Origin of the sequence: Paenibacillus sambharensis (assembly GCF_003233845.1) — a bacterium.
In the GTDB taxonomy this organism is placed as follows: domain Bacteria; phylum Bacillota; class Bacilli; order Paenibacillales; family Paenibacillaceae; genus Paenibacillus_I; species Paenibacillus_I sambharensis.
Window position 1 is genome coordinate 227,472 of sequence record NZ_QKRB01000044.1, and the last position, 57,671, is coordinate 285,142.

Below are 57,671 nucleotides of genomic sequence, written 5' to 3' on the forward strand. Positions count from 1 at the left end.
GCAGACTTGGCATCTATACATCATGAGATTTACTAACTGGAGGGTTTGAGATGGGTTTCAAGCAACGTTTCATTAAGAAGTACATGGAAGATCAAGGGATATCCCGTGTCATTAGCCAGGCCGTTAATGATACGCAATTGGTAGATTATAAGCTGAAGGATCTGACAGCTATAACCTCGCAAATATCGGAGGGAACCAAGCAGCAGTCCGCAGCTGTTGAATCGACCGCGACTACACTGCGTGAATTATCCGCCTCCGTGGCAGGCGTAAGCCGTAATGCGGAAAGCCTGACCGCTTCTGCCGCCGAAACATCGGAAGCTATAGAAGAGATGGTGGTCTCCATCCAGCAGACCGCAGGAAACAGTGAGAGTGCGGCGGGTTCCGTCGAGCAGGTCTCAGCTTCACTGGAGCAGATGAGCCGTTCCATTCAAGGAGTGGCTGGAAATGCCGAGAGCTTAACCTCCTCCGCGAAGGAGACAACTGAAGCCATTCAGGAGATGGTGGCCTCGATCCAGCAGGTGGCGGATAACAGCGGCAGCACTTCCTCTTCTGTAGAAGAGGTATCCGCTTCCATCGAAGAGATGGGCAGATCTGTCCAGGGCGTAGCCGGCAATGCGGAGAGTCTGAGTGCAACTGCAGAGGAAACGACTGCAGCCGTTCAGGAGATGGTTGCTTCAATCCAGCAGGTGGCGGGCAATAGTGAAAGCACTGCGGGCTCTGTTGAGCAGATAACAGCCTCCATTGAAGAGATGGGCAAGTCCATTCGGGGTGTGGCCGGTAATGCGGAGAATCTGACGGCATCCGCTCAAGAGACAGCGGCAGCGATTCAAGAAATCGTCGTGTCGATTCAACAGGTGGCAGGAAACAGCGAGAGTACGACAAGCTCCGTCGAGGAGATTTCAGCCTCCATAGAAGAGATGGGCAAGTCCATCCGCGGGGTGTCGGGTAATGCGGAAAGCTTGACGGCTTCGGCGGAAGAAACCTCTTCGGCCATTCAGGAGATGGTGGTCTCCATCCAGCAGGTAGCCGGCAACAGCGAGAGCACTGCGGGTTCAGTTGAACAGATTACAGCATCGATCGAACAGATGGGCCGTTCCATTCAGGGCGTAGCCGGTAATGCGGAGAGCTTAACATCTACGGCCATCGAGACAACGGCAGCTGTGCAGGAGATGGTGGTTTCTATCCAGCAGGTGGCAGGCAACAGTCAAAGCACGGCGAGCTCCGTTGAGCAGATTACAGCTTCTATAGAAGAGATGGGCCGTTCCATTCAGGGAGTGGCCGGCAATGCGGAGAGCTTGACATCATCCGCAAGAGAAACCTCCGAAGCTATTCAGGAGATGGTGGCCTCGATCCAGCAGGTGGCGGGCAACAGCGAAAGCACGGCCAGCTCGGTGGAGCAGATATCTGCAACCATTGAACAGATGAGCAAGTCGGTTAGAGGAGTAGCGCTTAATGCCGAGCAGCTCCAGCGCTCCGCCGGGGAAACCTCGGCCTCGATCCAGCAGATGGCCGCTTCCATTGAGCAGGTTGCTAAGAATGCACAGAATGTCAATTCGTTGACCGATAAGGTACAGTCTGATGCAAAAGACGGGCAGAAAGCAATTAATGAGTCACTGGCGGGCATGAAGGAGATTGCGACTGTCGTCTACCAAGCCTCCAGTGTAATGGGGAATCTCGGCAAAAGCTCAGAAGAAATCGGAAGTATTATCGAAGTGATCGACGATATTGCGGAGCAGACCAATCTGCTCGCCTTGAATGCAGCCATAGAGGCTGCAAGGGCTGGTGAGCACGGCAAAGGGTTTGCTGTGGTAGCCGATGAAGTCCGCAAGCTTGCTGAGCGCAGCGCCAAAGCAACCAAGGAGATTGCTCAGCTGATCAAAGGCATACAGTCGGAAACCTCCGATGCAGTTAAGGCAATTAGTGTAGGTACCGAGAAGGTTGAGCAGGGGAGCAGGCTGGCTGACGAAGCAGGATCCGCGATTGAGAAAATTGTGACAGGCGTGGACAACATAACCCGTGAGGTCAGACAGATCACTACGGCTACAATAGAGCAATCCGCAGGGGCAGAGCAGATTGTAAGCACTGCAGCTATACTGGCAGAGCAGGCAGAAAAGGTAACCTCCGCCACCAGAGAACAGGCCTATGGCATGGAGGAGATTGTCAAAGGAATCGGCAGTGCCCGGGAGCAGGTCAGCCAGGTAACCGCGGCAACGGTAGAACAGGCGAAGCAGGCCCGAGATATTGTGAAGGCAATCGAGAATGTAACCAGGCAGGCTGAGCTTGTCACATCTGCTACAACAGAGCAGGCGAGCGGCGTTCAGGAGGTTATCAAGGGATCAGCCAATGCCCGGGAGCAGGTTCGCCAGATTACGGTGGCTACCGCAGAGCAGGCGAAGCAGGGCCGGGATATTGTCAGTGCTGTAGAGAATGTAACGAAGCAGGCAGAGCTTGTCACAGCAGCGGTCAAAGAACAGGCGCAGGGAGTAGGCGAAGTGATTCAGGGGGCGGCCAATGCCCGGGAGCAGGTTCGCCAAATCACGGTGGCAACGGCCGAGCAGGCGAAGCAGGGCCGGGACATCGTTCGCGCTGTGGATAATGTGACCAGCCAAGCCGAGATGGTGGCTTCAGCTGTCAAGGAGCAGGCTCTTGGTGTGGAGGAGATCATTAAGGGCATTGTAAATGCCCGGGAGCAGGTTCGTCAGATTACAGTGGCGACGGTCGAGCAGGCGAAACAGGGCCGGGATATCGTCCGTGCAGTGGAGAATGTAACGAAGCAAGCAGAGCTTGTTACCACTGCAACAAAAGAGCAGGCTGTGGGTGCAGATGAAGTCATGAAGGGCGTTGTAAATGCCCGGGAGCAGGTTCGTCAGATTACAGTGGCGACGGTCGAGCAGGCGAAGCAGGGCCGGGACATTGTTCGTGCAGTGGAGAATGTAACGAAGCAGGCGGAAGCAGTCACGCTGGCGACAAAAGAACAGGCTCAGGGTATACAGGAAATCATTCTGGGAGTAGCGAATGCCCGGGAGCAGGTTCGCCAGATTACAGCCGCAACGTCCGAGCAGACCAAGCAGGGCAAGCTCATTGTTCATGCGATTGAGAATATAACGAAGCAGGCTGAACGTGTAACAACTGCCGTCAAGGAACAGGCGGAGGGAGCGGCTGACATACTCACGGGCATTGTTAATACACGAGAGCAGGTTCGTCAGATTTCCGCATCGGCAGTCGAGCAAGCGCGGCATGGCAAGGATATCGTTAAGGCAGCCCGTAATGTGACGAAGCAGGCTTCCGAGGTGTCGGAAGTGACAAGAGTGGAGGCCGGACAGGTCGAACGCTTGAAGACCGCTTTGGAGGATACGGAGCGCGTCATGCTGCAGAACGTCAGGGATGTGGAACGCACGATTGCGGTAACCGGTGATTTGACTCAGCAGGCGATGAACGTTAAGAAATCACTGGATGAACTAAAGGTTTAAGGGGATACAAGTTCAGGCCATTGAAGGGAAGCGACCCTTCAATGGCTGTTTCATAAGGAGGGTTCGGTATGGTTGAGGCTGCCACGCAGGCTTCTGAGCCGACAATTAGACAACTGGCACTCATGATCTATAACTACTGCGGCATCCATTATATGGACAATCTGTCGTCACTCGAATCTAAGGTTGGGCGGCGTCTAACGGAGCTTGGGATGTCATGTTGGATGTATATGGAGTATTTGAAGCGCAATCCTGCCGAGTGGGATATACTCGTTGAGCTTGTTACCATTAATGAAACCTATTTCTTCCGGGAGGACGGACAGCTGAGCGAGCTGCGGGAGCTGCTGCGGACGGATTACCGGAATGCCGGGGGCTTGAAAGTCTGGAGTGCAGCTTGTTCGACGGGTGAAGAGCCTTACAGTATCGGGATGATGGTGCAGGAGTGCGGGGTACCGGTCCGGATTGTTGCCTCCGATATTAATAAGAAGGTGCTGAAGACGGCACGTGCAGGATGGTATCATAAGCATTCGCTCTGCTTCCGCCGGACAACTGCGGAGCAGCTCCACAGATTTTTTGATGAGCGTCTTGAGGGATACGAGGTGAAGAAGCACATTCGGGATCTGGTTGATTTTCGGAGGGTTAACCTGCTGGATAGCCAGCAAGTGGAGTCTGTGGGAGAGGTGGACATCATCTACTGCCGTAATGTGCTGATTTATTTTGATCACACGACGATATGCGGCATATTGGACAGGTTCTATGAGATCTTAAAGCCGGGCGGATATCTGTTCTTGGGGCACGCAGAGAGCATTCGCGGCTCTCATCCGGGATTCGAGACGATCAACAGGCGTTCGACCTTCTACTATCGGAAAGGAGGAGGATCTAGTGCAGCGCTATAGTGTGCTGATTGTTGAGGACTCGGCGTTCATGCGGAGGGCAATCAGCCTGATTTTGGAGTCGGACCCGGAGTTCTTCATTGCCGGAATTGCGCGTAATGGGCAGGAGGCATTGGAGAAGATCAGCCGCTTCAAGCCGGATGTTGTAACGATGGATGTAGAAATGCCGGAGATGGATGGGATTACGGCGTTATCTTTCATTATGAAGGAGCAGCCTCTGCCAGTTGTTATGCTCAGCGTGCAGACAGGGAATGGAACGGATGCTACATTACAGGCGCTTGAGCTTGGAGCGGTGGACTTTTTTCTGAAGAGCGATTTGATCAAGGATACAGGTAACGAGCGTGCTGTTCGTGATTTTCTGGCTCGCATGAAGATCGCGGCCAAGGCAAATGTCGGACGAGTGAAGCAAGAGTTGACGGCACCTCCTGTCCGGTCGGTCAAGGCTTCCGGTCGGGGGGCGGACTTCGCGGCGGACATGCTTGTTATTGGCTGTTCGACAGGCGGGCCATCAGCCCTGCAGACAATTCTCCCCCGTTTCCCCGCTGATATGCCAAGCAGTATATTTGTGGTGCAGCATATGCCCGAAGGCTTCACCGGCCCTTTGGCGGAACGGTTTAACACGATTTGTGATCTTCGCGTCAAGGAAGCGCAAGATGGTGACCTGATTACGCCCGGAACGATCTTCATTGCACCGGCTGGTTATCAATCCACCTTCATCAGGGGCACAGACGGTTCGGTCAGCATCTCAGTCCAGACGAATGAAGTGGAACAGGCATTGTACAAGCCCTCCGTCGATGTAACGCTTCGGTCAGCAGCCGCGGTATACGGCAGTCGGCTGGTCAGTGTTATTCTGACGGGGATGGGTGTTGATGGGCTGCAGGGTTGTGAGAAGGTGAAGCAGCATGGCGGACGTGTCATAACTGAAACCGAGGAGTCCTGTGTTGTATATGGAATGCCGAAGGCTGTCTTTGAAGCGGGTCTTGCAGATAAACAGGCCTCGCTCTCAAGCATGTATTATAGGATTATGTCATTTATCTACGGGTAGTACAGGATCTCTCCCGCGTCCTGCAAAAATTCAAAACCGCTTCGACACGCCGAATGCCCAAGTGGCACGCTGCGTATCAAAGCGGTTTGTTTTTTAAACCGATATTTTAATTCCAGTATAAAATGGGGCATGGAATCCATCAAGTTTACATATCAAGAGGAAAGCTAGTGTCCCGTAAAGACTGGGAGCGGACCCGCCTACCACCGGTACTGCCCGCATACCTTTCCTTTGGCAGAGGCCTCGGCTTTGAGGCTTAGATCGGCCATGCTGTCTTTTACTACATCCGGCAAGCTCTTGTTCAGATCATTCCAGTCTCCGCCGATGTTGGTGTTGCCGGGATCGGTGAAATCAATCGTAACAGGCCCGATGCCTATTTCCGCAATCCCGCCCCCGCTTACACAGTCCGTATCGAAGTTGCGTTCCATCTTGCCGCCGATCTTGCCGGACACCGGTCCAACTCCGCCTTTAACCGAGGCTTCAACAGAAGCGGAGTTTGGCGCAAGGTCTCCAGAAGGGCTGACCTCCAGCCCGCCGCCGGCACCGAAGCCCAGCTCACCGCAGACTGACATGCCCTCATCGGTAAAGCAGGCCTGGGCGCCGCCGCCTGCCCCCGCATACGCACTGCCTCCGACGCAGAACATGCCGCAAGGATCGCGCAATTGTACCGGGTTGTTGTTGACGTAGACATACAGATTGGCCTGATTGCTGTCATAGAGAATCGGGTCGCGGGCTGTCCACCTGCCGGAGGCAGGATCGTAGTCGCGGCTTCCGAAGCGGACCAGCTTCGTTGCTTCATCCGCCAAGCCGCCCGCAAATCCGAGCGCAAGCCCAAATGCCGGATTCGAGTCAGACAGCAGCACGCCGAAGCTGTCGTACCGCAGCTCCTTCACCGTATCGCCATCCGCATTGATGACGGCCAGCGGTGTGCCGACCGCGTCTGTGATGACGAGATAACGCGAGCCTCCGCGGTCGAATGCGGTAAGGAACCCTTCTTGGTTGTAGTAGTACACCGTAAGCGCACCCTGTGGATCGACAGAAGCGGTCAGCTGCAGCGCAGCATGCGGGTTGCCGTACAGGTAAGTAGTCGTTCCCTGGCTGTCTATTCGGGAAGTCCTTCTGCCGGTTGCGTCATACGTATACTGGATCGTCTCGCCGTTCACGGCTGCTTCGAGCAGCTCCCCGTGAACGCCGTAATGGAACCGGTCCGTGCCCCTTTCGGTCAAGTATCCGTCTTCGTTAAAATGATACGCGTCCGGCCCTACTTGCATCAATTGATCGTATGGCCCGTAGATGGCTGTTTCTTCAGGCGATCCGCTCACCTGCCGGCTGGTCCGGTTGCGGTTCTGATCGTACGTGTACGATTCGGTGAACGTTTCTCCCGCCGGGCTAACGCGGGTGGCATGAAGGAGCTGTCCATTTGCGTCGTATTCGTAGGTATAGGTCTCCGTTCCGTCCGGTGTCACGACTGTTTTTCCTGTCATCCAGCCCCGCAGATCATACTGGTACTTCACGGAATACAGATTTGGAATGACTTCTCCGCAATAATCCCCATCATTAGGCAGGCTGTGCATCGTCGTCAAAGCTCCGCCCTCAGGATATACACAGCCGGCTTCCTTGGAATAACGCAGCTCTTCCATTCTCCCCAGTTCATCCTGCGTTATCGAAGTGTGAAAATATTCGCCGTAGCATGGATTCCAGTCATCATCATTCTGGCAGAGCCCGGAGATTTGAGACCAGGAATGACGATCATCTGTTCCGCCGTAATAGAGGGGTCCGAACCCCAGCAGCACACCATCCACATCCCATGACAACGGGATATTGTAAACGGCATTCGTGACGGTCCCGTAAACGGCGGTTGGCACGGTCATCCGGATATTGCTCAAGTTCGAGAACCAATCATAGCTGTATTCGAATTGTGCATTCGCCTCGCCTGACCAGTTCATGCTGACAACCTCGGAATCATCATATTGATATTCGACGGATTGAACTCTTCCATTCGAAGTGCTCTTCATCCCGCTGATCCGATTGGTCCGACCTGCATATTCGAACGCCCGCTGCACATCCGGATCATTCATGCCGGTCATCCGGCCTCCCTCATCGTACTGGTATTCCAATTGGCGTCCGCTTGGCATTGTCACCTTCGACAGCTCGCCGCCAGGCGCAAACTCCCGCTGAACGGCCATATCCGGATTGCCGCCAGGCATGAAGCTTTCCAGCTTGTCGAGACCGGTGTAGCCCATCTCGTACAGCGCCTGATCCGGCATGACGATTCCGGTCAAGTTGCTGTTCGCATCGTACTGCTTGCTGTAGGTATTGCCACCCGGCTGACGGACGCTGACCAGGCGGTTGGCTTTGTCATACTCGAAATGCTTGCGGCTGCCCGAGGCATCCTCGGCTTCCACCATGCGATTCAGGCTGTCATACGTGTATCGGACGAACTGGGTTCCCTTCTGCATGGTCGAGAGACGGCCTTGGTCATCGTACTCATAAGTGGTGGGTGCATAGCCCTGGTTGTTCTCTACACGGACGACCTCGAACTTCTCGTTCATATGCGTCCTAACCTGCCTGCCGGCTAGGCTCGTCTCCGTATACATCCGCTGTGCCGCGTCATAATGGACGGATGAGGAAACTCCGTTAACCTTGTTGAGCACCGTGTATTCCTTTAGGCTGAACGGATCAGCAGTGTTCTCCAGCACGGCAAGCCGTTCCTCCTGGTATACGAACGGCTTGCCGCTCGGGGAGCTTACCCTCAGCTCAGCGAGGACGGGAACGGACATCCCCCAGCGCGGATCAGGCTTGAGTCTCTTGGTCACTTTCGTACCATCCGGATAGGCGATTTCCTGCCGTCCGTCCGGATAAGCGGTAGACACGGTGGAAGCCCCGTTCGAATCGATCGTTTCCCGCCGGATGGTGCCGTACATGTTCTGGATGCTGAACGTCGTTGTCCGTCCGGCAGGGGAGGTCAATGTGACCTGGTAGCCATCCTTAATAGAATGGCGTGACAGCGTCTTGACGCCTCCTTCAGGATCCTCTGCCGTAAGCAGTAATCCCGCTTCATCATAGCCGTATTTGCGTACATTGCCGTTCGGGTCTACAAACTGTGTAACCAGTCCGTTCGCGCTATATTGTATCTCATAGTCTTCACCAGCCGGGTTGACTACCTGAATCAATTCACCCTGTCCATTGACCGTCAACTCCGTACGCTGACCACTCGGTGCTGCAATCGCTATAGGGACACCGCTGGCATCCCGCTCGATGGTCACCGCATCACCGTAACGGTCGGTAATCGACAGCAGGCATCCGGCGTCATCGTACTGATACGTATAAATGATATGACCTGTAACAGCATCCAATGTCTTCAGGTGTCTGCCCGTACCCGTCTCAAATTCGAAGGCATACCGGCCTTCCTCGTCCACGGCTAAGTTTCCGGAAGTAACCGACGTCTTCTGGGTGAAACGGCTGTAGCTGTGGTCGGGATTGTCCTGATCAACGTTGACATAATAGATATCGCCGTCAGGAGATACAGTAGTAATATGAGCATGAATATGGAAATTCAGATAATCTTCTTTAATAAGCTGAAAATACCCCTCTGTCGTCAGCTTGAACATATCATAGTTAGGATAGAGGGACGAAATCATATAAAGGTTGCCCTGGTAGTCCACCTTGAAGCCTGACGTTATATTAGACATGATCTCTTCGGACACATGAGCGCCGTCATGAATTCTGGTGGTCTGTGCTCCATATGGCTCGGAATGAAAGATTAGCCTGACCATTCCATCTGGTGTGATTTTGCGGAAGCGGTCGCGGTAAGAGCTGTCACCATCCTGATCGTATAAGTAGATGCTGCCGTCCGTGCCAAGCTGGAAATCATCAATAAATCCGATCCTGCCAGGAGTGGCTGGTCCCTCAGGCGCTTGTACTTCGGCTGCTAGGCTGCTCATGACCTCGACAACTCCGTCTAAATCAGCCCGGAATAACCGATCGTCCATCAGCAGGTAGAGGCGTCCTTCACGGTCGACTTCAAAATTATACAGACGGCCGAGGCTGATCTCTGTTAGGGCCTGCCCCTGCTTAATGTTGCGGGCAGCCGTGCTGCCTCCGCCGGCAACCTTTACCCACTCCTCGGTTCCCTTTACTTTTCTCCATATGGTGGTTGGTTCATCCTGTGCTGACCAGTCAAATCCGGATACATACAGCTCCCCTGCTTGAGAGGCTCTCAGATGCAGAATCCCTTGAGCCGGAAGCTCCGATTCGATCAGATTCCCGCTCTCGTCTCTAGAGACGAGCCGGTTGCGGGCTCCTTCGGGTGTTTTTTCCTCCAGGATCATATGGATCGTTCCATCCGGCGTGATGGCCATTTGGTCATGCTTGCTCTGAATGATTTCATCGAGAGGCTGTACAACCTCCGAGCGGTACTGGCCCCCAAGGCTCAGCTGTCCTCCGCTGCCCAGATAGACGCGTGAACCGTCAGAGGCATGATGATTATTAAGACTCCATCCGGCTACTCCAGACTCTTCGAACGGATTGAGAGTGCTGCGGAGCTGGCCTTTCCATTCCCTGTCCACACTGACTGTAGCGCTGGCCCTGTTGCCGATTACCCTCCCGTTCTGGCCGCTCAGCCTGCCGAAGCTGCGGGTGAAGTCCGAAGATGAGGCGTAATAGGCGAGAGGATACTCATACAATACTTTGACATGATAAGACGTCTGGCCAAACATCTCGCGGCCGTACGCATCTTTACCATTCCACTCGTACGTATAGGTAAGATTCGGAGACGGGGTGAAGGTCTTCACGATCCGCTGGCCGGCCACCTGCAGTTCCATCCGGATTTCCTTTAGGGAGGAGGGGGCGGTGTCGCCCATTAACTGAATGTCGAGCACATTCGACTTATAGCCCTCCGTCCGTTTGCTGCTGTATACCAGGCTCATGCCCGTTCCCGTAACCGGGATAATTTCCTGCAGGCTCTGGTCCTGACAGCCAATAACCGAGCCTGACGTCTGGCACGGATCTTCTTCATCTGGTTTGTCTTCGTTTGGCGCCTCATCAGGAGGCGGCACTGCATCCTCCGGTGGGCCGTACGGCCAGTTGCAATCCCATGGTGTAAAATGCTCAATCGGTGAGCGCCATAGCGTATGACCCGGCTTGTACAGGGCTGCGAGCTGCCGGCGTTCGTCCAGGGTCATGCCGATTTCGGCGAGCTTGGCCTCGTCGTCAGGCTGACCATCTCCGTCCGAATCAATTGCGGCAACACGGCCGTCTGTGTTCAGCACCTGGATCACTTTACCGTTGTCTGAAGGGACCCAGGCGCCTAATTGGCGGTCATAGTAACCAATCGGCACAACCTCGCCGACAGGGAACTCAAGGAAGTTGTCTACATACAGGTGAAGCGGCTGGTTGAAGCGGATCTCGGCAGCACCTGCCTCAACTGCTTCATCGGCGGACAGCTCTACGGCATACGTATAGCCGACATGCGCAGGCAGATCTCCCGGCATGGACGATGGTCCATCTTCGCCAACTGTATATTCAGTCGCCCGCACATGAAGGCTCTCCAGCGGCTGCTTCGTTCCGTCCGGCATGATGAGCTCAGCGGTCGTGTTCTTGGGGAAGATCATCGTGGCCTGCCGTGTGCCGTCCTCATCTGTAACAGGGCTGCCCTGCGCAACCTGGACATGATCTGTATCGTTTAACCTGACTTCCGTTACTCGGCTGTCATAGGCTAACAATACGACATCCGGCAGGGAGGCGAAGTCATTCACCGGAACTGTTATTTTACGCTGGATGGGCATGTAGCCGTCTTTGCTGTATTCGACGACCAGCGTGCTGCCGCCATTGACGGCAAGGTCAAACATGCCATCGGTGCGGGTATGCGTATGCCCGTATTCGGGGTGATCCAGTATAGACACGGCCACACCCTCCAGAGGCTGGCCCGATGCATCGAGTACTGTGCCCCGCAGAACCGTAACGCGTTCTTCCCGTATCGTCCCTGGCTGCACACCCTTCTGAATCGGCTGGTCTCCGGTGTAGAGGAATGACGTCGAATCTGCGAACCGGGTCTTTCCCGTGACCTGCAGGGCGGGAGCAACAACAGCCGGATCGGAAGGTACATTCGGATCGGCCGGAGCAGCCGGTGTCGCTGCGACTGATGCCGACTTGGCGGATTCGTTGCCGCTCCGGTCGTAAGCGGTGACAGCGAAGTGGTATGCTGTGCCGTTGGTTAGACTCGAGAAGGTATGAGCGGTTTCTGTCTTCGCATCAAGAGCTTCTTTCCATGTCGCTCCCTCATCAACCGATACATAGGCTTTATAACCAGCGAGATCGCTGTCGTTAACAGCCTGCCATTCGAGCTTGACTGTGCCGTTCCCGGCTAGTGCCGTCAGCCCGGCAGGTATAGCCGGGGGTGTACGGTCTTCCACGGGTGGCGGATTGGTCCCGCCGTCCGGATTGCCTGGCGTTTCCCCAGGATTGCCGCCCGGATTCCCTCCAGGACTGCCGCCTGGGTTGCCTCCTGGATTTCCAATAGGGCTGCCGCCCGGATTGCCGCCGGAGCTGCCTGAACCCCCGGAGCCAACGGACCCGCCAGTCTGCGGTACAGGTGACTCAGTCCCATCCCCTTCAGGTTTCGCCGGTTCCTCTTCGGGTGGGGTGCCGGTCCCGCTGAGCTTCACTTGGGCGCGGTACAGCAGAACAGCCGTTTCCGCACGGGTCAGTTTGCGTTCTCCTCCGAATGTGCCGTCCGGATATCCTTGCAGCAGATTAGCATGAGTCAAAGCGGAAACGGCCGGGGCCGCCCACGAAGGAATGCGGCTGCTATCGGTGAAGCTGACACTTCCTTGCTGCTCAATATGCAGGACCCGGTCTAGCATGACGGCCGCTTCCAGACGATTTACTGCTTCGTTCGGACGGAACGTACCGTCCGGGTAGCCCTGCGAGATACCCCTTCGAACCGCTTGCCTGACTTCTGCGGCGAACCACTCATCCGTAACATCGCTGAACGTCAGTGTGGTGCCATTCAGTCCCGCGGTCTCCTCCGGGCTCAGCCTGTTCAGGAAAACCGCATATTCGGCCCTCGTGACGAGCTTCCCGGGCTTAAAGCTTCCGTCCGAATAGCCCTGGATAATACCTGCTTCCCTCAGCGAAGCGATCTCGCGCTCCGCCCAGGGAGGCAGTGCTTCGGATGAAGCTGCCGTCTCTGCCCGGGCCATTGAAATACCGGGAGGCAGCAGGCTGGTTGTAATCATGCTAAAGAGTAAAGCTGTAATCAAGATCCGGTAACAAGCTGGATGAAACCTCATTAATTCCCCGCCCTCCAATTTTTTGACAACAGCATGATATTCGTCACAATGGGACCAAATCCTTCCATGCTGTAAGGCGCTGATATTTAAAGTTGGTAAAGGGTGAGGAGGATGAGGAGGTTACGGGGGCGAACCCGGAGAGAACAGTGGGAAAACAGCGGACGGTGCTGCCTTGATCCCCGCCGCTTGCGTTCAAGCTGCAAAAGTGAGATTCTATCTAACTGAAGCCAGCTGTATGGAGCGGCAATCATTTCGCTGGGAGGCTGTGAGCTTATGGAGCGGTTGAAGCAGATACTTCAGCGCCTTAACGGTAAAGGCTACAAAGCATACAAGGATATTCAAGGAACCTATGAAGCAGAAGGGATGAAGCTGCATATTGACTATGTCCAGGGTGACCCCTTCGCCTCGCCTTCCCGCATTCGGGTGGAGATCCCTGCCAAGCGGGTTGGCGTGCAGGAGGACTGGCTGGAGCCGGCCTGGCGGCGCACGGCTGCTGCGGATTATTTGGCGCGCTGCACCGCGGCGGCGATCGGGAAGCAGGAGAGCCGGAGCAGAGGCACCGGCAAGAGCGGCCTGATAGCGATCGACAAACCGGGACAGGAGGTGCTTCCGCGGACGGCCGTACGGGTGGACCGGGACAAGGTGGAGGTCCGGCTGTCAGTCGGGCTGCCTGCGGCGGGGCGCAGCATTCTCGCCCGGGAGGCGGTTCATCTGCTGTGCGAATTGGTACCTGCGGCAGCCCGCGAAGGGCTGCTGAATGCGGACCGCGGTAAGCTGCAGCAGCACCTTCAACTCGCAGACCAGCAGGCCGCAATAAGGGCTTACCTGAAGGAGCACGGATACACCGCCTTCGTGGCGAACGGGTCCATTCTGCCGAGGGAGAGCGGTATTAGCAGCCGCCCGCTGAAGGGGAGCGGCGTGGTGCCCTTCGAATCCCCTGCTTCACTGGAAGTGGAGATTGAGCTGCCGCATCGCGGACCTGTCCGCGGCATGGCGCTGCGGCAGGGTGTCTCGCTGATTGTGGGCGGAGGCTACCACGGCAAGAGCACGCTGCTTAAGGCAATCGAGAGCGGCGTCTATAATCATGTCGCAGGTGACGGCCGGGAGTATGTCATCACGGATGAGACGGCATTCAAGATCCGGGCGGAGGACGGACGGCGGGTCGAGAAGGTCAACATCTCCCCATTCATCTCCAACCTGCCATTCGGCAAGGATACCGCCCGTTTCTCAACCGAGGATGCAAGCGGCAGCACCTCCCAGGCAGCCAATATAATGGAGGCGCTGGAGATTGGCTCGAAGGTGCTGCTCATTGATGAGGACACCAGTGCGACGAACTTCATGATCCGGGACGCCCGGATGCAGCGTCTTGTTGCCAAGAGCAAGGAGCCGATCACCCCGTTCGTCGATAAGGTGCGGCAGCTGTACGATGAGCATGGCGTATCGACGATTCTGGTGCTTGGCGGCTCGGGGGATTATTTTCAGGCGGCTGATACGGTCATTATGATGGATGAGTACCGGGTACTTGAGGTCACAGAAGAAGCCAGACGGATTGCAGGAGAGTCAGATAACGGCAGGAGATCTGAAGGCGGGGATCGGTTCGGTGCCGTTACAGCGCGCAGTGTGAAGCCGGAAAGCCTGGATGCATCCCGCGGCCATAAGGATAAGGCCGATGCCAAGGGACTGTCACATATCCTGTACGGCCTGCATACCATCGACCTGTCGCTGGTCGAGCAGCTGGTTGATCCCAGCCAGACGCGCGCGATTGTGCGGCTGATGCAGGCGTATGCGAAGGAGAAGCCGTCAGGGTCTGTCTCACTATCCGGGATGCTGGACAAGCTGTATGCGAGGATCGAGGAGCAGGGACTGGAATGCATCTCGCCTTACACAGGCAAGCATCCCGGCGACCTTGCACTGCCGCGCAGGCTGGAGACGGCGGCTGCCATTAACCGGCTGAGAGGCCTGCGCGTTCAGAGCTAAGCAGGGCAGGTAAAGCAGAAGTATAGCTATCGAATGGTGACAAGACAGCGGCCTTGCCCCCTCGCCTTTGGGGTTCGAAGCCGCTGCTGCCCGCCGGTTGACTCCTGACCGGGATTACGCTATTATCATAGGGAAAACAAATAAAACAAATTGTTTTCCTAATTCTTTTTTTACCGCTGTCTATCAAGAAGGGGAGTCTGAAGTCAATGCCAAAATCACTCAAAGGGCTTATGATCGCTACAGATGTGGGCTTTCTAATTTATTGGACGATTACGTTCCTGCACCTGATCCCGCCTGAGTACTTGTATCAGGATTATCACAACGAGCTGCTGGTGGCGTGGAACCTGTCGTTTGTCCCGCTGGATTTGTTCATCTCGATAACCGGGCTGTGGAGCATCAGCTGCTACAACAGGGGACATGCCTTATGGAAGCCGCTTGCCATCGTCTCGCTGGTGATGACGTCCTGCTCGGGGCTGCAGGCCATTGCCTTCTGGAGCTTCCGTCTGGAAATGGACCCTATGTGGTGGACGCCAAACCTGTTCCTGCTGATTTATCCGCTGTTCTATCTGCCGCGTCTGATCAAGGCTGGTCAGCAGAAAAGGATCGGCGCTATGACCGGTTCATCCGAAGTCGCGGATGGGGTGTAAGGCATGAAGGAGCGGATTATGCAGGCAGCCGTTCAGGAGATGAATTACCGCGGGCTCCGGTTCTCCATCCGGGATGTTGCCGGGAGGCTGGGGATCAGTACGAAGACACTGTATCAGCATTTTGGCTCGAAGGAGGAGATCATCGCGGCTGTCGTCGAACGTGCGGTGACCGAGATGACCGAGGCGGAGGAGAAGCTTATGGAGGACTCATCCCTTGCGCTGCTGGACAAGCTGCATCAAGCCCTGATTGTGCTGCCAAGGGGAGTAGCCTTCAACGATATTCAGATCTTAAGCGAGCTTAAGATGCGGTATCCGGACCAGTGGGAGGTTGTGCAGACCCATATCGACAAGGGATGGGACAACATCCGGGTGCTGTTTCGTGAAGGCGTGGACAGCGGCCTGCTGCGCGATTTCGATGTGGAGCTGTTCATCCAGATCTATGTCGGCGCCTGGTACCGGCTGATGGACCCCGAGCATGCGGATCAGAGCGGACAGCCTGCCAAGCCCATGGAGCAGGCGCTGACCGGCATGGTCGACATCCTGATGTCAGGCATCCACCGCACCAAATAAAGAAGACAGCCCCGGCGTGGACCATAAGTCCATGCTTAGGCTGTCTATTCTTCTTAACACCGCTAAATAACGACGGCTGTCAGCCGCGGGTCAAATATTTTTCCGTTAGGGTGGTCAGCAGCTCTACGCCGACTTCGTTATGACCGCCTTCGGGTATGATGAGGTTCGCGTATTTCTTGGACGGCTCAATGAACGCTTCATGCATCGGCTTGACCGTGCCCAGGTATTGATCGTGAATGGACTGGATCGACCGGCCGCGTTCTTCGATGTCGCGGAGCACCCGCCGCAGGATGCGCACATCCGGGTCGGTATCGACGAACACCTTAATGTCCAGCAGCGCGCGCAGCTTCTCATCGGAGAGTACATGCAGCCCCTCGATGATGACAATTTTGTTCGGGCGAAGCTCGACGCTTTCGCTTGTGGAACGCGCATGGATGGTAAAATCATACACTGGCGCCTGCGCGGCTTGTCCCGCCTTCAGCAGACTGAGGTGCTGGATGAGCAGCTCGTTGTCAAAGGCAAACGGATGGTCATAGTTGTTGAGCTCCCGTTCAGCCAGGCTGAGATGCGGGTGATCCTTGTAATAGTTATCCTGCGAAATGAACGTGACTTTGTCCGGTCCGAGACGATGGATAACAGAGCGGGCGACGGTCGTTTTGCCGGAGCCTGTGCCGCCTGCGATGCCGATAATTAACATGGTGAATCATAAACCTCCCTCGCATGGTACCAAGAAGCAATTCCAGTATTGTAGCACAACTTGGGTACAGGAGGAAACTGGCGTTGTCACAGGCGACTTCATGACCAGCGGGGGAGGCGGGGGAGATCATGCAATGTCGGCGGCCAGCGTGCTGAGCGGTCCCTGTTCAGCGGCAATTGGCAGCAGGTCGTAGACGGATATCGGGAACATCGGGAAGCCTGCGGCGTAAGGCGTGATTTCATACAGGGGAAAATATATCACCAGCGCTTTATCCGCCAAGTAATAGTCCTGATCCGGACGGATAGTCGTGAACTCCTGCAGCACCGGGATGTCCCGCTGCTTGATCTGGGAAGCGACTTCAGCCGACAGGACGCTCACATAATCGGACCCTGGCTTGAACAAATCCTGCAGTGTGTACAGCCGGCCGGTCTGCGTGTCAAAGGTCAGGGACCGGGCAATCGTGTAGCCGTGGGCGGCCGGGGGAGAGAAGGTGTAGTTGGTCAGCATCAGGCTGAGTATTCCCCGTTCATTGGTCTTGATCTCAAAATGCCCGGTCACCTCTGTCCCCATGCCGTGGCCCGGCTGATTGCCTGCCTGCTCCTGCTGAATAAGGGCGAGCGTATGCAGAATCGTGCGGTTGATTTGCTGCTCCGCATAGCGGTTAGCCAATCCGTAGACATGCGGATAATAGATCGTAACGCCTGGCGCAGACCAGAGCTGCGGGTGAATGCCTGCGGGAAGCTGGAAGGTTGCCATTGGGGGTTCTCCTTTTGCATGATGAAGTTTATTACAGGGTATGAATGCCCGCGCCTAATGTTGCCGATGCCTGGCTCCTGATTTAGGCGGTGTATGGTTAGCCCGGTTAATGATAAGGATGGTGGGTTGCAGTCCAAGAAGGAGGAGTCTAGAGCTTATGCAGATTAAGGATATGAATGATGGGCACTTGTACGGAGCGGACAATAAAGCCGCCCTTACGCTCGGCATGGGCTGCTTCTGGGGACCGGAAGCGCTTTTCGGCAGCCTGCCTGGCGTGCTGCGGACGAGCACCGGCTATGCCGGAGGAACGGCGCCGTCGCCGACCTATAAGCAGATGGGTGACCATTCCGAAATGGTCGAGGTTGAATATGACCCTGCAGAGATTACATTGGTTGAGCTGCTGACTGTCTTCTGGTCGCATCATAAGCCGGTGAATATTAACGGGTATAAGGGGCTGCAGTACCGCTCCCTCCTGCTCTACCGGGATGAAGAGCAGCAGAGGACGATGCTGAAGGTCAAGGCGCTGAGAGAACAGGAATCCGGGGAGCTTGCGACGGATATTCAGCCTTATGAGCATTTCTACAGGGCTGAAGATAAGCATCAGAAATATTACCTGAAGCGCTACCCGGACGCGGTAGAGAAGCTTCAGCAGCTATATTCTTCACCTGATAAAATGATCGCTTCCACCCTAGCTGCCCGGCTGAACGGGATCGCTAAGGGGTACAGCGGGATGGAGCGGCTCCGCATGGAAATCGCGGACTGGCCGCTTGAACCGGCTGAGCGCGATGCGGTCCTGCGGCAGCTTGGACAGATTCGCTGGTAGCGGCAGGGATTTTGCTGCCGCCCTTTCGTTCCCGGTAGCAGGGACCCTGCTGCCGTCCCTTCGTTCCCGGTATTAGATATTCCGGATTTCCATGTCCCTCCCTATAACCCTCTTATTCCCTGAATTAGAAATCGTATAACTACCTGGGATATAATAGAGATGTTTTTAGGATGAGGAGGGATAGGATGAGTGAGCAGAATCAGCGTCAGACCCAGCGGGCCTTTATTACGCCCAGGGCATTGTCGGAAGCGGCCTCGCCTTTCGAATGGTATGCAGAGATGCGGGCGCGCGGCGGCATTCACTATGACGAAGAGCGGGGAGCCTGGGACTTGTTCAGCTATGAGCTTGTCCATGGCGTGCTGAGTGATTACAAGCGTTTCTCATCTCAGACATCTGGGGATGGCGAAGCGGTCAGCTTAATCGGGATGGACCCTCCAAGGCATAAGCAGTATCGCGGTCTGGTCAGTCAGGCCTTCACCCAGAAGTCGATTGATATGCAGGTGGACCGGATTGAAGCGATTGCCGCCGAGCTGCTGGATGCAGTTGAAGATCAGGGCAGCATGGATATTATTCGGGATTTCTCTTACCCGCTTCCGGTCATTGTGATTGCGGAGATGCTTGGCGTGCCTGCGCACGACCGCGAGCTGTTCAAGGATTGGTCCGACCGTCTGGTTGCATCCGCAGATCCTGCCTCGGGGCAGACGGCCGAGGAGCTGACGATGGCCAAGCATCAGGCGGCAGGCGAGCTGTACCGGTATTTCGGCCAGGTTATTGAGGAGCGGCGGAGAAATCCAGGCAGCGACCTGGTCTCTGAGCTGCTGCGGGCGAAGATCGGCGATGAGCATCTGGATATGCCGTCCCTGCTCAGCTTCTGTCTGCTGCTGCTGGTTGCGGGGAATGAAACGACCACGAATCTGATCGGCAATGCGGCCGTGACCTTCTTGGAAAATCCAGAGTCATTGGCGCGGCTGTATGCCGAGCCGGAGCTGATCCCGGCTGCGCTGGAGGAATCGCTGCGCTTCCGCTCCCCGATCCAGAGCCTCAGCAGGCGGGCCATTGAGGATGTGGAGCTGGGCGGCAAGCTGATCAAGGCTAATGAAGAGATCGTCGTCTGGATGGGCGCTGCCAACCGGGATGAGTCCAAGTTTCCGCAGGCGGACCTCTTCATCCCGGACCGGAAGCCGAACCAGCATCTGGCCTTTGGCCAGGGCATCCACTTCTGTCTGGGCGCGCCGCTGGCCCGGCTGGAGGCGAGGATCGCTGTGACGGCTCTGCTGAAGCGCTGCCGGAACCTGCAGCTGGCGGAAGGTGTGAAGCTTGAGCGCACTCCTGGCTCCTTCGTTTTCGGCTACGAGTCGATCCCGGTTACCTTTACATAAGAGGCGTGGAAGTGCCGGGTAAAACGGCCATAAGGCCGCTGGAGGCGAAGTTCAATCGCCGGGGCGGCCTCTTTCGCCGTTATTCCATCGCCATATAGCTTGCGGGTGTAACGCCGACAGCCGCTTTGAAGTCCCGGATGAAGTGGGACTGATCGTGGTAGCCAAGCTCATGGGCCAGCTGCAGCAGGTTCAGGCTGCCGCCCTGGTCCATCACTTCAGCGGCATGCTGAAGGCGGTACAGCTTGATCACCCACTTGGGAGTGAGGCCGACATACTGGCTGAAGAGCCGCTGCAACGTCCGCATATTCACGTCAAAATGCATACAGATATCTTCAACGCGTGTGAGTGATTTGTCAGCTTGAATATGATCAATAACTTGATTCAGCCAGGCCACTGTCTGATCCTCTTCCGGCAGCATAGGCCTGATCAGCCTCTCTGCCTCGGCTGCCATGTCTTCCGCGCTGTCTCGGCTGAGAATGAGCGATTCGGCAGCTGTCCCATCGATTCCGAGCACGGCTCGCACATCCATCGGCCGATCGTGCAGGGCGGTGACAGGCTGCTTAATGAAGGGATACAAGCCGCCGGGCCGAAATTTGATGCCGAATGCGCATCCGCTGCCTTGAAGCTGCTTCTCATATACATGCTTGGCTGCTCCATAGATGAATGCGCTGCCCTTCTCGACCACCAGGTTGGCACACGGATTTGGAATCACCGCCTGTGTATGAGGCTCCTCGCCGGTCAAGTCCCAGCTGACGATCCAGTAATGTTTAATGAAGAAGCCGACATCCGCAGCGGGTTGAATCCGGGACAGGCGGAACCGCGGCTCCCGCCGGTTCAAATGCATCACGCCCATGCTGGGACGAGTGTGTTCAGGCATTGCCATCACTCCAGTTCGCGGGAAGAATGAGCAGCGCGCAGCTGTCGCTTTTTTACAATACAGGCGGTGAACAAGGTGCTAAGATAACCTTAAGCGGGCAGCTAATCTTTTCCAAGAACATAACATGACTCGGGAGTGTGGACAATGGAGCTGAAGTATGAGTTTTATATTGGAGCTAAGCCGGACAAGGTATGGGAAATCCTCACCTCGAAGGAAGGGACGCGCAGCATCTTCTTCGGCTGTGAGCTGAGGTCGGCCTTCCGGGAGGGCGAACCCTTCGAATACAGGGGCCCGGGCAGTGACGGGGATGAGACGGTACACGTGTACGGTACGATTCTGGCTTATGAGCCAGGCAAGCGGCTCAGCATGACAGAGCATCCGGGTCCCTCCTATTATTCTAACCATGCGGAGCTGGAGTCGCGGATGACCTATACGCTGGAGGAGATGGGCGAGTGCACGAAGCTGACGCTGATTAACGATCAGTGGACGGAGAACCATCCGGGTATGGAAAATGCGCGGGCGAGCTGGTGGATGATTTTGAGCAATATCAAGACGCTGGCAGAGACGGGACGTACGCTTCAATTGGGAGAATAATATCGGTAGGGCGGCTGCGGCGAATGCAGGCCGTCCTTTCTTTTGCTGCCGGACAGACGGTATGCCATACTGAATATCACAGCGGCTTGGTCGGGGACCGGATATGGTGGTAAAGAATAAAGACAGATAGCGGGATGAACGGCTTGCCAAGGCCGTGCCGTCCCGGACCTATAGAAACAACAGACGAGGTGACGACGAAGATGGAACATTTCAGGGCGTTGGTGATCGAACAGGCGAATGGCGGAGTAATCGCAAGGGTCAAGGAGATGCGGAAGGAGCAGCTTCCGGCAGGCGATGTGCTCATACGTGTAATGTATTCCAGCGTGAACTACAAGGACGCGCTTGCCTGCTCGCCAGGCGGCAGGATTGTCAAGGAGTATCCGTTCATACCGGGCATTGATGCAGCGGGTGTAGTCGTTGAGAGCGCATCACCCAAGTTTCAGCCGGGAGATGAAGTGTTCGCGACCGGCTATGAGCTTGGCGTCAGCCACTATGGCGGCTACAGCGAATATGCGCGGATGCCAGCGGAATGGCTGCTTCACCGGCCTGAAGGACTGCCGCTGCGGGAGACCATGGTTATTGGGACAGCCGGGTTCACGGCGGCCATGTCTGTGGCAGCGCTGCAGGACAGCGGGGTTCAACCGGACAGTGGTCCTGTGCTGGTCACAGGGGCATCAGGCGGCGTGGGCAGCACTGCGGTTGCGATTCTGGCGAAGCTGGGCTATGAGGTGGTGGCTGCGACAGGCAAGGCAGATATGCATGAGCGGCTAAGCCAGCTTGGTGCGGCGCGGATTGCTTCTCGGGAGGAGCTTCTCGAAGGTGCCGGGAAGCCATTGAACCGGCAGATCTGGGCTGGCGCCGTTGACTGCGTAGGCGGTCCGGTGCTGGCGAATGTGCTGAGCCGCATGCATTATGGCGGCGCGGTGGCAGCCAGCGGCCTGACGGCAGGCACCGAGCTCCCGGCAACCGTGCTGCCGTTCATCCTGCGCGGTGTCCGGCTGCTCGGCATCGATTCGGTCTATGCTCCGGCAGCGCTGCGCGAGCGGCTGTGGACATTGCTCGGCAGCACTTACAAGCCGGCTGACCTTGCACGGATGAGCAGCGGCATTAAGCTGGACCAGATCCCGGAGACGACGGCCGCCATGCTGCGCGGGGAGTCCAGGGGACGGGTCGTAGTTGAGATCGGCGGAGACGTTTAGCAGCATACCAGGATGATCTCACAGGAAGCATGCAGAGGAGCAGGGGGCGATCCCCTGCTCCTGTTATTTTTCCACCAGCTTCGCCAGCGGATAGATGATCACACTTTGCAGAATGAGAGAGAGCAGCACGACGCCGAAGGACAGGGAGAGAATGAAATTAAGATTCTCCGGCAGCTGCTTGTTTATCAGCGTCAGCAGCAGCACAACAGACATCGTTCCCCGCACGTCTGCGGCCGTCAGTATGATGAATCCCCTCCAGCCAAGCTCCTGTCTCCAAGGCTTCACCGGACCGGCCAGCGCCAGCAGCATGACGTACCGGACCAGCAGGGACAGCAGGAAGATGACAATCATCAGCGGCCAGTGTCCCCATGATATATGATCTATAGCGACAATTCCGATAATCAGGAAGATGATCGAGGAGATACTAGGCTCTACCACGCTCCAGAACCCCTCAAGACTGCTGCGAAAATGCTCTTCCTTCTCCGATTTCTGGAATTCGTAGGACATCATCAGACCGGCCATGACCGCTGCCAATACGCCCGACACATGAATATGCTCGGCGATGTGGAAGCTTCCGTAGCAGACCACAATGCTCAGCATGACCTGATATTCCTTATGGTGGGTAAAATATATGCTCTTCGCAAGCAGCCAGCCGACCGCAAGGCCAATTGCGGCCCCTCCCAGCGATACCGTCAGGAATTCCTGCAGGAAGTTCAACATGGAGAAGGATTGCTCGGACAGCAGGAGCTTGGAAGCAATGGTGAACGCAACGATACTGGTGCCGTCGTTGATCATGGATTCCCCTTCAATGACCGATACCAGCATCGGCTTGACGTCCGACTCCTTCAGGACCGATACAACCGACACCGGGTCGGTTGGCGTCAGTATGGTGGCAATGACAAGCGCTGCTATGAAGCTCATCGTCAGCATCATCGGACCGACAAGCCAAATCAGGCTTCCAAGTATGAGCGCAGTCACCAGCAGTCCCACGGTGCTCAGCAGTGTCATCATGAGTCCGTGCTTGCGGAAGGCTGAGTAAGAGAAGCGGTACGCCGAGATGAACAGGAGCGGCGGCAGCAGCAGCTCGTACAGCATCTTGCGCGTTATCTCTGCGGATGAGAAATAAGGAATGAACGATAGTGCCATTCCGATCAGTACGAGGAGCAGGGGGACCGGGATACTCTTCTTCTTCTTGTCGAGCGCGAACAGGGTGTATCCGATTGCGAGCAGAATCAACAGATGAGTGACAGTCATAGGCTCCTCCCTTTCGTGTTAGAGTCCGGGTCGGATACTTCCTGCAGTATCTCAGTCCACATGTGCATGTGCTGCCTTCCCCGTTGTTAATAGGAAATTATCCCCGGCGGCGGCGGTTCAAACCAACCGGCTGCTATTTTTTTGGGGCGGAGTGTACCATTTGGCCGGAGATTGGGTAAATTACGGTAGGACTTGTTGTACCAGCCCTATAGGAGGTGAGAAGGCATGCGTGAGATGGTGAAGGAAGGCAACGGATTTGTCATTCGCCAAGACGGAGAGGTCGTGGCGGAGGTTACCTTCGTGCCAAGCGGCACCAATGCGCTGGTTATCGACCATACCTATGTGACCGAGTCGATGCGGGGCCAGAAGCTCGCCGAGGATTTGGTGAAGAAGGTCGTGGAATATGCACGCGAGAATGACCGCAAGGTCGTGCCGGCATGCTCCTATGCTTATGCCCAGTTCAGAAGGCACAAGGAGTATCAGGATGTCTGGCAGCAATAAAATGTCGGTTCTAAACCGGCGGAAGCCCTGACCCGGGAGCATTAGACAGGTATAGGGAGCATCCGGCAGGATGTTTTCGAACCGGTATGCTCAGCAGAGGCTGAGCACTTGTGAGCCGTTCTGACAGGTGCTCAGCAAGTAAGCAGTGATTTTCCATACCTCACATAATGCGTTACAATTTAGTGGTACCAATGAACAAAACAAAATCTGGAGGATTGCTAACATGAGCTATGAGGAAATGTTGGACCGTCGGAGCGAGATTTTGAAGCGCAACATTGGCACGATGATTCTGAAGGAAAACCAGCAGGGCCTAAGCGGCCAGGAAAACCACCTGTATCAGAACATGATCAAGGAGCTCCATCAGACGGAGAATGAATTGAACACCAAGCGCAACGAATCCTAAGCTGCATATATGGACTAATAACATTTGGATGTTAGTTTAATGAAGAAGAAGCGGGCCGGACGGTGAGTCGGGGTCTGCTTCTTCTTTTCTGACAGCGGCTGTTAAGATAATCGAAATGGAAAGCTTGACCCCCAATATGATTTAACACAGAATCACAGCAGCTCCGGTCCAAGCGGCCGGGGCTTTCTGTGCAGCGGCTGCCGCCTGCCGGGGCAGAGAAGAAGGGCTTATCTCGTGCTGCTTCGGGTTAAATACTTCTAACGATGCAGACGGGAGGCGAAGCGGCTGTGAGTACATATAAGTTTGAACATAACTGGCTGATCGGCCGGGAGGTCGACGAGATATGGGGCTTCATCAGCGACTTCCATTATGATGGCTGGTGGCCGGGCGTCTGCTTTAATACGGTACGGAAGCCGGAAGAAAATGGGGTGGGTGCTGAATACGATTCGGAGTTCAAGACCAAGCTACCCTATAAGCTCCGTTTCCGGGTAAAGGTGGTCAGCAGCTCGCCGCCTCATTCACTTGTTATGCGTGTAACGGGCCAGCTTGAGGGACAAGCGGTATGGACACTCATTGCGCTGGGAGACCGTACGCATGTGCGCTGCAGATGGGAAGTCCGCACGGCTGTCAAATGGATGTCCGCACTCGGCCCACTGCTGAAACCCCTGTTTGTCTGGAATCATAACCGGGTTGTCGCGGAGGGGGTAGAGGGACTCTCCCGCCGCTTGGGGACCCGTGTTTATCCATGCAGTGACCGGTGCTTGTGGAACGCTCCGGCACCTGCTGCGAGCTTTCGTCATAATTAATAAGGTTATTAACAAATTCACAATAATACTATTGACATTTACTTGTTATTTATATGATGATGGTAGCAGACGACTAGGGGGGTTACAGATGAAGAAACTAGCGATAACAGCTATAGCACTGAGCTTTTTGTTAAGCGCTTGCAGCAGCAACAACACCAGTGAGGTTCCGCCTACGATAACGCAGGAGCCGTCCTATGCGAATGTATCGGTTCACGATCCATCCGTCGTTAGGGTGGATGACACGTTTTATGTATTTGGCTCTCACCTGGCATCTGCCAAGAGTGAGGATCTGATGGAATGGACACAGGTATCGGACATTGTTCGTACGGGCAATCCGCTGATCCCGAATGTGCATGAAGAGCTGAGCGAGGCTCTGTCTTGGGCAGAGACCCAGACGCTTTGGGCGGCTGATGTCATTCAGCTTGCTGATGGCAGATACTATATGTATTACAATGCCTGCCGCGGCGACTCGCCTCTTTCTGCGATGGGTGTAGCCATTGCCGATAATATTGAAGGACCGTACAAGGATGCCGGCATCTTCCTCAAGTCCGGTATGACCAAAGAAATGAGCCATGACGGCACGCCATATGACGCAACGAAGCATCCGAACGCAGTAGACCCGGACACCTTCTTCGATAAGGACGGCAAGCTGTGGATGGTATACGGTTCCTATTCCGGCGGCATATTTATCCTGGAGATGGATCAGGAGACTGGCTTCCCGCTCCCGGACCAGGGATACGGCAAGAAGCTTGTTGGCGGCAATCACAGCCGGATTGAAGCACCTTACATGCAGTACAGCCCGGAAACAGGGTACTATTATCTGTTCCTCTCGTATGGAGGACTGGACAGCTTCGGCGGTTACAACATCCGCGTAGCGCGTTCCAAGACACCGGACGGTCCGTTCCTGGATCCGCAAGGCCAAGATATGCTCGATTCCAAGGGTGCGGAAGGCAGCGTCTTTGATGACTTATCCATCGAGCCGTACGGCGCGAAGCTGATGGGCGGCTATCAGTTCGAAGCCAGCGACGGAACCACGGCAGGGTATGTTGCACCGGGTCATAACTCCACCTACTATGATGAGGAGGATGGAGAGTACTTCATGTTCTTCCATACCCGGTTCCCGGATGGCGGCGAATTCCATGAAGTACGAGTGCATCAGTTCTTCATGAATGCGGACGGCTGGCCGGTTGTCGCTCCTTACCGCTACTCTGGCGAGAAGCTGGGCAGCTACAGTGAGAACCAGGTGAGAGGCGATTACCAGCTAATCAATCACGGCAAGGATATTACGGCCGAGGTGAAAGAGGCAGACACCATTACCCTTGCCAAGAACGGCAAGATTACAGGTGATGTTGAAGGCACATGGAAGCTGGAAGGCGAGAACAACGCAGAGCTGACAATCGACGGGGTTACCTACAAGGGCAAATTCGTTCAAGGCTGGAGTGAGGCCGAGGAGAAAGAACTTACGACCTTCACCGCGCTGTCGGACGAAGGCGTCAGCATTTGGGGAAGCCGGATTGTAACAGCATCGGAGTAGAAAATGATGAACAGGGCAGATTCCGAACGGGGTCTGCCTGTTTTTTATGCCTATGAAGAAGGCCTGGATTTGGTGAAATGATTGCCTCGAAACCTACGCGGCGGCAACCTGTACCTCATACAATATAGCATTTGGAGGAGAGGGGATTCGCTGGTGGAGCAGGGGAGCAAATCAATCTATTGGCACGCAGGCAAAGTAACTAGAGCGGATCGCAGCCGGCTGAACGGGCATGGCAGCTGTGCGCTCTGGTTTACAGGCTTATCGGGCTCCGGCAAGTCGACACTCGCTGTTGAAGTGGAGCGCAGGCTTCACAGCCGCAGAGTGCATACGTATATCCTGGACGGGGATAACCTGCGGCATGGTCTCAGCAAGGGATTAGGATTTACGCCGGAGGACCGCAAAGAAAATATGAGGCGGACCGGGGAAGCTGCAAAGCTGTTTGTGGATGCAGGCATAATGACACTGGTGACTCTGATCTCCCCCTACCGCAGCGAACGGGAGCTGGTCCGCTCCGTGGTGGGAACAGACAGCTTTGTCGAGATCTATGTCCGGTGCCCGCTTGAGGAATGTGAACGAAGAGATCCGAAGGGGCTGTACAAACGGGCACGGAGCAACGAGATCAGCGAATTTACGGGCATCTCGGCGCCCTATGAGGAGCCGGAGAACCCGGAGCTTGAGATCGACACCAGCAGGCTGGACCTGCAGCAGTCAGCAGGCCGGGTACTGGATTATCTGAAAAGCAGGGGCTGGCTGCGCACATGAGCTAAGGGAGGATAAAGCGGTTGGATGCAGGGAAATGCCAGCCGCTCCTGCCAGCTTGAACATTCTAAACAGAAAAGTTTGAATAATGGTTTGCTTTTTCCAAAAGGATGTGTTAGTATAAGGTATATCGAAATTTTGACCTGAATTCACATATTGTAGAGGGTTATTATTTTTGAGTGAATAACCTTGTCCAATATGTGAATTTTTTATTTTTAGCGAAATAAAAGGTCATGTAAAATAACTTTTTGGAGGAATTCCACATGCAACAAGGTACAGTGAAATGGTTTAACGCAGAGAAAGGCTTTGGTTTCATCGAGGTTGAAGGCGGCAACGATGTATTCGTTCACTTCAGCGCAATCGTAGGCGACGGCTTCAAGTCCCTGGACGAAGGCCAGCGCGTAGAATTCAACGTGGTTCAAGGCAACCGCGGACCACAAGCTGAGAACGTTGTAAAGCTGTAAGCTTTAAACAACTTCTTACTTGGGTTTAACTGCTTGTACGACCTGCAAGCAGGGAGAAGAAGGCTGTCCGCATCGAGCGGGCAGCCTCTTTTTTATGCAGATATGGTCTTAAGACATTATTAGGCTTGTCTTTCCCTTTACCTGGCGGATGGATTCGTCCTTAGCTTCCATGCGGGGATTAGGGAGTGGAACTGGAAGGAATAGCTCACAAGCATATGAATCAGCGTATAAATCAGCAGTGTCATAAGATAAGTGCTGAACCACATGATTACAGTTGTATTTAGGAAGAAGTACAGCAGCAGCATGCCAACGGGGAAGGGGACCAGAATGATCAGCCAGATCGGTGCGTTAAGACCTTCCGTAATGGCTCCGAGCGAGACGACGGTTATTCCGATTAACAAGGCCTCCCACCAGTTGATTCCACCGCTGACAAGCAGGGTGCCCATATAATAGGATGCGGCTGTCAGCGCAATAGCCAGAGCAAAGTCTCTTATGTATTTCATATCTTTCACCTCCTTCAGAAGTCATCCTCAAGAGGATTCAATATCCTGATTTTACCACAGTGAAGTAGTTAACACCTCATTAACCCTATCTTATCAAATTCTTAAAATTACCATAATGTGTGCAATGTGCGATTGACTCACCGGGCCAAAGACCGATATACTTCCCTTATTCAAGTGAATCATGGTTTACGAAGGGAAGTATCCAATTATGGCAACAGAAGCACAGCCCGTCAAGAAGGACAAGATCCCCGAGCTTCAGCTCGTCCGGGCGATGGCGATCATCGGAGTGCTGTCGGTTCATTCGACATCAGCGGCCACAACCGCTATGGTGGATTCCAATTACTACTTCTTGTATAATTTCATCAATATCTTCATGAAGTTTGGGACACCAACGTTTATCCTTTTGAGCAGTTTTGTTTTATTCTACAACTATTACAACCGACCGCTTAATAAGTCGCTTTTGGCAACCTTTTATTCCCGGCGGCTTCTTTATATCGTAACGCCATATGTCTTATTCTCTTTATTTTACTTTGGCCTGAAAAATTATGGCGTCATTCTGACCCAGCCAATGCAAACAGCTGAACAGTTTTTCAATCTGCTGCTGACAGGAAAGGCTCATACGCATTTGTATTTTGTTTTCATTAGTATACAGTTTTATGTTCTCTTTCCACTCATATTGTGGTTGTTTAAGAAATCCCGGGGGCTGGCTAAGTGGGCTGTGCCAATCGGTTTAACAATCCAATGGGGATTTGTACTAATTAACAAGTACGTTGTGCCGTATCCTGGCGTGCCGAACAAAGGTAGTTGGGCGTTTTCGTACATGGCCTATTTTATGCTTGGTGCTTTTATGGGCATATTCTTCCCGCAGATTAAACGCTGGATCCTTATTGCTAGGGAGAATGTAAGTCCAGGGAAGATAGCTTTATGGATTGGACTATGGGCATTCTGGCTTACGGCAGGCATTTGCCATGTCCTCATATGGTATTATTACCGTGTCGATAATGAGACGCCATACAATAGCTTGGCTTTTGAGTTCTTGTGGAATGCACACACGTATGCGTGCGCGCTAGTGCTGCTACAAATCGCTCACCTGCTGTACAAGAACAGTTCCAGGCTGTTAGTTCGGCCGATGGAACGGCTGGGTGAGATTTCATTCGGAGTATATTTGATCCACCCATTCTTCCTGCATGTTTATCGAAAGCTGGCCTACACGGGCGGCTCGTCCATACTTCTTCACGCTTGGTACGTGGGAGGCTTCCTGCTGGCCTTGATCGGTTCATGGATCGTTGTCTCACTGGTAACGCGGTTCCTGCCGTTCTCGTGGCTGATCTTCGGGCAGGTGCCGAAGCCGAAGCGGGACCGCCAAACGCCTGCACAACCGGTAGTTCCAGGCGGAATTGGCCGATAAGTATACGATAAAGATACCCATACGCTAAACACTTATTTGAAGTGTCCAGTGTATGGGTATCTGTTTGTTCTCAAGAGTAGTTTAGTACAGATAAGAAGCCATTCTTTCGTCAATCAGCGTAATGCTTTGGGCATTTTCTTCATCATCAAACTGGATTGAGATCTGAATAATATTTATTAATTCGTCGTTATCTATATCCTTTGGTATGTCGGATAAAAAAGTTTTCTCTTTTGTGTCGTAAGTATAAAGAAGAGATTTAGGACTATCAAACCGGGCATTCTCTGTGCCATATATTTCCCTAATGTCGCTTCTGGCCATGCCTGCTTTAATAAGTTTTGAAGTTTGATAGACATCAGCTGACTGCTTGCCTAAGGTGATTCCTGCGACTTTATCGCCGCGATAGAAAACGGATATGCCGGGGTCATAGTGGGTAATCGTGGACGAATGCTTTTTGCCTGTGCCAAGTATCTTTTCTGCATCCGTGCGGTCCATTCCATACTCAACTTTTGCCCTGCTGTCACCAATTTTGCTGATTGAAAGATCCTCTTCTGTCAGGCCCGGTGATGATGAACCGCATCCTGCCAGCATCCATACAACCAGTGGAAGTAAAAATACTCCTCTTAATCTCATATCTCTCTCTTTCTCTCCTCTCTAACAGTGACCTAAATATTAACAAATAACCAGTCTGAAATCCACAACATAATCTACTGAAGCTCCAAGCGGGCTGAGCCGGCAAGGCTGTATGATGAATAAGAGGGTATCCAGTCTGTCAGACGGAATACCCTCTTATTTATCAGCTGCTGATGGAGTACGTGGTTACGTAGGACGGTCGGGGGAAGATGGACGGCTTCTGCTCCGTAATGCCCTCGGGTGTATGGCGTTTGCGGTGTGCATGGCTGTATGCCTGCGACTGCTGCCAGTCCTTGAAATGCTCCTCCGATTCCCACACGGTCAGAATCACGTAGGTGTCGCTGTTGAGCGGCCGGAGCACCCGAATACCCGCGAACCCGGGCTCGTCCTCGACCTTGCGCGCACGATTCATGAACCGCTCCTCAAAGTCCGGGCGGCCCTCGTCGGTGACGGGTATATTGTTCAGTACGGCAAAATTTCCTCCCGTGAGCGTTCCGGCTGCATCGATGGCAAAATACACAAGTGCTTCATCCGTACCGGTGATTTCCTGCTGCTGTTCAACGAGCCAGCGCTGCTGGCCGGCCTCATCTGCCAGGCGAATATGCTGCTGTGAGAACAGTTCCGCGGGCAGCTGATGGTCCGTCATATAGAGATACATAGAGATAACCTGCCTTTACCCAGTAGATTCAACGTATATACCAACTTCTACATTGTACAGCAAGGGGCAGGGCGGTGAAATGAAGAGCGCATGAAGATTTGGCCCGGTTCGCGAAGAACCGGGCTCAAGAGTTTGGCGTGAAGCTCTACTGCAGCTGAGAAGAATAAGGAAACTGGGTGGCATATTTGCGGAACTGGTCGTAGGTCTGGTCCAGCTTGGCCTGCTGCTCGCCCTCCAGCTTGTAGTGTCCCTTCTTGAACATCATCTCGTACATATCGTACTGGCAGCGGTGGGTTTCCATCAGAACCGTCAGAATGTCCTCATGCAGGGCGGGGTGGCTTGCTTCCCGTGCCGATACATTGAAGCTGTCGGTTAAGTATTTTTCCATCGCGAGGATATCGTTGACGCGGTCGCGGTCGTTCAGTTCCGGGCCTTTCTCCTTCGTTTCATAGGATGGCTTCGGATTCTTGATAGTTTGGGAATTCTGGTTGCCGCTCATGGCCTATACCTCCTCTCTTATTGCAGCTGTTGTACTCGCTTCATCTCAGCATCATTGTCATTCTTCAGGTGCTTCAGCAGCATCTCATAGTGACGCAGATGCATCTGGCCGACGCGGTCGATGGCTGCGGCGATCTCAGGGTCGGAGCATTCCTTGGCGAAGTGGCTGCACTTCTTCATCGCGAGCAGCTCCCAAGACAGCTGGTCCTTCAAATACAAGTAGTCTTTCGTTGTAATAACCTGCGGGCCATGCGTCATGACGGGCTCGTTCTGGTCAATTGTCTGATTTGGCACTGCTTGCCCTCCTTCCGGCTTTAGCTTCTGAAATTAGATTGTCTTCGCGGCAGGCTTTTTATCCACTCTTGCCCAAACAGGAAAAAACCGCGTTCCATCTTAATGGCACCGGGAACGCGGTTAGGCAAAGCTATTTTGCGGGTAAAGCCTGATCGCTGGCTGCAGCATCCTTGGCCGGCCCAGGCACGATCCGCTTGAACAGCCACGACTGGAAGATCAGGAAGCAGCCGCCGACTGTCCAGTAGAGCGGTAGCGCTGCCGGAGCGGTGAAGGAGAATAAGCCCATCATAACCGGTGAGAGATAGCCGAGGAATGCCATGCTCTTCTGCTGCTCGGGCGGCAAGCCGCGCTGCGTGATCTTGAACTGCAGGTAATAGGTTGCTGCTGCGATGAGCGGCATAACCGTGTCGGCCAGCCCGAGGTTGAACCACAGGAAGGAGTGGCTGGCAATTTCGGGAGTCCGCCGAATCGCATAGTAGAAGGCGTACAATATCGGCAGCTGCAGGAGCAGCGGCAGACAGCCGATGTTAAGCGGGTTGATCTGATGCTTCTGATAGAGCTGCATCATTTCCTTCTGCATTTCGCGCTGGGCTTCAGGGTTCTTGCTCTGATTCTTGTATTTCTCCTGGAGAGCTTTCATCTCAGGCTGCAGCAGGGCGGTCTTCTCCTTCATGACGCTCTGGGCCCGGTACTGCTTGAGCATGAGCGGCATAAGCGCGAACCGTACGCAGAGCGTAACCAGAATGATGGACAGCCCGTAGCTGCCGCCGAACAGATCGGCGAAGAAGGTTATCAGCCGGGAGAAGCTGTAGACAAAATAATGATTAAACCAGCCTGTCGTATTGGCATCAATCGGTTCCTGGGATGCTGCGCTGCAGCCTCCGAGCAGCAAAACCGCCGCAAGAATCAGTAGAAGCTTAACCGAACGGGAAAGAGGGAACGCGCGGTTTGTAATCTGTTTATCCATATGCACTCTCCTTGTCTATTCATGGTGAACTGAACAGTCAGAGAGTGCTGCTGATCTGCGTCGTCTTCAGGGCTTTCCTTATGGCGGACCCGGGAGACGGCAAGCTGCTTTTCCAGCTGATGGGCTGCAGAGCTGACGGGCTTTGCTTCACTCGTAGAACGGGTTGAGCTTTGTCCCGACAGCAGGGAAAAGTCAGGGCCGGCATGCCGGAGCATATGCCAGCCGAAGACGGCCATCAGTACGCTGATGCTTCCCAGCAGGGAGAATGAATCGAGCAGCTCGGCGATCATATCGATAAACACGGCGTTCACCTCCTTCCTCCTAAGTTATCGAATACTTGTATTGTCCGCCATCCGGCTGCGGAAGTCAAAGGAACCTTCTATGGCGGCCAAAGGCATTAAAGCCAGCCCCGGTCCTTTGCCTTCTGAATGGCATGATGCCGGGTCTCGACCTCAAGCTTCTGGATGGCAGAGGATAAATAATTGCGGACGGTCCCTGTCGTCAGATAGAGGCTGCCGGCAATCTGCCGGGTAGTGGCTCCATCAGCGGCCAGCCGCAGTACCTCCTGTTCGCGCTCAGTCAGCGGGTTTGCTTCATGGGTGAACAGCGAGGCGGCCAGATAAGGGCTTACAACCCGCCCTCCCTGCATCACCTTGCGGATGGCCTCGATGAGGAACTCAATCGGCTCATCCTTCAGCAGATAGGCATCGACGGAAGCGTCCATAGCCTGCTGCAGATAACCGGGCCTGGCGAAGGTTGTGACGATCATAATCTTGCAGGGAAGTCCGCTGCGTCTGACGGAGGCAGCGACCTCCAGACCGGTTAGGCCAGGCATTTCGATATCGAGCAGACAGAGGTCGGGCGTGCAGGCTTCAATCATACGCAGGGCCTCCCCGCCATCTGATACCTGCGCGACAATGTCGATATCGTCCTCCAGCTGCAGCAGCGAGGCAAAGGCTCCCCGCAGCATATGCTGATCTTCTGCGATGACTATGCGAATCAAGTTGGCAGCCTCCTATACATCATACAGACTTCTTAAAACATGCTTTGTGCCATCCAGCTTATTAATGTGCCTCCTGCGGCTGCGCGGGCATTACAGGAACAGTGAGCACGACCTCGGTTCCTCCTTCTGAAGCCTGCGCAATAAGGGCTTGCCCCTTAATCTGCCGCATTCTCTCCTGGATCGAAGGAAGACCGAAGCCCTCTCTGCCGGGGGCAAGTCCTCTGCCGTTATCACGGATCGTCATACGGTAGACGGAATCGCCGGCGGTTTGCCCCGTAATCCAGCAGCGGGATGCGCCGCTGTGCCGGACGACATTGGTCACAGCCTCTCGCAGCGCAAGAGCGAGCATTGTCTGGACTGTGTCGGTAAGGGCGGCATGCGGTTCGTTCTGGATGGCAACCTCCGCCGCTATACCGGCTGAAGCAAGCACCTCCGATACGTGGTCGAGCTCGGCGCTCAGCGGAATATGCCGCATCGATGCTACCAGCTCACGCACCTGCTGCAGCGCATGGCGGGCGCTGTGCTTGATCTCGTCGATCTCGCTGCGGGCCCGTGCCGAGTCACGGTCGACGAGCCGTGCGGCAAGCTCGCTCTTCATCTTGATCATGGTAAGCGTCTGGCCGAGTGTGTCATGCAGATCACGTGCAATCCGGTGCCGCTCTTCTTCCTGGATATAGCGCTCCAGCTTGCGGTTGGCCGCATTCAGCTTGGTCGACAGCCTGCGTGCCTTGTCGATGGTGCGGATGACATAGGGCATAAGAAGCTGAAGAATAAGGAAGGGCAGCAGAGGAGTCCCGAAGAAGGACCGCAGTTCCCCGTTAAGAATGGCATAGGAGATGAAGAACATGCCGGCTATGCCTGCCATTCCCGCGTACATCAGCTTGAGCGTCCGGGCGCGGCTGAGCAGATCGGCATACATGAAGCCGTACAGCAGCAGCCATTGCTGGTAGAAGACCGCATAGACGGCGATGACTGCAAGCCCGGCCCACGAGGCGATAACGAGCAGCCAGCCGCGCTGCCATAGCCCGGTATAGAAGCATAATGCAGTAACGAGGTACAGCGCAATAGAAGTGCCTATGCCGAGGGGCTGGTACTGCCATATGGTGACATAGGCCAGGAACACGAATCCAATAATATCAATGAATAGATAGCTTTCAATCTGGTCAGCCGGATATAGTTTTCGAAGCATGATTCCTCTCTCTGGCGGAGAACCGCCGTGTCATGGTTTTGCGTGCGGCCTCCAGTGGTCCCTGCTTGAACAGCCGGAGCCAGATTCCTGAGAAGAACAGTAGTGAAAGGCAGATAAGGACCCAAACCGCAGTCGTCGTCAAGGAGCTGGTCTTACCGCCCAGGCCTAGTCCCCACCCATAAAATATAACGGAAGCCAGCACATTCTGCAGTACGTAGCAGCTGAGTGCCATCCGCCCGACACGCTCCAGCATGGACCACAGAGACCAGCGGCTGAACCGTTCTGTCAGGAGTGCAAGCAGTGCAATGTACCCTATTGCCATAATGGGAGCGAACAGGTAGCGAAGCGGAAAATCAAATACGCCTCCCGGCACGAACAGCAGCAGGTTTAACGGAATACCCGCGCCAAGTCCCAGCTTCAGCATGCGCCTTCGAATAGCCCTGCCTCTCTCATCCGGCTGGAAAGCTCCTGCCCGCATCAAGCGGACGCCTGTGAGGAAGAGGAAGATGTTTAGCGGCAGTACGAAGATCGCCTCCGTACGGAAAAATCCAAAGTTGGCGAGCCTGAACGCCACCTGCTCCAGCCATGTGCCGCTGCCGTACAGAGCTTCGGTGCCTAGGGCATGATTCATGGGCATGCTCTCACCGGATAGATAGAGTCCGAGACTGGAAGCAAATAGCAGCAGGATGAGCATACCATGAAAAATTCCCGTGATCCACATCGTCCGCTTCATAGCGCGTTCACCCCGCTTCACCACCCAGGCCACCAGAACCGCAGTCATTGCATAGCTCATGAGAATGTCATATTCAAGAACCAGGGTGTAATGCAGCAGCCCTTCCAGCATGAGAAACAGGGCAGTCAGCAGATAGGGTCCGGGCCATCTCTTCTTCCGGACCAGCGACCTGCTGTACTGCAGCTCAAGACCAGCCCCGAACAGAATGGTCAGCAGGCCAAGCAGCTTGCCGTTGACCAGGAACAGCACCAGATAACGGATGAGTACATCCATGGAGGCCCACCAGTCATTATGCGCGTAGGTAAAGAGATAGTCTACATCGCCGAGATGGGCAAACAGCCAGATGTTAGTGCCGAGTGTGCCCATTATGGCAAAGCCTCTGAGAATATCGAGCAGCTGGATTCGCTCATTTGATGCTTGAGTCATCGTTACAGCCTCCCATTATAACAGGCCCTCGCAAGGCCTCTGTAGTAACTACAGAATACAACCGGCCTTAGTCTGCTGGTAGGCACTGCCGTCATCATGGGCGGTATGACAAGTGTCATAAATGGGGCGAAGATGATCAATATCGTTAAGTTGCCGTGCATTAATGCACGGCGCATTTCACGAATTTGTACGATTCTATGATGATTTTACTCGACACTATATGACAAATATCACATAAAACCTTCCTGTTCCTTCCTATAATGAGTTCGAAGTCGAAGGAGGTCGTGACGGTGGAAGCAGTGGATTTGGCAAGGTGGCAGTTTGGAATAACAACGGTGTATCATTTTTTATTCGTGCCTTTATCGATTGGCTTGGCGTATTTGATCGCCTTTATGCAGACCATGTATGTCGTCAAGAATGATGAGAAGTACAAGCAGATGACCAAGTTTTGGGGCAAAATCTTTCTGCTCAACTTTGCGGTAGGTGTCGTAACGGGAATTATGCAGGAGTTCCAGTTCGGTATGAACTGGGCGGATTACTCCCGTTTTGTGGGCGCCGTGTTCGGCGGGCCGCTCGCGGTCGAAGCGCTGGTCTCCTTTTTCCTGGAGTCGACGTTCCTCGGCATCTGGATATTCGGATGGGACAGGCTGCCGAAGAAGGTCCATCTGGCCTCGATCTGGATTGTCGCCATTGCGGCTACATTGTCTGCTCTATGGATATTGAGCGCCAACTCGTTTATGCAGGAGCCGGTAGGCTTTGAGATTGTGAACGGCAGGGCAGAGATGACGGATTTCTTCGCGCTGCTCGGCAACCCGCAGCTGTGGGTGGAGTTTCCGCATGTTATCTTTGGCGCCTTGGCAACGGGCGGGCTGTTCATTACAGGCATTAGCGCATTCAAGATTCTCCGCAATCATCAGAAGGACGTCTTCAAGGCTTCCTTCAATATTGGGATCATCGTGGCGCTGGTGGCCAGCTTCATGACAGCTGTAGCGGGTCACAGCCAGGCGCAGCACTTGATGACCTCGCAGCCGATGAAGATGGCGGCCTCGGAAGGCCTGTGGGAAACGACAGGCGAGAGCGCCCCGTGGACGGTATTTGCGGTTATCGATCCGGAGACGAAGGAGAACAAGTATCAGCTGGAAATTCCTTATGCGCTGAGCATCCTTTCCTATAATAAGCTGACGGGCAGTGTGCCGGGCATGAATGAACTTCAGGCGGAGTACGAGGCGAAGTATGGGCCGGGGGATTACATCCCGCCAGTCCGCACGACCTTCTGGAGCTTCCGTATTATGATCGCCGCAGGCATGCTGATGATTCTGCTGAGCGCTTTCGGCACCTATGCGGTCATTCGCGGGCGTCTGGAGCGTTACCGGAGATATCTGAAGTGGATGATTCCAGCCATATCGCTCCCGTTTATCGCCAACTCGGCGGGTTGGATCATGACGGAGGTCGGCCGCCAGCCGTGGATCGTATTCGGGCTGCAGAAGACGGCGGACGGCGTATCGCCGCTGGTGTCCAGCGGCATGGTGGCTACGACTCTGATCGGATTTACGGTTGTATACGGCGCACTGGCTGCCGTCTTCATTTACCTGGTCGTCCACTTCGTCCGCCAGGGTGTCGAGGAAGAGGTTCATGTGCCCCAGGTGCAGGAGGAAGTGCTGCCTGTTCTGGACAATACCGTTACACCGGTATAGGCAGGCGTGGCAGTCAGGACCGCTAGAAGCAAGAGTTAATGGCAGGTCGATAAATGGAAAGCGAGGCGACGGGCCCCATGCTGGAAACGTTGTGGTTTATTCTGATAACTGTATTATTTGTAGGATTCTTCTTCCTCGAGGGCTTTGATTTCGGGGTCGGCATGCTGGCCCCGTTCCTTGGCAAGACCGATACGGAGCGGCGAGTCGTCATCAACACGATTGGTCCGTTCTGGGATGGCAATGAAGTTTGGCTGATTACGGCCGGCGGCGCGATGTTTGCTGCTTTTCCCGGCTGGTATGCAACGCTGTTCAGCGGGTTTTATATGGCACTCTTCCTGATGCTGCTGGCGCTGATCGGCCGCGGGGTGGCATTTGAATTCCGCAGCAAGCTCGAAAGCAGGAGCTGGCGGCAGACATGGGACTGGATCATCTTCTTCGGCAGCCTGCTGCCGCCTCTCTTGTGGGGTGTGGCGCTGGCCAATCTGATGCGGGGTGTGCCGATTGATGCCAGCACCAATTACGTCGGCTCCTTCTGGGATCTGATCTCGCTATACTCAGTTGCCGGCGGCATCAGTATCGTGCTGCTGTTCCTGCTGCATGGCGCACTCTTCCTGTCGCTTAAGACGACCGGCGTGCTGCGCGACCGGGCCAGAAACTTTGCCCGGCGGATCGGGGCGTTGACGACCGTGGTCATGCTGCTGTTTGTCATCCTTAGCTATTTTGAGACCGATATGTTTACCGCAAGGGGCATCAATCCGGGCATGGTGCCGCTGCTGGCTGGCATGGCACTGGTATCCGTGTACTTCTTCCTGAAGGCAGGCAAGGACGGCTGGAGCTTCGTAATGACAGGTATTACGATTGCCCTGTCGACGGTGACGGTCTTCATGTGCCTGTATCCGCGGGTGATGATTTCGTCCCTGAATCCGGACTGGACGCTGACAATCTATAACACATCATCGAACCCGTATACGCTGAAGGTGATGACGATCGTGGCTTTGACAACCGTGCCGCTCGTTGTGGCCTACCAGGCATGGAACTATTGGATCTTCCGCAAGCGGGTCAGCGCGGACGATCATCTGGACTACTGATATGATGAAGAAATTATTCGAGCGGGTGCCGGGCACCCGCAAGCTGTTCGCGGTCAGTGTCCTCCTTGGCACGCTCGGGGGCATGCTGATTATTCTGGAAGCGGCCTGGCTGGCGCGGATCGCCGACCGGGTTTTCTTGGGCGGTCTCAAGCTGGGGCCGCTTCTCCCGGTTTTTGGGGTGCTGCTGCTGTGGATCGGGCTTCGCTTCGTCGTGCATACTGCCGGCGAATATGCCGCATCTCAGATGGCTCTGCGAATCAAGCGGGATTTGCGAAGCCGCCTTTTGCGGAAGCTGACTGAGCTTGGCCCAGCCTACGTGAAGGGAGAACGCAGCGGCGAACTGGCGGGGACGGTCTACGAAGGTGTGGAGCAGCTGGAGAATTATCTGGCCAAATATTTGCCGCAGATGGCGCTTTCCATGCTGATCCCGGCTGCTGTCTTCTGCGTGGTGGCAGGCCTTGACTGGTTCTCGGCTGTTGTTCTCGCGGTTACGCTGCCGCTGCTGGTATTGTTCATGATCCTGGTTGGTATGACCGCGAAGGCCAAGGCGGGCAAGCAGTTTGCGGTGCTCAGCAGGCTGGGCGGACACTTCATGGACGTGCTGCGCGGGCTTCCGACCTTGAAGCTGTTCAACCGCAGCAGGGCCCAGATTGATATTATCTCGCGAATCAGCGAGGATTACCGCAAGACGACGATGGGGACGCTGCGGCTGGCCTTCCTGTCCGCTTTCGTCATGGAGCTGTTCGCCACGCTGAGCACGGCCATTGTTGCCGTGTTTCTTGGTCTCCGGCTGATCGAAGGGCAGATTGGCTTCGAGTGGGCTTTCCTAGTGCTGCTGTTAACTCCCGAATACTACTCGCCGATCCGTGCGCTCGGCACCCAATTTCATGCCAGTACGAATGGCATGGCGGCTGCGGGCCGTATTCTGGATATTCTGGAGATGGAACCGGGGACATGGACCGAGCATGAGGGGGCAGAGAAGCTCCCGGTCTGTGCCTTCGGCTACCGGATCGAGTTTGATAACGTGGGCTATACGTATCCCGGTAGCAAGCAGCCGGCGCTGGCGGGTCTGACCTTCACGATCGAGCCGGAAGAACGGATGGCCGTCATTGGTCCTACAGGTGCAGGCAAGAGTACGCTGCTGGACCTTCTGCAGGGCTTCATCCGTCCATCCGAAGGCACAATCCGGGTGAATGGCCGTGATATTGGAGAGTTATCCATCGGCTGGTGGCGGGAGCAGCTGTCCGTTGTTGCGCAGAATGCCCGGCTGTATCACGGGACGGTACGCGACAACCTGCTGCTCGGTGCGCCGCACGCTTCACCCCGCGAGATAGAAGCTGCTGTTGCTGCGGCAAAGGCGGAGTTTGTTTACAGGCTGCCTGATGGGCTCGATACTAGATTGGGAGAAATGGTGCGGCTGTCAGGCGGACAGGCACAGCGGATTGCGATAGCCCGGGCGCTGCTTGCCGATGCGCCAGTGCTGCTGCTGGATGAGCCGACAGCAGGGCTTGACCTGCGGCATGAAGCGGCTGTGCGCGATGCGCTGAACGCACTGCTGAAGGGCCGGACCTCCATCATGGTGGCGCACCGGCTGGATACGGTCCGGAAGGCGGACCGGATTCTGGTCCTAAACGGAGGCCGGATCGCGGAATCCGGGGCACCAGCTGAGCTGCTTGCAGCAGATGGATTGTATGCCGCCATGCTGAAGGCTGGACAGCTGGGGGAAGAGCAGGAGACTGGACTTCGGCATGAATCGTCTGCAGACGAACAGCCGGGGAAGGAAGAGCAGCTGTCCGCCGCTGCTGCTGCAAGCGAAACTGTAGATCAGGAGAGCCCCCGTCCTTCGCAGCCTGCTGGCATAAATTCAGGCTCTCCTGCCGGTTCCCGTCGCTCCTCAGAAGGTTGGCAGACGCTTGCACGCATGCTGCAGTTTGTCCGGCCTTACAGAGGACGGACGGCACTTGCGGCCCTGCTCGGCTTTGCAACTATTGCGGCCAATGTCGGGCTGATGGGAACGTCGGGCTACCTGATTGCCAAGGCGGCGCTTCGCCCGGAGACGGTCCTGCTGCTCTGGATTCCGATCGTGGGCGTCCGCTTCTTCGGCATTGCGCGCGGCGTGCTCCGCTACTTGGAGCGGCTGGTGGCTCATGATCTGACCTTTCGGATCCTGCACCGTGTCCGGGTCTGGCTGTACCGGTCACTGGAACCGGAGGGGGTCCGGCTGCTGGAAAGCAGGCGAAGCGGCGATATTCTCGGCGCACTGATCAGTGATGTGGAGCAGCTGCAAAACCTTTACCTGCGCGTTCTGGCGCCGCCGCTGGTTGCGCTGCTGACCTTGATTCTTGGCTTTGGCATAATGGCCTGGCATGCGCCGGGACTGGGTGTCATTCTCGCCATCTCGATGCTTCTGACCGGCACACTGGTGCCATGGCTAAGCCATCGTCTGGCGCGCTCATACGGAGAGGGTATGGTGCGGACCCGGGCGGCGCTTTATACCGAAACGGCGGAGCTGATGAACGGCCTGGCCGACTTTACGATATTCGGCCGCAACGGCCAGCGCCTGGACGTGATCGAGAGCATCCAGGAGGAGGCGGATCAGTACCAGAGAGGCCATAACAGGCTGGGTGCCTGTACAAGCGGAGGTATGCTCGCTGCGGCCCATCTGACAATGTGGCTGATTCTGCTGTACGCTGTTCATCTTGTGGGCATCGGTACGCTGCCGGGCATCGCTATCCCGGCGCTTGCCATGATGGCGCTGGCTTGCTTCGAAGCGGTTACGCCGCTGCCAGCAGCCTTCCAGCAGCTCGGCCAAACGATGTCATCGGCAAGCAGGCTGTTCGCTGTCGCTGACGAATGCGGCGCGGCTTCGGGCTTAGCTTCTGAACCTTTGGAACCGGCCGTACCTGCGGAACTTGCGAAACGTGTGGAACCTGCGGCAGCCGTATCCGCCCCGGAAGCATCACGGTCCATTGAAGCGGGGTGGCAGGCAGACATTCGCGGGCTTTCCTTCCGCTACCGTCCGGAGGAGCCTTATGCGCTTCGTGATATCACGTTCAGCCTGAAGAAGGGCAGACGAACGGCCGTTGTGGGCGAGAGCGGGGCGGGCAAGAGCACCCTGCTGCAGGTGCTGCTTCGCCTTCGCCCTTACGAAGAGGGCTCTGTCAGGCTTGGCGAAGCCGAGCTGCGGGAAGTGCCCGAGGAGCTGGTGCGCGCCCAATTTGCCGTTGTGTCCCAGCGGGTGCAGCTGTTCAACACAACGGTAGGCGCGAACCTGCGGCTCGGCAGGCAGGATGCGAGCGACAGCGAGCTTGTGGAGGCGGCACGCCGGGCCATGGTTCATGACACGATCGCTGCTCTGCCGGGCGGTTATCGCACTGTGATTGGAGAGCAGGGCGCAAGGCTCTCCGGCGGTGAAAGGCAGCGTCTTGCGCTCGCACGCGCCTTGTTGAAGGATGCCCCCGCAGTGCTGTTCGATGAGCCGTCCGAGGGGCTTGATCCTATCACGGAACAGGCCTTGTTCCGCAATATGGATGGTATGCTGCGCGACAAGGCATTGCTGTGGATCACTCACCGGCTGTCAGGTCTGGAAAGAATGGACGAGATCATCGTGCTCCAGGGCGGCCGGATCTGTGAACGGGGTACGCACAGCGAACTTCTGCAGCGCAGGGGCTGTTATTATCAGCTGTGGAAGCTCGAACGCGAGCAGGACTGGCAGCGTGTGCTGGATCAGTATGGAAGCGGAGCCTGAGTGACACGAAGTGCATCATTTAATAATTGACTTATGCCTTGCCAAGCAATGGCTTCACTATTATATGAACTGAAGCGGGGGCGTCCCTAAGTCGTTATGACTTATGGGATAGCCCCTATTACATTCCCTGGTTGTTCCCGATTCTTGCCGGATAAGCACCGTTCGCTGCTGTCCTCCATAAAATATATGGGGGTGATCGCATGCCGATCAAGAACGGAGCGGACTATATAAGGCGGATCAACGGCCTTCGGCCGAACATACAAATTAACGGAGCTCCCGTGAATGGACCGGTCGCCGAGCACCCGGCGTTCAAGGGCGTGGTCCGGACACAGGCTGCACTTTACGATTATCAGTGTCATCCAGATAACTGTGAGCGCATGACCTTCCGCTCTCCTGCTGGCGGTGAATCTGTAGGCATATCCTTTCTCACGCCACGGACGAAGGACGACCTCATCAGGCGCCGGTCCATGGTTCAGGAGTGGGCCTCCATCCATCACGGGTTTATGGGCAGGTCCCCGGACTATATGAATACTGTCATAATGGTTATGAACGCAGCTGCGGACCGGCTGGGTGAATCCAATCCGCTGTTCGCGGAGAACATCAGGCGTTATTATACTTATTGCATGGAACGCGATATTACGCTTACTCATACCTTTATTAGGCCCCAGACGAACAGGGCAAGCTCCTCCACGGATTCAGCTGAGTTTGGTGATTTGGCCCGAATCGTCCGCTGGACTGAGGATGGCATTGTGGTAAGCGGCGGAACGATTGTCGCCACACAGGGAGGGATTACCGATGAAATTCTGGTGTTCCCGGGGCCGTGCCCGAAGCATTCATCTCCGGACCGCAATCCCTATGCCTTCGCGTTCGCAATACCGGCTGATACGAAGGGCTTGTCGTTCCTCTGCCGGGAGTCCTATACCAAGAACGGCATGTCTGCCGCTGATTACCCGCTCACAGCACAGTTTGAGGAGCCGGATGCAATCGTCGTGATGGAGGATGTGCTGGTTCCCTGGGAGAGGGTTTTCCTCGCCGGCGATACCAGTCTTGCGAACTCCTTCTTCTATGAGAGCAACTTTTACACGCATCTGGGTCATCAGGTTGTCGCCAGACAGATCGTAAAGACCGAATTTTTCCTTGGCACCATTCAGCTTCTGATTGACACACTTAACATCGGGGAGTATCTGCATATTCAGGATAAGCTCTCTGAGGTGATTGTATCACTGGAGGTCATGAACGCGCTGCTCACAGCTGCTGAGGAGCGAGCGGAGCTGGATGAGTGGGGCACCATGATGCCGGATCAGACGGCGATCCATACGGCCATGACGTATTTTCCAAGAGTTTATCCGCGGTTTGCAGAGATTATCCAGTTAATTGGTGCGAGCGGACTTGTCATGACGCCAACGGAGACGGATTTTGCCGGGCCTCCTCACAATCATCTGAATGCCTATCTTGGAACGGAACTTCATACCGGCATGGAACGGGTGAAGCTGTTTCGGCTGGCGTGGGATATGTCGATGAGCAGCTTTGGCGCGCGGCAGGTATTGTACGAACGGTTTTTCTTCGGGGACCCGGCACGGGCGGGAAAGCGCCTCTCGGCTGAATATGACCGGCTCTATGCAATTTCAGCAGTGAACAGGTTTCTGGAGCGGATTCCGGGTCAAGGCTCGCCATAACAAACGGGGCGGGTCTTTCTTTTTGCTTATCAGGAAGCTGCCTGCGTTCTGGTCTATAATCCTTGCCGGGGGAAGAAGCCGTCCTGGTGGACATGTTATGACACAAAAGTTGGCCTGAAGCTGCAAAATAAAGAGGATTCGGGAGAAAAATGTGGAATTGGTGAGAAGGAATAAATACAAGTAATCGAGGTTTCTATGACGAGCAGAGCAAGAGGAAGAGCAAGAGCGATTTCGTTGACGGATCATATGGATGTGTCCGAAGGGGCGCATATTTTATATTTCTACAGCTCGGATGAAGGTTATATGGATAATGCGTTTGCATTTGTCCGCGCCGGGTTGGAGCAGAATCAACAGATATTGCTGCTGGACAGTGAAGAGAATTATGAGCTAATCTGTAAAATGCTTGCCGGCTCTGGATTGGAGCAGGCAGTTAGCCGGATTCACTTTATTGCTCATGAGTGGTTCTATAGGTGCGAAAGCCTGGGAGAAGGTCTCTATAGGGACGAGCTTGGCAAACTGGCGCGGACGATGCAGGCAGGCGGGCAGCCAGTCCGGTCATGGGGGCATGTCTATTGGGTGGACAATAGCGAAGCGATCTTCTCGGTGCTGCAGGAATACGAGCGGTACTGCGACGACCTGTTCAGTGATATGGGGTTGTTTGGCGTATGTGTTTATGATGGCCGCAAGGTGCCTGCTGCGGTGCAGAATGAGCTGCTTAAGTCCCATGAGTACTTCATGACCGATACCTCGCTGACACCTTCCATGCTGTATGACAAGAAGGAGCAGGGCGTGCTGTTCCCATCGCTGGCCGTTCAGGCCCAGATGCAGTCAGAGGTGGATCTGTATAAGCAGAAGCTGGACTTCGTGCACGTGGTTTCCCATGAGGTACGCAATCCGCTTACTGTCATCAAGGCCTATGCGAGGATGCTGATGGAACAGGAGAAGGACGGCGCCAGCCGGTATAAGCTGCAGTCGATTACAGATTATGCGGATGTTATTGATAATGAAATGGCTCACATTATTAATACGGAGCAGATGCTGTCTACGGAATCCCTGTGGGAGAAGACATGGATCAAAGTCCTGCCGGTGCTGGAGGAAGTAAATGCCATAATGGAGACAAAAGCACGGACGCAGGCGATTGGCTTCGACAGCTGTCTGGAGCTTGAGGGAGAGCAGATTTACGGCAATGTGATCGGCCTGAAGTTAATTGTCTCCAATCTGCTGAGCAATGCGATCAAGTATAGTCATGAAGGCGGACGTATTCGTATCGAGGCATTTGCAGAGGATGGCGAATTGGTGGTGGCGATCCGGGATGAGGGGATCGGAATGAGTGAGGAGCAGGTCAGGAAGCTGTTCCGCAAGTACGAGAAGATGAATGTAGAGCGCAGCGGACAGGGGATTGGCTTGTTCATGGTCAAGAAGCTGCTCGATCACTTCGGCGGCCGAATAGAGGTTAACAGCAGGCTGCATACGGGTACCCTGATGAAGGTAACCCTGCCCTTGTCCGAAGGGGATAGTACTGACTAGTTAAGCAAGCTCTGAACATACAGCAGCCACCCCGGGCTTTCGGCCCCGGGGTGGCTGCTGTATGTCCGGCTGCTTCCTGCGGCCGGCTGTGTGATATTAACGTCCGTTCAGACCGAAGACGCTGCTTATAATGATCTCTGGCAGTTCGGCCTTCTGTGCCTGGTAATCCTCCAATGTGAGGCTGCCCGAAGCAAGGCGCTCATCCAGTTGAGCTGTCAGCTCAGCGATTTGCAGGCGGATAAGCTCCTGAACATCTGAATTGTGCGACTCTGCCAGTTCAGCGAGCGACATGCCTGTGTACAGCGCCTGGTATACTTCTTCCTCATCTGCTGCACCAAGTGCCCGGAGGAAGCCGTCACCGGTATCCTGCTTCATGATCTGAGGAGCAATGGCCGTTTGGGCGTTTGCATTGTCCGAGCCGATCATGGAGCTGATGGTGATGGCGAATGCTATCGTACCGACAACAATAATGCGTTTGGGACTCATATATGAATTCCTCTTTTCCTGATCATTTAGAATCTGCAGTATCGAAAAGCTCGCGTATGTATATTCTCTACTACGTTTATTTAGATACCCCGTTCCGGTTTTTTTGTAACAGCTGCTGATGATCTGGAATGTCTGGTGTAGTTACCCCCTGGCAGAAGTATTATCGCATGCAAACATTAAGAAAGCCTTAAAAGAAGCAAAGGGTTTCCTTAAAAAGCTGGCTTGAGAAGAGTAGAATCGCATATTTATACAGTATAGAAATGACAAGATAGTGGCCGCTTTTAGCTGCAAATCATGCAGCTTGTCTTGAAACATGTAGGATTTTAGCCTACTGGAAAAAACAGTGTCATAAAAATGCCGTTAATATATATGCATATTATACAGTCCAGTGTTATAATGAGATAGCATCTTTGAACGAGGGAAGTGATGTCATGTGCATGTTAGGTTATGCGGGAGAGATTACTTCCCAAACGAAAAACCTGCCGTGACTGATCATGGTTTTTTGGCTAAATAACCAATATTCTTGCCGTTTCCAATACACGATGTTATAATACTTCACATACATAAGATATGTGATGTCATGTATATTGTATACAGATTTTGGGAATGGGTTGAAATTCAGGGTGCCGGGAACCTCCTGCATCAAAGAAATTACATTAAAGTCTTGGGAGAGATGACAGATGAAGAAGTTTTTACTGCTTATCACCATGGTAACAACGCTGGCACTGACAGCCTGCGGACAAGGAAGCAAAGGCGCTAATGATCCTGCTCCGGCAAATAACAGCCAGGCAGGGGGGAGTACGGAGCCGACAGAACAGCAGACGAAGCTGGTTCTTGGTACAAGTGCGGACTATGCGCCATATGAGTTTCAGAAGATGATTGACGGTAAGAATACAATCGTTGGTTTCGATATTGAAATTGCCAAGGAAATTGCCAAGGATATGAACGCTGAGCTGGTCATTCAGAACATGGATTTTGACGGTCTGCTGATGGCGCTGAACGCCGGCAAGGTGGATATGGTCATCTCCGGTATGACACCAACACCTGAGCGTGCGGAGAATGTAGATTTCTCGGAGATCTACTATTATGCCGAGCAGGGTGTCCTGGTGAAGAAGGACCGTCTGGCCGAGTTCCCGACGCTTGAATCGCTGTCCGGCAAGAAGGTCGGCGTGCAGAAGGGCTCCATTCAGGAAGGCATCGCGCAGGAGATTGAAGGCGCTAAGCTGACATCCCTTGGCAAGATCCCCGAGCTGATCATGGAGCTGCAGACCGGCCGTGTCGATGCGCTGATTCTGGAGAAGCCGGTTGCTGACCAATACGTGCTGAAGCAGGATGACATCGCGCTTGCGGATGCGAAGATCGAACAGCCGAAAGAAGAGTCGGGTGCGGCAGTTGCCGTGAAGAAGGGGAATGCTGAGCTTCTGGAGAATATTAACAAAACGCTCGAGCGGCTGATGGCAGCAGGCGACATTGACCGCTTCGTGGTGGAAGCGAACGAGCTGGTTGGCGAATAGTCTATAGCAAGAGATCGTTCAGCCAAGGCGAATACAAACGGACGGAGTAGTTAGCGATGAATCTGGATTTTTCGTTTCTGGCGGACCACTGGCAGAGCTATGCCAGTGCCGCCTGGATAACCCTGCAGCTGTCGTTCTTCGGCGTGCTGCTGGGTACCATTCTTGGTATCGGATTCGCCCTTATGCGCCTCTCGGGCATTTGGGTGGTCAGGTTCCTCGCAACAGCTTACATTGAGCTGGTCAGAGGGACACCGATGCTGGTGCAGATTTTCATTATTCACTACGGTCTCACCCAGTTTGGGCTGGACTTTGCACCCTTCCAATCGGGTATAATCGCCCTTACGATTAACAGTGCTGCCTATATGGCCGAGGTATTCCGGGCTGGCATCATGGCGATTGACAAAGGTCAGACTGAGGCCGCGCGTTCACTGGGATTGTCCAAGGGAATGGCCATGCGGTACATCGTACTGCCGCAGGCATTCCGCAACATGCTGCCGGCAATCGGCAACGAGTTCATTATCATTATTAAGGACTCCTCACTGGTTTCGGTTATCGGCATAGCGGAAATTATGTATACAGCAAGAACGCTGCAGGGCAATCTGTTCCTGCCGCTTGAGCCGCTGCTCGTTGCAGCAGGTGTCTACTTCATTCTTACCTTTACGCTGTCGAAGCTGCTCGGCGCCTTGGAAAGGAAGTTGAGAAACCAATGATTAAAGTCCAGGGACTGCGTAAATCGTTTGGCAAGCTGGATATTCTGAAGGGAATCGATACGGAAATCCGCCAGGGCGAGGTAGTGGTGGTCATCGGACCAAGCGGCTCCGGCAAGAGTACGTTTCTCCGCTGCCTCAATTTCCTGGAGGTGCCGACAGCTGGCGAGATCGTATTCGAGGGACAGAAGATTGTGAACAAACAGTCTGAGCTCAATGCGATCCGCCAGAAGATGGGGATGGTGTTCCAGCATTTCAACCTGTTCCCTCATATGAGCGTAATGGAGAACCTGACACTGGGACCCCGGAAGCTCAAGAATATGAGCAAGGACAAGGCGGAAGCCACCGCCGTGGATCTGCTCCGTTCTGTCGGGCTGGAGGATAAGCGAAACGCTTATCCCGACTCGCTGTCCGGCGGCCAGAAGCAGCGGATAGCCATCGCCCGGGCACTCGCGATGCAGCCGGATGTCATGCTGTTCGACGAACCGACCTCCGCGCTTGATCCCGAGATGGTCGGCGAAGTGCTGGATGTGATGAAGAAGCTTGCACAGAATGGCATGACGATGGTGATCGTCACCCACGAGATGGGCTTTGCCCGCGAGGTTGGCGACCGGCTGCTCTTCATGGACGGCGGCAACATCGTGGAAGAGGGAGTGCCGCGTGAGGTGCTCCAGAACCCGCAGCATCCGCGCACGCAGGACTTCTTATCCAAGGTTCTGTAGGGCTGTTAATCTCGAATGGAATGTAATAAATCAAGCTTTCGTTGTATTTTCCTTTAGCTGCCTGAGAGGCTTGACCGCCTCTCAGGATTTCTTAACAAGGCATATGTATATTGTATTTTGTATATTGTATACAAAATACAAGTAATCATACTAAACCGAATAGGTGGGCTGATTCATGAAATCAACAACGTTTATGGAGCTTTCCAATACATACAGCGCGCACAACTATCATCCGCTGCCGATTGTGATCTCGAGGGCGGAGGGCATTTGGGTCGAGGACCCGGAGGGCAACCGCTACATGGATATGCTCAGTGCCTACTCCGCGCTCAATCAGGGGCACCGTCATCCAAAGATTATTCAGGCGCTGAAGGACCAGGCGGACATGGTTACACTGACATCCCGGGCCTTTCACAGCAGCACGGCGGGACTCTTTTATCATAAATTGTCGAAATATACTGGCAAGTCAAAAATCTTAGCAATGAACACGGGAGCCGAGGCAGTGGAAACCGCGGTCAAGGCGGTCCGCAGGTGGGCTTACCGGGTGAAGGGCGTGCCGGAAAATCAGGCCGAAATCATCGTCTGCGACGGAAATTTCCATGGACGTACGATTACGGTTACCTCGTTCTCTTCATCACCGGAGTACAAGAAGGACTTTGGCCCGTTCACACCGGGCTTCAAGATTATCCCTTACGGCGACCTGGAGGCGCTGGAGCAGGCGATTACACCGCATACGGCAGCCTTCCTCGTCGAGCCGATCCAAGGCGAATCAGGCATCATGATCCCGCCCAAAGGCTTCCTGAAGGCAGCGGAGGCCCTCTGCCGCAAGCATAATGTGCTGCTCGTGGCTGACGAAATCCAGACCGGCTTTGGCCGGACGGGAAGGCGCTTTGCAAGCGACTGGGATGATGTGACGCCGGATGTGTATGTGATGGGCAAAGCGCTTGGCGGCGGCGTGATGCCGATCTCGGCGATCGCGGCTGATGGTGAGATTCTGGATGTATTCGAACCCGGATCTCACGGCTCTACCTTCGGGGGCAATCCGCTTGCCTGTGCGGTGGCGATCGCAGCTCTTGAGGTGCTGGAGGAGGAAAGGCTGGCGGAGCGGTCAGAACGGCTTGGTGCTTACTTTGCGGAGAAGCTCGCGGCGATCAGAAGTCCGCTGGTGAAGGAAATTCGTGCGCGCGGCCTGTTTATCGGGCTGGAGTTGAATGCGGCGGCAAGGCCGTACTGTGAGCAGCTGATGACAGAGGGCCTGCTGTGCAAGGAGACGCATGAGACGACGATCCGTTTTGCTCCGCCGCTTATTATCGATCAAGCTGATATCGACTGGGCGCTGGAGCGCATTGAGGCTGTGTTGACGAGTGTCCATAGTGAATAGTCAGATCGGGGACTGTGGAGAGGAACCGAACGAATGGAGGCAAGGACGATGAGTATGATGGAACGGGAAGCGAAGGCGGTTGTTCAGAAGCAGGCGATGAAACTGCAGCTTATCCACGTGCCGTTCGGGCTTGGCGCGGGGCGTGCCGGAACAGAGCTGGGGCCTGGAGATATCCTGCACGCTGGCCTGGTACGGCAGATCCGGAACCTGGGGCATGACCTGGCGGATGATGTGTGGGTCAGCTGTGCGGATAAGCCAGCGGCGGCTCCGGCTCCGGGCGAGAGGCTGAAGCATTTTGCCGAGGTAGCGGAGATGAGCCGCAATGTATGCACGGAAGTATCGGCTGCGGTAGAATCCGGTGCATTCCCGCTGATCCTGGGCGGGGATCACAGCATTGCGATCGGCACAATGGCCGGCCTGGCGGCTCATTATCCAAGCCTTGGGGTCGTCTGGATTGATGCCCATACAGACATGAACACGGAGGCTACAACCCATTCAGGCAATATGCACGGGATGTCGCTGGCGATTGCGCTGGGGAAGCTGCGCAGTTTCTCCTACGCGGACATTCCGGGAGCCGGACCTTCTATTAAGAAGGGGAACATCGTCATGGTAGCCGCACGGGATATCGATCCCGGTGAACGTGAGCTGATCCGGAAGGAAGGTATCGCCTGCTTCACCATGCATGATATCGACCGGCTGGGCATTCATGCCGTCATGGAGAAGGCACTGGAGATTGCGGGCAGTGGAACGGATGGCGTCCATCTAAGCTTCGATATCGATTCGGTCGATCCTGTAGAAGCTCCGGGTGTCGGCACACCGGTGAGGGGCGGGCTGAGCTACCGGGAAGCGCATTTTGCCCTGGAGCTGCTGGCTGAGTCTGGCCTGATTACTTCTATGGAGGTTGTGGAGGTCAATTCGCTGCTTGATCCAAGCGGCCGGACAGCAAGGCTTGCAGTTGAACTGATTGCTTCCATGCTTGGCAAGCGAATTATATAAACAAGATGCGGCATAAGCTTTAGTCATGATAGCTTTATTTTATAGAGAAGGCAGGGATTATGATGACAAATCAGCTGTTTCCACCATTTGCGAATGAACCGTTCACAGATTTCAGTCAAGAGGATAACAAGAAGGCCATGCAGTCCGCTCTGGCGGCGGTACGTGCTTCGCTCGGCCAGCATTATCCGCTGCGCATAGACGGGAAGGCTGTCGAAACAGATGGCCGTATTACATCCATTAACCCCGCGAAGAAGGACGAAGTTGTGGGGACGGTGGGAAAAGCAAGCCGGGAGCTTGCAGAGGAGGCCATGCAGTCGGCATTAGCTGCCTTTGAGCTGTGGAAGAAGGTGCCTGCCGAGGAGCGGGCGGGATATCTGGTAAAGGCTGCGGAGCTGATGCGCAGCCGCAAGCATGAGTTCTCGGCATGGATGGTGCTTGAGGCCGGCAAGAACTGGGGAGAAGCGGATGCCGATACGGCGGAAGCAATTGATTTTCTGGAGTATTACGCCAGAGAGATGATCAAGCTGTCTGAGACGAATGAACGGCAGCCGCTTGTGAAGCTTGCGGGAGAAGACAATAAACTGACCTACATACCGCTGGGCGTGGGTGTTGTGATTCCGCCCTGGAATTTCCCGCTGGCCATCTGTGCGGGCATGACCTCGGCTGCGCTCGTCGCCGGCAATACCGTTGTTCTGAAGCCGGCTTCGACGACACCGGTCATCGCTTATAAGTTCTACGAATTAATGGTGGAAGCCGGAGTTCCCGCCAACGTGATTCAGTACCTTCCGGGAAGCGGCGGAGAGATTGGCGACTACCTGACCGGCCATCCGAAGACGAGATTCATCAGCTTCACGGGCTCGAAGGAAGTCGGCCTGCATATTAACAAGCTTGCTGCTGAACAGGCAGAGAGCCAGATCTGGATGAAGCGGGTCATCGCGGAGATGGGCGGCAAGGACGGCATTGTTGTCGATGAGACGGCTGATCTTGAGGCAGCAGCAGATGCGATTGTGGCTTCGGCATTTGGATTTCAGGGACAGAAGTGCTCCGCGGGCTCCCGTGCGGTGATCGTGGAATCCGTATATGACAAGGTGGTCTCGATGGTCGAGGAGCGGACGAAGAAGCTGGTGATGGGCTTGCCGGAGGATAATGCGCCTGTAGGGCCTGTAATTGATGAGACGTCCTATAACCGCATATTAGGTTATATCGAGAAGGGGCGCAAGGAAGGACGGCTGCTCGCCGGCGGCGGCAAAGGCCTTGACGGGGGTTATTTCATTGAGCCGACGGTATTCGCCGATGCAGCTCCTGATGCGGTTATCATGCAGGAGGAGATCTTCGGCCCGGTGCTTGCGCTTGCCAAGGCATCGGACTGGCAGGAAGCGATCGCCATTTATAATAATACGGAGTTTGGACTTACGGGAGCCTTCTTCTCGGGGAATGAGCAGCGGATTCAGACGGCGCTTGAAACGATGCACTGCGGCAACCTCTATATCAACCGCAAATGCACCGGCGCTCTCGTGGGCGTGCATCCGTTCGGCGGCTTTAATATGTCGGGTACCGATTCGAAGGCGGGCGGCCATGACTATCTGCTGCTGTTTACCCAAGCGAAGCTCACCTCGCGCAGAATCGGCTAGGCTGCAGGAAGACCTGCAGCGGATACGGCCGCAAATATAGTAGTGGCTGACATGTTGCAAGTAATAACCGGTGGAATCTTCCGCCGGTTATTTGTGCTTTCTATTGGCGAATGGAGGGCAGGGGAAGGGGGTAAGGTATGTTAAGGCAGGGCAAGACAATGTTGACAAGCGAATGGAGGAGGATGAGGATGAAGGATCTGGTACAGCAGATCAGTGCGGATGCGGTTCGAATCAGCGGTCCGGATAATCTGGATGAGCTTGTGGAGCAGGCAGGCGATGCTTCGGTCGTGCTGCTCGGCGAGGCCTCCCACGGTACCTCCGAGTTTTATACGATGCGGGCGGAGATTACCAAGAGACTGATTGAGCGCAAGGGCTTTCGGATTGTCGCGGTGGAAGGGGACTGGCCTGCCTGCTATGAGGTCAACCGATATATTAAAGGGCAGGGGAAGACTGCGCATCATGCCGAACAGGCACTCCACGCTTTTACCCGCTGGCCGACCTGGATGTGGGCAAACCGTGAGGTTGCTGACCTTACCCGGTGGCTGCATTCCTTCAATGAAAGCAGGACAGGTATGGACAAGGCGGGCTTCTATGGACTGGATGTCTATAGTCTGTGGGAGTCGCTGGATGAGATTATGAGCTATCTTGAGCGAACCGGGTCCCCCGATCTGGAACAGGCACGGCGTGCTTTCGACTGCTTCGAGCCATACCGCCGGGATGAACAGACCTATGGAGTATCGGCTTCGTTCTTCCGGGAGGACAACTGCGAGCAGGAGGTAGTGGAGCTGCTTAACCGGATGCGGACAGAGCGCCATAAGCAGGAAGAGCAGGGCGACGAGCAGGCTCTGAGTGCGGAAATTAACGCGCTTGTGGCGGTGAATGCAGAGCAGTATTACAAGGCTATGGTGAAGGGCGGCCCTGAATCATGGAATATACGCGACCAGCATATGACAGAGACACTGGATATTCTGCTCCGGCAGTATGGCAAAGGCGCCAAGGCGATTGTGTGGGAGCATAACACGCATATCGGGGATGCCCGGGCCACGGATATGGCGGCAGAGGGAATGGTTAACATCGGCCAGCTCGCCCGCGAGGCGTACGGAATGGATGAGGTGTTTGCGATCGGCTTCGGCACTTATGAGGGCACGGTTATTGCCGGCAAGCAGTGGGGAAGTCCCATGGAGCGGGTTACGGTTCCCGCTGCACTGAAGGGCAGCTGGGAGGAAGCCATGCATAACGCGGGTGCCTTTGACAAGTGGCTGATGCTGCGCGGACGGGACGATGTATATGGAACGGTCATTCCCCATCGAGCGATCGGCGTTGTCTATGATCCGCGCTATGAGCGTTACGGCAATTATGTACCGTCCGTCATGTCGGAGCGCTACGATGCCTTCATCCATGTAGAGCGATCCAAGGCGCTTGAGCCGCTGGCTGGTATACCGGTGGAAGTGTATTAAAGCATTGCAGAAAGCAGAAACCGAATTGGGCAGCAAAAAAGACAACCTGGCTTCTCTCGGTGCCGGGTTGTCTGCGCTGTACCTATAATTTATAAGAACAGGTTGCGTTATGATGAGGTAACCGACAGTTGCATGAACACCTGCGGCCGGCTATTTAAGGGCATAAGCAAGCCCTTGGAGCACCTGGCTTACAACGTCATTGTCCTGGTCGGTATGCTGCAGGAACAAGCCTCCTTCAATTGTGGCAATAATCATGGCTGCGGCTTCCTTGACCGGCAGCTGGGGATCCAGCTCGCGTTTGTTCACTCCTTCTTGCAACAGCTTCTCCACTAATGTCATCTGAGATTGAAAGAAATCTCCGATCTTCGCACGTATCATGACCGCTTCTTGTGCAGCTTGTGTGTATAAAGTCACAAACGGGCTCCCTCCAAGACCGGTTACCGACTGATCCACCAATCCCTTGACCAGCATAATCAGCCTCTGCGTTGCGGGCAGATCGCTTCTGCTAACCGTATCGTCCATGGCTTGGTTGTATTGGGCAATCAGATCATCCACGATCGCTGCGAGCAAATCCTCCTTCCCTTTAAAATGATAGTAGATGTTCGTTTTGGACACTTTACTGGCGGCGACAATATCATCCATGCTCGTTAAGTGATAGCCCCGCTCCAGAAACAGGGAGGCGGCTATACGGAGCACGGTTTCCCGGTTAGTGGTTTTTTTGTTTTTGATCATGAAAGTACTTTACAGGACACGGCTTATTTTGTCAAAAGATCCCTGTAAAACTTTAGGATTGTTAGCCGTTTTTCTGGGTGCCTGAGATTGGCGTTATTCCACCAAAGAGCATACGTTAGGACGGGCATATTCAATAGACAAGAACAAACAATTTTCGCAGCGCCGGCTGAGGATAGGTCGGTTTTTTGGGCAAAGAAGACGGCAAATTGAATAGAGAAGACAGCAGGCAGCCCGTATGATTGGGAAAGAAAGCACTTACATCCTTGGACACCGGTCTTCCAATACCTTGAGTAAAGGGGGAGTGCTGCAGTTATAACAGCCGGGATTGATGATACGCGGCATGGTAACACCAATCATATATTAGGAAAGTGAGGGATCATCGTTTTGAACCGAAGATTTAATAAGGGATGGACGCTGCTGCTTGCAATGGTCATGCTGGTCTATACCGTTATGCCGGCTGTTGGAGCCGGATTGCAAACCGTCCATGCGGAACAGGCCGTGTGGAAGTTTGATTTTGGCACGAAGACAAGCCCGGTCCTTGATGGCTATACGGGCATTCACGAGGAACTGCTGTATACAGAGGAAACGGGTTATGGCCTGTCGGCTGCTGTTGCCTCAAGGCACCGGGGCGGGACAGAAGCAGATGCGATGGCTGCCGACTTTGTCCTTGGAAGCGCATTCTCTTTTATCGTGAATATTCCGGACGGCAACTATAATGTAACCGTCTATTCGGGTGACCTGCTCACAGGAACATCGACGACCAATACCCGCACGACGATTGGCGGAGAGCTGATGGGTACGATCAGCACCCGACAGGCGGTTTCGCAAGCGACCTACCCGGCGGCTGTCACGGGCGGAAAGCTGGAGCTGGCGTTCAGCGGCAATGGCGTTGGCGCTTATGTGAACGGTGTGGTAATTGAGAAAGCTGAGGCTGAGCCGCCGGCAGCTCCCGCAGCCCCAACAGGGCTCACGGTCTTGGGATCGAGTGCTGCAGGAGTAGGCCTGAAGTGGACAGAATCTCCTGCTGCTTCGGGATACAGCGTGTACCGTTCGGTTTACGAAGGGGATAGCTATCAGAAGCTCGGGAGCACAGAGACTCCAAGCTATACGGATACGGGGGTCGAAGCGGGCATGAGCTATATGTATCGAGTGACTTCGATCGGCCTGGATGGCCAGGAATCCGAACCAAGCCTTCCGGTTGCCGCGGAAGTCAGCGGGGAGATGAATCCGCCGCAGTCGCTTCCGGAAGCGCTGCCATACCAGTTTGACTTTGGGCCTGGTGAGCAGGCGGAGGGCTATCTGAAGGTGGAATCCTCGGCTGCTTATGCCGCGGAGCGGAAGTATGGCTTTGCCGATCCTCAGAAGGTAGGGGCGGGGAGCCGCGATACAGGCGATGCGCTGAAATCGGATTTCAGTGTGCCGGCGGGTACGGCCTTCCTGCTAGATCTGCCTAACGGTGACTACAGCGTGACGGTTATCGCTGGCGATTCGGCGGAAGCGTCCGAGATCGCAGTCAAAGCGGAGTTAATTGAGAAAATCCAGCTCACGCCTGTAGCGGCGGGTGAGTATATGGAGCGCACCTTTGACATTGCTCTGACAGATGGACAGCTGAGCCTGGAGTTCAGCGGCGCGGCACCGAAGCTGAACGGGCTGATCGTCAAGAAGCTTCCGGAGCGTGAGGCTGGCAGTCTGCCTGAGGTCTATATAGCTGGAGACTCCACCGTTCAGACCTATGATGAATACTGGAAGCCGGAGGCAGGCTGGGGCCAGATGATCGGCCGGTTCTTCGATGATTCCATCGTCTTCCACAATCATGCCATCGGGGGACGCAGTACGAAGTCGTTCCTTGAGCAGGGAAGACTGGATGCTATTTTCCGTGCCATCAAGCCGAATGACTATTTCCTTATCCAGTTTGGCCATAACGATGCGACGATCAGCAGGCCGGAGCGGTATGCATCCGTTCCAGATTATAAGAATTATCTCAAAACCTACGTGAACGGTGCGCGTCAGCGGGGAGCCGTCCCTATTCTGGTGACACCGGTAGGACGCAGAGATTTCAATCCGGAGACCGG

General features: G+C 54.8%; 48 protein-coding genes (2 of these 48 cut by a window edge). 31 read left to right on the forward strand and 17 right to left on the reverse strand.

What is annotated here, in order from left to right; translation table 11 throughout:
- From DNH61_RS12445 to DNH61_RS12460, 4 genes are all read left to right on the forward strand, one after another.
- Positions 1-36, forward strand: the 3' end of a protein-coding gene (locus DNH61_RS12445) for a chemotaxis protein CheW (protein ID WP_181438686.1). It extends 432 nt beyond the left edge of the window; the window shows 36 of its 468 coding nt (coding positions 433-468); its start codon lies beyond the left edge, outside the window; its stop codon occupies positions 34-36.
- A 14-nt stretch (positions 37-50) separates the two neighbouring features.
- Complete coding sequence (locus tag DNH61_RS12450; protein ID WP_111146978.1) at positions 51-3,470, forward strand: methyl-accepting chemotaxis protein; 3,420 nt, start codon at positions 51-53, stop codon at positions 3,468-3,470.
- A 68-nt stretch (positions 3,471-3,538) separates the two neighbouring features.
- Positions 3,539-4,363, forward strand: a complete 825-nt coding sequence (locus tag DNH61_RS12455; RefSeq protein ID WP_245948160.1) for a CheR family methyltransferase — start codon at positions 3,539-3,541, stop codon at positions 4,361-4,363.
- Entirely contained in the window at positions 4,350-5,405 is a 1,056-nt protein-coding gene (locus DNH61_RS12460; RefSeq protein WP_111146979.1) for a protein-glutamate methylesterase/protein-glutamine glutaminase, read from the forward strand. The genes DNH61_RS12455 and DNH61_RS12460 overlap by 14 nt, the downstream gene beginning before the upstream one ends.
- A 197-nt stretch (positions 5,406-5,602) precedes the next feature.
- On the opposite strand, the gene DNH61_RS12465 is transcribed toward DNH61_RS12460, so the two are convergent.
- The gene (locus DNH61_RS12465) at positions 5,603-12,694 is read right to left on the reverse strand and encodes an S-layer homology domain-containing protein (RefSeq protein ID WP_111146980.1); all 7,092 of its coding nucleotides are present in this window, start codon (positions 12,692-12,694) and stop codon (positions 5,603-5,605) included.
- Between the two features lie 273 nt (positions 12,695-12,967).
- Here DNH61_RS12465 and DNH61_RS12470 point away from each other — a divergent pair, with 273 nt between their 5' ends.
- The 3 genes from DNH61_RS12470 (at position 12,968) to DNH61_RS12480 (ending at position 15,888) form a co-directional block, all read left to right on the forward strand.
- Positions 12,968-14,671 (forward strand): ABC-ATPase domain-containing protein, encoded by a 1,704-nt coding sequence (locus tag DNH61_RS12470; protein ID WP_111146981.1) that lies wholly within the window; start codon positions 12,968-12,970, stop codon positions 14,669-14,671.
- A 206-nt stretch (positions 14,672-14,877) separates the two neighbouring features.
- Positions 14,878-15,318, forward strand: a complete 441-nt coding sequence (locus DNH61_RS12475) for a YvaD family protein (RefSeq protein ID WP_111146982.1) — start codon at positions 14,878-14,880, stop codon at positions 15,316-15,318.
- A gap of 3 nt (positions 15,319-15,321) precedes the next feature.
- Complete coding sequence (locus DNH61_RS12480) at positions 15,322-15,888, forward strand: TetR/AcrR family transcriptional regulator (protein WP_111146983.1); 567 nt, start codon at positions 15,322-15,324, stop codon at positions 15,886-15,888.
- A 79-nt stretch (positions 15,889-15,967) separates the two neighbouring features.
- Here DNH61_RS12480 and udk read toward each other — a convergent pair whose 3' ends face one another.
- Both udk and DNH61_RS12490 read right to left on the reverse strand, forming a co-directional pair.
- Entirely contained in the window at positions 15,968-16,585 is a 618-nt protein-coding gene (udk, locus tag DNH61_RS12485) for a uridine kinase (RefSeq protein WP_111146984.1), read from the reverse strand.
- A 126-nt stretch (positions 16,586-16,711) separates the two neighbouring features.
- Positions 16,712-17,341 carry a DUF3298 and DUF4163 domain-containing protein gene (locus DNH61_RS12490; protein ID WP_111146985.1) on the reverse strand — a complete coding sequence of 210 codons (630 nt, stop codon included), beginning with the start codon at positions 17,339-17,341 and terminating at the stop codon, positions 16,712-16,714.
- A gap of 157 nt (positions 17,342-17,498) precedes the next feature.
- On the opposite strand from DNH61_RS12490, the gene msrA reads away from it, so the two are divergent.
- Both msrA and DNH61_RS12500 read left to right on the forward strand, forming a co-directional pair.
- Positions 17,499-18,164 (forward strand): peptide-methionine (S)-S-oxide reductase MsrA, encoded by a 666-nt coding sequence (gene msrA / locus DNH61_RS12495; protein ID WP_111146986.1) that lies wholly within the window; start codon positions 17,499-17,501, stop codon positions 18,162-18,164.
- A 185-nt stretch (positions 18,165-18,349) separates the two neighbouring features.
- Positions 18,350-19,543, forward strand: coding sequence for a cytochrome P450 (locus tag DNH61_RS12500; RefSeq protein WP_181438687.1), 1,194 nt, complete (start codon positions 18,350-18,352; stop codon positions 19,541-19,543).
- A gap of 79 nt (positions 19,544-19,622) precedes the next feature.
- Here the strand turns inward: DNH61_RS12500 and DNH61_RS12505 are convergent, their stop codons facing one another.
- Positions 19,623-20,420, reverse strand: coding sequence for an AraC family transcriptional regulator (locus DNH61_RS12505; protein WP_181438688.1), 798 nt, complete (start codon positions 20,418-20,420; stop codon positions 19,623-19,625).
- A 144-nt stretch (positions 20,421-20,564) separates the two neighbouring features.
- Here DNH61_RS12505 and DNH61_RS12510 point away from each other — a divergent pair, with 144 nt between their 5' ends.
- Both DNH61_RS12510 and DNH61_RS12515 read left to right on the forward strand, forming a co-directional pair.
- A complete protein-coding gene (locus tag DNH61_RS12510; RefSeq protein WP_111146989.1) occupies positions 20,565-21,014 on the forward strand; it encodes an SRPBCC family protein in 450 nt (149 codons plus the stop codon).
- A 200-nt stretch (positions 21,015-21,214) separates the two neighbouring features.
- Positions 21,215-22,213, forward strand: a complete 999-nt coding sequence (locus tag DNH61_RS12515) for an oxidoreductase (RefSeq protein WP_111146990.1) — start codon at positions 21,215-21,217, stop codon at positions 22,211-22,213.
- Between the two features lie 63 nt (positions 22,214-22,276).
- On the opposite strand, the gene DNH61_RS12520 is transcribed toward DNH61_RS12515, so the two are convergent.
- Positions 22,277-23,467 carry a cation:proton antiporter gene (locus DNH61_RS12520; RefSeq protein ID WP_111146991.1) on the reverse strand — a complete coding sequence of 397 codons (1,191 nt, stop codon included), beginning with the start codon at positions 23,465-23,467 and terminating at the stop codon, positions 22,277-22,279.
- 225 nt (positions 23,468-23,692) lie between these two features.
- Here DNH61_RS12520 and DNH61_RS12525 point away from each other — a divergent pair, with 225 nt between their 5' ends.
- The 6 genes from DNH61_RS12525 to DNH61_RS12550 all read left to right on the forward strand — a co-directional run bounded on the left by DNH61_RS12525 (position 23,693) and on the right by DNH61_RS12550 (position 27,934).
- Positions 23,693-23,968: a GNAT family N-acetyltransferase gene (locus DNH61_RS12525; RefSeq protein ID WP_111146992.1), complete on the forward strand. Its 276-nt coding sequence runs from the start codon at positions 23,693-23,695 to the stop codon at positions 23,966-23,968.
- Between the two features lie 223 nt (positions 23,969-24,191).
- A complete protein-coding gene (locus DNH61_RS12530) occupies positions 24,192-24,371 on the forward strand; it encodes a hypothetical protein (protein WP_111146993.1) in 180 nt (59 codons plus the stop codon).
- Positions 24,372-24,658: 287 nt separating this feature from the next.
- On the forward strand, positions 24,659-25,177 hold the full coding sequence (locus DNH61_RS12535; protein WP_181438689.1) for an SRPBCC family protein: 519 nt from the start codon (positions 24,659-24,661) through the stop codon (positions 25,175-25,177).
- Positions 25,178-25,265: 88 nt separating this feature from the next.
- Complete coding sequence (gene abnB, locus DNH61_RS12540) at positions 25,266-26,711, forward strand: arabinan endo-1,5-alpha-L-arabinosidase AbnB (RefSeq protein ID WP_111146995.1); 1,446 nt, start codon at positions 25,266-25,268, stop codon at positions 26,709-26,711.
- 150 nt (positions 26,712-26,861) lie between these two features.
- The gene (gene cysC, locus DNH61_RS12545) at positions 26,862-27,473 is read left to right on the forward strand and encodes an adenylyl-sulfate kinase (RefSeq protein ID WP_425452245.1); all 612 of its coding nucleotides are present in this window, start codon (positions 26,862-26,864) and stop codon (positions 27,471-27,473) included.
- Positions 27,474-27,733: 260 nt separating this feature from the next.
- Positions 27,734-27,934 carry a cold-shock protein gene (locus DNH61_RS12550; RefSeq protein ID WP_111146997.1) on the forward strand — a complete coding sequence of 67 codons (201 nt, stop codon included), beginning with the start codon at positions 27,734-27,736 and terminating at the stop codon, positions 27,932-27,934.
- Between the two features lie 137 nt (positions 27,935-28,071).
- Here the strand turns inward: DNH61_RS12550 and DNH61_RS12555 are convergent, their stop codons facing one another.
- Complete coding sequence (locus DNH61_RS12555; protein ID WP_111146998.1) at positions 28,072-28,437, reverse strand: hypothetical protein; 366 nt, start codon at positions 28,435-28,437, stop codon at positions 28,072-28,074.
- A 208-nt stretch (positions 28,438-28,645) separates the two neighbouring features.
- Between DNH61_RS12555 and DNH61_RS12560 the strand changes: the two genes are divergently transcribed.
- Positions 28,646-29,845, forward strand: coding sequence for an acyltransferase (locus DNH61_RS12560; protein WP_111146999.1), 1,200 nt, complete (start codon positions 28,646-28,648; stop codon positions 29,843-29,845).
- An 81-nt stretch (positions 29,846-29,926) separates the two neighbouring features.
- Here DNH61_RS12560 and DNH61_RS12565 read toward each other — a convergent pair whose 3' ends face one another.
- The 9 genes from DNH61_RS12565 to DNH61_RS12605 all read right to left on the reverse strand — a co-directional run bounded on the left by DNH61_RS12565 (position 29,927) and on the right by DNH61_RS12605 (position 36,243).
- On the reverse strand, positions 29,927-30,475 hold the full coding sequence (locus DNH61_RS12565) for a hypothetical protein (RefSeq protein ID WP_111147000.1): 549 nt from the start codon (positions 30,473-30,475) through the stop codon (positions 29,927-29,929).
- Between the two features lie 163 nt (positions 30,476-30,638).
- Positions 30,639-31,133 (reverse strand): antibiotic biosynthesis monooxygenase family protein, encoded by a 495-nt coding sequence (locus tag DNH61_RS27020; protein WP_111147001.1) that lies wholly within the window; start codon positions 31,131-31,133, stop codon positions 30,639-30,641.
- A 145-nt stretch (positions 31,134-31,278) separates the two neighbouring features.
- The gene (locus DNH61_RS12575) at positions 31,279-31,632 is read right to left on the reverse strand and encodes a spore coat protein (protein ID WP_111147002.1); all 354 of its coding nucleotides are present in this window, start codon (positions 31,630-31,632) and stop codon (positions 31,279-31,281) included.
- Between the two features lie 17 nt (positions 31,633-31,649).
- Complete coding sequence (locus DNH61_RS12580; protein ID WP_425452236.1) at positions 31,650-31,925, reverse strand: ferritin family protein; 276 nt, start codon at positions 31,923-31,925, stop codon at positions 31,650-31,652.
- Between the two features lie 130 nt (positions 31,926-32,055).
- Entirely contained in the window at positions 32,056-32,892 is an 837-nt protein-coding gene (gene yidC, locus DNH61_RS12585) for a membrane protein insertase YidC (protein ID WP_111147003.1), read from the reverse strand.
- Positions 32,832-33,203 carry a hypothetical protein gene (locus DNH61_RS12590; RefSeq protein ID WP_146241009.1) on the reverse strand — a complete coding sequence of 124 codons (372 nt, stop codon included), beginning with the start codon at positions 33,201-33,203 and terminating at the stop codon, positions 32,832-32,834. Before DNH61_RS12590 ends, yidC begins: the two co-directional genes overlap by 61 nt.
- 86 nt (positions 33,204-33,289) lie before the next feature.
- Positions 33,290-33,895: a response regulator transcription factor gene (locus DNH61_RS12595; protein ID WP_111147005.1), complete on the reverse strand. Its 606-nt coding sequence runs from the start codon at positions 33,893-33,895 to the stop codon at positions 33,290-33,292.
- Positions 33,896-33,956: 61 nt separating this feature from the next.
- On the reverse strand, positions 33,957-35,084 hold the full coding sequence (locus tag DNH61_RS12600) for a sensor histidine kinase (protein ID WP_111147006.1): 1,128 nt from the start codon (positions 35,082-35,084) through the stop codon (positions 33,957-33,959).
- Positions 35,059-36,243, reverse strand: a complete 1,185-nt coding sequence (locus DNH61_RS12605) for a DUF418 domain-containing protein (protein ID WP_111147007.1) — start codon at positions 36,241-36,243, stop codon at positions 35,059-35,061. The genes DNH61_RS12600 and DNH61_RS12605 overlap by 26 nt, the downstream gene beginning before the upstream one ends.
- Positions 36,244-36,533: 290 nt before the next feature.
- Here DNH61_RS12605 and DNH61_RS12610 point away from each other — a divergent pair, with 290 nt between their 5' ends.
- The 5 genes from DNH61_RS12610 to DNH61_RS12630 all read left to right on the forward strand — a co-directional run bounded on the left by DNH61_RS12610 (position 36,534) and on the right by DNH61_RS12630 (position 45,976).
- Positions 36,534-37,937, forward strand: a complete 1,404-nt coding sequence (locus tag DNH61_RS12610) for a cytochrome ubiquinol oxidase subunit I (RefSeq protein WP_111147008.1) — start codon at positions 36,534-36,536, stop codon at positions 37,935-37,937.
- Between the two features lie 53 nt (positions 37,938-37,990).
- Entirely contained in the window at positions 37,991-39,025 is a 1,035-nt protein-coding gene (gene cydB / locus DNH61_RS12615) for a cytochrome d ubiquinol oxidase subunit II (protein WP_245948161.1), read from the forward strand.
- 1 nt (position 39,026) lies between these two features.
- A complete protein-coding gene (gene cydD, locus DNH61_RS12620; RefSeq protein ID WP_111147009.1) occupies positions 39,027-42,773 on the forward strand; it encodes a thiol reductant ABC exporter subunit CydD in 3,747 nt (1,248 codons plus the stop codon).
- Between the two features lie 200 nt (positions 42,774-42,973).
- The gene (gene hpaB, locus DNH61_RS12625) at positions 42,974-44,449 is read left to right on the forward strand and encodes a 4-hydroxyphenylacetate 3-monooxygenase, oxygenase component (protein WP_111147010.1); all 1,476 of its coding nucleotides are present in this window, start codon (positions 42,974-42,976) and stop codon (positions 44,447-44,449) included.
- Positions 44,450-44,644: 195 nt separating this feature from the next.
- Positions 44,645-45,976, forward strand: a complete 1,332-nt coding sequence (locus tag DNH61_RS12630; RefSeq protein ID WP_111147011.1) for an MEDS domain-containing protein — start codon at positions 44,645-44,647, stop codon at positions 45,974-45,976.
- 96 nt (positions 45,977-46,072) lie between these two features.
- Here DNH61_RS12630 and DNH61_RS12635 read toward each other — a convergent pair whose 3' ends face one another.
- Positions 46,073-46,462 carry a hypothetical protein gene (locus DNH61_RS12635; protein ID WP_111147012.1) on the reverse strand — a complete coding sequence of 130 codons (390 nt, stop codon included), beginning with the start codon at positions 46,460-46,462 and terminating at the stop codon, positions 46,073-46,075.
- 680 nt (positions 46,463-47,142) lie between these two features.
- Here DNH61_RS12635 and DNH61_RS12640 point away from each other — a divergent pair.
- The 7 genes from DNH61_RS12640 (at position 47,143) to DNH61_RS12670 (ending at position 54,867) form a co-directional block, all read left to right on the forward strand.
- Positions 47,143-47,976: an ABC transporter substrate-binding protein gene (locus tag DNH61_RS12640; protein WP_111147013.1), complete on the forward strand. Its 834-nt coding sequence runs from the start codon at positions 47,143-47,145 to the stop codon at positions 47,974-47,976.
- A gap of 56 nt (positions 47,977-48,032) precedes the next feature.
- Positions 48,033-48,686, forward strand: coding sequence for an amino acid ABC transporter permease (locus DNH61_RS12645; RefSeq protein ID WP_111147014.1), 654 nt, complete (start codon positions 48,033-48,035; stop codon positions 48,684-48,686).
- Positions 48,683-49,405 (forward strand): amino acid ABC transporter ATP-binding protein, encoded by a 723-nt coding sequence (locus DNH61_RS12650; protein ID WP_111147015.1) that lies wholly within the window; start codon positions 48,683-48,685, stop codon positions 49,403-49,405. Before DNH61_RS12645 ends, DNH61_RS12650 begins: the two co-directional genes overlap by 4 nt.
- Before the next feature lie 175 nt (positions 49,406-49,580).
- Positions 49,581-50,783 (forward strand): ornithine--oxo-acid transaminase, encoded by a 1,203-nt coding sequence (locus tag DNH61_RS12655; protein WP_111147016.1) that lies wholly within the window; start codon positions 49,581-49,583, stop codon positions 50,781-50,783.
- A gap of 48 nt (positions 50,784-50,831) precedes the next feature.
- Positions 50,832-51,779 carry an arginase gene (gene rocF, locus DNH61_RS12660; RefSeq protein WP_245948162.1) on the forward strand — a complete coding sequence of 316 codons (948 nt, stop codon included), beginning with the start codon at positions 50,832-50,834 and terminating at the stop codon, positions 51,777-51,779.
- A gap of 59 nt (positions 51,780-51,838) precedes the next feature.
- Entirely contained in the window at positions 51,839-53,410 is a 1,572-nt protein-coding gene (gene pruA / locus DNH61_RS12665; protein WP_111147017.1) for an L-glutamate gamma-semialdehyde dehydrogenase, read from the forward strand.
- Between the two features lie 188 nt (positions 53,411-53,598).
- Positions 53,599-54,867, forward strand: a complete 1,269-nt coding sequence (locus DNH61_RS12670; protein WP_111147018.1) for an erythromycin esterase family protein — start codon at positions 53,599-53,601, stop codon at positions 54,865-54,867.
- A gap of 150 nt (positions 54,868-55,017) precedes the next feature.
- Here DNH61_RS12670 and DNH61_RS12675 read toward each other — a convergent pair whose 3' ends face one another.
- Complete coding sequence (locus DNH61_RS12675) at positions 55,018-55,599, reverse strand: TetR/AcrR family transcriptional regulator (RefSeq protein WP_245948163.1); 582 nt, start codon at positions 55,597-55,599, stop codon at positions 55,018-55,020.
- A gap of 384 nt (positions 55,600-55,983) precedes the next feature.
- On the opposite strand from DNH61_RS12675, the gene DNH61_RS27025 reads away from it, so the two are divergent.
- Positions 55,984-57,671 carry the start of a rhamnogalacturonan lyase family protein gene (locus tag DNH61_RS27025; protein ID WP_181438690.1) on the forward strand. Its footprint extends 4,486 nt past the window's final position, so only the first 1,688 of its 6,174 coding nucleotides appear in the window; its start codon is at positions 55,984-55,986; its stop codon lies off the right edge, out of view.

Bases quoted from the DNA above. Each gene is read 5' to 3' on its own strand.
- DNH61_RS12450 (WP_111146978.1), top strand. From the start codon at position 51: ATGGGTTTCAAGCAACGTTTCATTAAGAAGTACATGGAAGATCAAGGG.
- DNH61_RS12455 (WP_245948160.1), top strand. From the start codon at position 3,539: ATGGTTGAGGCTGCCACGCAGGCTTCTGAGCCGACAATTAGACAACTG.
- DNH61_RS12465 (WP_111146980.1), bottom strand. From the start codon at position 12,694: ATGAGGTTTCATCCAGCTTGTTACCGGATCTTGATTACAGCTTTACTC.
- DNH61_RS12470 (WP_111146981.1), top strand. From the start codon at position 12,968: ATGGAGCGGTTGAAGCAGATACTTCAGCGCCTTAACGGTAAAGGCTAC.
- DNH61_RS12475 (WP_111146982.1), top strand. From the start codon at position 14,878: ATGCCAAAATCACTCAAAGGGCTTATGATCGCTACAGATGTGGGCTTT.
- DNH61_RS12480 (WP_111146983.1), top strand. From the start codon at position 15,322: ATGAAGGAGCGGATTATGCAGGCAGCCGTTCAGGAGATGAATTACCGC.
- udk (WP_111146984.1), bottom strand. From the start codon at position 16,585: ATGTTAATTATCGGCATCGCAGGCGGCACAGGCTCCGGCAAAACGACC.
- DNH61_RS12490 (WP_111146985.1), bottom strand. From the start codon at position 17,341: ATGGCAACCTTCCAGCTTCCCGCAGGCATTCACCCGCAGCTCTGGTCT.
- msrA (WP_111146986.1), top strand. From the start codon at position 17,499: ATGCAGATTAAGGATATGAATGATGGGCACTTGTACGGAGCGGACAAT.
- DNH61_RS12500 (WP_181438687.1), top strand. From the start codon at position 18,350: ATGAGTGAGCAGAATCAGCGTCAGACCCAGCGGGCCTTTATTACGCCC.
- DNH61_RS12505 (WP_181438688.1), bottom strand. From the start codon at position 20,420: ATGCCTGAACACACTCGTCCCAGCATGGGCGTGATGCATTTGAACCGG.
- DNH61_RS12510 (WP_111146989.1), top strand. From the start codon at position 20,565: ATGGAGCTGAAGTATGAGTTTTATATTGGAGCTAAGCCGGACAAGGTA.
- DNH61_RS12515 (WP_111146990.1), top strand. From the start codon at position 21,215: ATGGAACATTTCAGGGCGTTGGTGATCGAACAGGCGAATGGCGGAGTA.
- DNH61_RS12520 (WP_111146991.1), bottom strand. From the start codon at position 23,467: ATGACTGTCACTCATCTGTTGATTCTGCTCGCAATCGGATACACCCTG.
- DNH61_RS12525 (WP_111146992.1), top strand. From the start codon at position 23,693: ATGCGTGAGATGGTGAAGGAAGGCAACGGATTTGTCATTCGCCAAGAC.
- DNH61_RS12530 (WP_111146993.1), top strand. From the start codon at position 24,192: ATGAGCTATGAGGAAATGTTGGACCGTCGGAGCGAGATTTTGAAGCGC.
- abnB (WP_111146995.1), top strand. From the start codon at position 25,266: ATGAAGAAACTAGCGATAACAGCTATAGCACTGAGCTTTTTGTTAAGC.
- DNH61_RS12550 (WP_111146997.1), top strand. From the start codon at position 27,734: ATGCAACAAGGTACAGTGAAATGGTTTAACGCAGAGAAAGGCTTTGGT.
- DNH61_RS12555 (WP_111146998.1), bottom strand. From the start codon at position 28,437: ATGAAATACATAAGAGACTTTGCTCTGGCTATTGCGCTGACAGCCGCA.
- DNH61_RS12560 (WP_111146999.1), top strand. From the start codon at position 28,646: ATGGCAACAGAAGCACAGCCCGTCAAGAAGGACAAGATCCCCGAGCTT.
- DNH61_RS12565 (WP_111147000.1), bottom strand. From the start codon at position 30,475: ATGAGATTAAGAGGAGTATTTTTACTTCCACTGGTTGTATGGATGCTG.
- DNH61_RS27020 (WP_111147001.1), bottom strand. From the start codon at position 31,133: ATGTATCTCTATATGACGGACCATCAGCTGCCCGCGGAACTGTTCTCA.
- DNH61_RS12575 (WP_111147002.1), bottom strand. From the start codon at position 31,632: ATGAGCGGCAACCAGAATTCCCAAACTATCAAGAATCCGAAGCCATCC.
- yidC (WP_111147003.1), bottom strand. From the start codon at position 32,892: ATGGATAAACAGATTACAAACCGCGCGTTCCCTCTTTCCCGTTCGGTT.
- DNH61_RS12600 (WP_111147006.1), bottom strand. From the start codon at position 35,084: ATGCTTCGAAAACTATATCCGGCTGACCAGATTGAAAGCTATCTATTC.
- DNH61_RS12605 (WP_111147007.1), bottom strand. From the start codon at position 36,243: ATGACTCAAGCATCAAATGAGCGAATCCAGCTGCTCGATATTCTCAGA.
- cydB (WP_245948161.1), top strand. From the start codon at position 37,991: ATGGAAAGCGAGGCGACGGGCCCCATGCTGGAAACGTTGTGGTTTATT.
- cydD (WP_111147009.1), top strand. From the start codon at position 39,027: ATGATGAAGAAATTATTCGAGCGGGTGCCGGGCACCCGCAAGCTGTTC.
- hpaB (WP_111147010.1), top strand. From the start codon at position 42,974: ATGCCGATCAAGAACGGAGCGGACTATATAAGGCGGATCAACGGCCTT.
- DNH61_RS12630 (WP_111147011.1), top strand. From the start codon at position 44,645: ATGACGAGCAGAGCAAGAGGAAGAGCAAGAGCGATTTCGTTGACGGAT.
- DNH61_RS12635 (WP_111147012.1), bottom strand. From the start codon at position 46,462: ATGAGTCCCAAACGCATTATTGTTGTCGGTACGATAGCATTCGCCATC.
- DNH61_RS12640 (WP_111147013.1), top strand. From the start codon at position 47,143: ATGAAGAAGTTTTTACTGCTTATCACCATGGTAACAACGCTGGCACTG.
- DNH61_RS12645 (WP_111147014.1), top strand. From the start codon at position 48,033: ATGAATCTGGATTTTTCGTTTCTGGCGGACCACTGGCAGAGCTATGCC.
- DNH61_RS12650 (WP_111147015.1), top strand. From the start codon at position 48,683: ATGATTAAAGTCCAGGGACTGCGTAAATCGTTTGGCAAGCTGGATATT.
- DNH61_RS12655 (WP_111147016.1), top strand. From the start codon at position 49,581: ATGAAATCAACAACGTTTATGGAGCTTTCCAATACATACAGCGCGCAC.
- rocF (WP_245948162.1), top strand. From the start codon at position 50,832: ATGAGTATGATGGAACGGGAAGCGAAGGCGGTTGTTCAGAAGCAGGCG.
- pruA (WP_111147017.1), top strand. From the start codon at position 51,839: ATGATGACAAATCAGCTGTTTCCACCATTTGCGAATGAACCGTTCACA.
- DNH61_RS12670 (WP_111147018.1), top strand. From the start codon at position 53,599: ATGAAGGATCTGGTACAGCAGATCAGTGCGGATGCGGTTCGAATCAGC.
- DNH61_RS12675 (WP_245948163.1), bottom strand. From the start codon at position 55,599: ATGATCAAAAACAAAAAAACCACTAACCGGGAAACCGTGCTCCGTATA.